At 62.7% G+C, this 55,922-nt stretch carries 56 protein-coding genes (1 of these 56 running past the window's edge); 26 read left to right on the top strand and 30 right to left on the bottom strand.

From position 1 onward, the window contains the following. The 7 genes from Q8L50_RS01815 to Q8L50_RS01785 all read right to left on the bottom strand — a co-directional run. On the bottom strand, positions 1–1,210 hold the 5' end (the start) of the coding sequence (locus Q8L50_RS01815) for an ABC transporter permease (RefSeq protein WP_305346935.1). It extends 1,373 nt beyond the left edge of the window; only the first 1,210 of its 2,583 coding nucleotides appear in the window; it begins with the start codon at positions 1,208–1,210; its stop codon lies beyond the left edge, outside the window. Between the two features lie 11 nt (positions 1,211–1,221). Then, positions 1,222–1,884 (bottom strand): esterase, encoded by a 663-nt coding sequence (ypfH, locus tag Q8L50_RS01810; RefSeq protein WP_305346934.1) that lies wholly within the window; start codon positions 1,882–1,884, stop codon positions 1,222–1,224. Between the two features lie 35 nt (positions 1,885–1,919). Then, complete coding sequence (locus tag Q8L50_RS01805; protein ID WP_305346933.1) at positions 1,920–2,999, bottom strand: serine hydrolase; 1,080 nt, start codon at positions 2,997–2,999, stop codon at positions 1,920–1,922. Next, on the bottom strand, positions 2,999–3,643 hold the full coding sequence (locus Q8L50_RS01800; protein ID WP_305346932.1) for an ABC transporter ATP-binding protein: 645 nt from the start codon (positions 3,641–3,643) through the stop codon (positions 2,999–3,001). The genes Q8L50_RS01805 and Q8L50_RS01800 overlap by 1 nt, the downstream gene beginning before the upstream one ends. Then, the gene (miaA, locus tag Q8L50_RS01795; protein WP_305346931.1) at positions 3,640–4,584 is read right to left on the bottom strand and encodes a tRNA (adenosine(37)-N6)-dimethylallyltransferase MiaA; all 945 of its coding nucleotides are present in this window, start codon (positions 4,582–4,584) and stop codon (positions 3,640–3,642) included. Before miaA ends, Q8L50_RS01800 begins: the two co-directional genes overlap by 4 nt. After that, positions 4,584–5,783 (bottom strand): multidrug effflux MFS transporter, encoded by a 1,200-nt coding sequence (locus Q8L50_RS01790; protein WP_370869715.1) that lies wholly within the window; start codon positions 5,781–5,783, stop codon positions 4,584–4,586. The genes miaA and Q8L50_RS01790 overlap by 1 nt, the downstream gene beginning before the upstream one ends. A 132-nt stretch (positions 5,784–5,915) precedes the next feature. Beyond that, entirely contained in the window at positions 5,916–6,758 is an 843-nt protein-coding gene (locus tag Q8L50_RS01785; RefSeq protein ID WP_305346929.1) for an alpha/beta hydrolase, read from the bottom strand. A gap of 128 nt (positions 6,759–6,886) precedes the next feature. Between Q8L50_RS01785 and Q8L50_RS01780 the strand changes: the two genes are divergently transcribed. After that, positions 6,887–7,369 carry a DUF3429 domain-containing protein gene (locus Q8L50_RS01780; RefSeq protein ID WP_305346928.1) on the top strand — a complete coding sequence of 161 codons (483 nt, stop codon included), beginning with the start codon at positions 6,887–6,889 and terminating at the stop codon, positions 7,367–7,369. A 25-nt stretch (positions 7,370–7,394) separates the two neighbouring features. On the opposite strand, the gene mutL is transcribed toward Q8L50_RS01780, so the two are convergent. Continuing rightward, a complete protein-coding gene (mutL, locus tag Q8L50_RS01775) occupies positions 7,395–9,245 on the bottom strand; it encodes a DNA mismatch repair endonuclease MutL (RefSeq protein WP_305346927.1) in 1,851 nt (616 codons plus the stop codon). Between the two features lie 208 nt (positions 9,246–9,453). Here mutL and Q8L50_RS01770 point away from each other — a divergent pair, with 208 nt between their 5' ends. Continuing rightward, on the top strand, positions 9,454–10,104 hold the full coding sequence (locus Q8L50_RS01770) for a DedA family protein (RefSeq protein WP_305346926.1): 651 nt from the start codon (positions 9,454–9,456) through the stop codon (positions 10,102–10,104). A 3-nt stretch (positions 10,105–10,107) separates the two neighbouring features. Here Q8L50_RS01770 and Q8L50_RS01765 read toward each other — a convergent pair whose 3' ends face one another. Next, positions 10,108–11,448, bottom strand: a complete 1,341-nt coding sequence (locus tag Q8L50_RS01765) for a S9 family peptidase (RefSeq protein ID WP_305346925.1) — start codon at positions 11,446–11,448, stop codon at positions 10,108–10,110. A 143-nt stretch (positions 11,449–11,591) separates the two neighbouring features. Between Q8L50_RS01765 and Q8L50_RS01760 the strand changes: the two genes are divergently transcribed. After that, positions 11,592–12,908 (top strand): aromatic ring-hydroxylating dioxygenase subunit alpha, encoded by a 1,317-nt coding sequence (locus Q8L50_RS01760; RefSeq protein WP_305346924.1) that lies wholly within the window; start codon positions 11,592–11,594, stop codon positions 12,906–12,908. Beyond that, positions 12,905–13,393 (top strand): aromatic-ring-hydroxylating dioxygenase subunit beta, encoded by a 489-nt coding sequence (locus Q8L50_RS01755; RefSeq protein WP_305346923.1) that lies wholly within the window; start codon positions 12,905–12,907, stop codon positions 13,391–13,393. The genes Q8L50_RS01760 and Q8L50_RS01755 overlap by 4 nt, the downstream gene beginning before the upstream one ends. Positions 13,394–13,474: 81 nt before the next feature. On the opposite strand, the gene Q8L50_RS01750 is transcribed toward Q8L50_RS01755, so the two are convergent. From Q8L50_RS01750 to tsaE, 3 genes are all read right to left on the bottom strand, one after another. After that, entirely contained in the window at positions 13,475–13,699 is a 225-nt protein-coding gene (locus Q8L50_RS01750; RefSeq protein WP_305346922.1) for a glycine zipper 2TM domain-containing protein, read from the bottom strand. A 164-nt stretch (positions 13,700–13,863) separates the two neighbouring features. After that, on the bottom strand, positions 13,864–15,228 hold the full coding sequence (locus Q8L50_RS01745) for an N-acetylmuramoyl-L-alanine amidase (protein WP_305346921.1): 1,365 nt from the start codon (positions 15,226–15,228) through the stop codon (positions 13,864–13,866). Next, a complete protein-coding gene (tsaE, locus tag Q8L50_RS01740) occupies positions 15,225–15,725 on the bottom strand; it encodes a tRNA (adenosine(37)-N6)-threonylcarbamoyltransferase complex ATPase subunit type 1 TsaE (RefSeq protein ID WP_305346920.1) in 501 nt (166 codons plus the stop codon). Before tsaE ends, Q8L50_RS01745 begins: the two co-directional genes overlap by 4 nt. A 15-nt stretch (positions 15,726–15,740) precedes the next feature. Here tsaE and queG point away from each other — a divergent pair, with 15 nt between their 5' ends. The 3 genes from queG (at position 15,741) to Q8L50_RS01725 (ending at position 17,924) form a co-directional block, all read left to right on the top strand. Further along, on the top strand, positions 15,741–16,838 hold the full coding sequence (queG, locus tag Q8L50_RS01735; RefSeq protein ID WP_370869720.1) for a tRNA epoxyqueuosine(34) reductase QueG: 1,098 nt from the start codon (positions 15,741–15,743) through the stop codon (positions 16,836–16,838). A gap of 55 nt (positions 16,839–16,893) precedes the next feature. Then, positions 16,894–17,250 carry a DUF2946 family protein gene (locus Q8L50_RS01730; RefSeq protein ID WP_305346919.1) on the top strand — a complete coding sequence of 119 codons (357 nt, stop codon included), beginning with the start codon at positions 16,894–16,896 and terminating at the stop codon, positions 17,248–17,250. Positions 17,251–17,468: 218 nt separating this feature from the next. Then, entirely contained in the window at positions 17,469–17,924 is a 456-nt protein-coding gene (locus Q8L50_RS01725; protein WP_305346918.1) for a copper chaperone PCu(A)C, read from the top strand. Here the strand turns inward: Q8L50_RS01725 and Q8L50_RS01720 are convergent, their stop codons facing one another. Next, entirely contained in the window at positions 17,925–19,064 is a 1,140-nt protein-coding gene (locus Q8L50_RS01720; RefSeq protein WP_305346917.1) for a sigma-54-dependent Fis family transcriptional regulator, read from the bottom strand. Between the two features lie 233 nt (positions 19,065–19,297). Between Q8L50_RS01720 and Q8L50_RS01715 the strand changes: the two genes are divergently transcribed. The 8 genes from Q8L50_RS01715 (at position 19,298) to Q8L50_RS01680 (ending at position 27,619) form a co-directional block, all read left to right on the top strand. Beyond that, entirely contained in the window at positions 19,298–19,765 is a 468-nt protein-coding gene (locus Q8L50_RS01715; protein ID WP_305346916.1) for a (2Fe-2S)-binding protein, read from the top strand. Positions 19,766–19,840: 75 nt separating this feature from the next. Beyond that, complete coding sequence (locus Q8L50_RS01710) at positions 19,841–22,216, top strand: xanthine dehydrogenase family protein molybdopterin-binding subunit (RefSeq protein ID WP_305346915.1); 2,376 nt, start codon at positions 19,841–19,843, stop codon at positions 22,214–22,216. A 24-nt stretch (positions 22,217–22,240) separates the two neighbouring features. Continuing rightward, positions 22,241–23,032: a xanthine dehydrogenase family protein subunit M gene (locus tag Q8L50_RS01705; protein WP_305346914.1), complete on the top strand. Its 792-nt coding sequence runs from the start codon at positions 22,241–22,243 to the stop codon at positions 23,030–23,032. A gap of 139 nt (positions 23,033–23,171) precedes the next feature. Next, positions 23,172–24,161: a MoxR family ATPase gene (locus Q8L50_RS01700; protein ID WP_305346913.1), complete on the top strand. Its 990-nt coding sequence runs from the start codon at positions 23,172–23,174 to the stop codon at positions 24,159–24,161. A gap of 87 nt (positions 24,162–24,248) precedes the next feature. Beyond that, a complete protein-coding gene (locus Q8L50_RS01695; protein ID WP_305346912.1) occupies positions 24,249–25,433 on the top strand; it encodes a VWA domain-containing protein in 1,185 nt (394 codons plus the stop codon). Between the two features lie 37 nt (positions 25,434–25,470). Then, the gene (locus Q8L50_RS01690; protein WP_305346911.1) at positions 25,471–26,061 is read left to right on the top strand and encodes a carbon monoxide dehydrogenase subunit G; all 591 of its coding nucleotides are present in this window, start codon (positions 25,471–25,473) and stop codon (positions 26,059–26,061) included. Positions 26,062–26,095: 34 nt separating this feature from the next. After that, complete coding sequence (locus Q8L50_RS01685; RefSeq protein ID WP_305346910.1) at positions 26,096–27,184, top strand: XdhC family protein; 1,089 nt, start codon at positions 26,096–26,098, stop codon at positions 27,182–27,184. Between the two features lie 36 nt (positions 27,185–27,220). Beyond that, a complete protein-coding gene (locus tag Q8L50_RS01680) occupies positions 27,221–27,619 on the top strand; it encodes a hypothetical protein (RefSeq protein ID WP_305346909.1) in 399 nt (132 codons plus the stop codon). A gap of 211 nt (positions 27,620–27,830) precedes the next feature. On the opposite strand, the gene crcB is transcribed toward Q8L50_RS01680, so the two are convergent. The 4 genes from crcB to Q8L50_RS01660 are packed head-to-tail and all read right to left on the bottom strand — an operon-like array spanning position 27,831 to position 31,035. After that, entirely contained in the window at positions 27,831–28,226 is a 396-nt protein-coding gene (crcB, locus tag Q8L50_RS01675) for a fluoride efflux transporter CrcB (RefSeq protein ID WP_370869713.1), read from the bottom strand. Positions 28,227–28,239: 13 nt separating this feature from the next. After that, entirely contained in the window at positions 28,240–29,541 is a 1,302-nt protein-coding gene (locus Q8L50_RS01670) for a TRAP transporter large permease (protein WP_305346908.1), read from the bottom strand. A gap of 7 nt (positions 29,542–29,548) precedes the next feature. Beyond that, positions 29,549–30,058, bottom strand: coding sequence for a TRAP transporter small permease (locus Q8L50_RS01665; protein ID WP_305346907.1), 510 nt, complete (start codon positions 30,056–30,058; stop codon positions 29,549–29,551). Positions 30,059–30,069: 11 nt separating this feature from the next. Beyond that, the gene (locus tag Q8L50_RS01660) at positions 30,070–31,035 is read right to left on the bottom strand and encodes a TRAP transporter substrate-binding protein (protein ID WP_305346906.1); all 966 of its coding nucleotides are present in this window, start codon (positions 31,033–31,035) and stop codon (positions 30,070–30,072) included. 125 nt (positions 31,036–31,160) lie between these two features. Between Q8L50_RS01660 and Q8L50_RS01655 the strand changes: the two genes are divergently transcribed. From Q8L50_RS01655 to Q8L50_RS01615, 9 genes are all read left to right on the top strand, one after another. After that, entirely contained in the window at positions 31,161–32,099 is a 939-nt protein-coding gene (locus Q8L50_RS01655) for a LysR family transcriptional regulator (protein WP_305346905.1), read from the top strand. A 137-nt stretch (positions 32,100–32,236) separates the two neighbouring features. Further along, a complete protein-coding gene (locus tag Q8L50_RS01650) occupies positions 32,237–33,013 on the top strand; it encodes a putative hydro-lyase (protein WP_305347009.1) in 777 nt (258 codons plus the stop codon). A gap of 15 nt (positions 33,014–33,028) precedes the next feature. Next, complete coding sequence (locus Q8L50_RS01645; protein ID WP_305346904.1) at positions 33,029–33,994, top strand: TRAP transporter substrate-binding protein; 966 nt, start codon at positions 33,029–33,031, stop codon at positions 33,992–33,994. Between the two features lie 99 nt (positions 33,995–34,093). After that, a complete protein-coding gene (locus tag Q8L50_RS01640) occupies positions 34,094–34,603 on the top strand; it encodes a TRAP transporter small permease (RefSeq protein ID WP_305346903.1) in 510 nt (169 codons plus the stop codon). A 17-nt stretch (positions 34,604–34,620) separates the two neighbouring features. Next, positions 34,621–35,913 (top strand): TRAP transporter large permease, encoded by a 1,293-nt coding sequence (locus tag Q8L50_RS01635; protein ID WP_305346902.1) that lies wholly within the window; start codon positions 34,621–34,623, stop codon positions 35,911–35,913. A 301-nt stretch (positions 35,914–36,214) separates the two neighbouring features. Then, a complete protein-coding gene (locus Q8L50_RS01630; protein WP_305346901.1) occupies positions 36,215–37,189 on the top strand; it encodes a TRAP transporter substrate-binding protein in 975 nt (324 codons plus the stop codon). Positions 37,190–37,247: 58 nt separating this feature from the next. Beyond that, positions 37,248–40,907, top strand: a complete 3,660-nt coding sequence (locus tag Q8L50_RS01625; protein WP_305346900.1) for a hydantoinase B/oxoprolinase family protein — start codon at positions 37,248–37,250, stop codon at positions 40,905–40,907. Between the two features lie 26 nt (positions 40,908–40,933). Continuing rightward, the gene (locus tag Q8L50_RS01620; RefSeq protein ID WP_305346899.1) at positions 40,934–41,308 is read left to right on the top strand and encodes a hypothetical protein; all 375 of its coding nucleotides are present in this window, start codon (positions 40,934–40,936) and stop codon (positions 41,306–41,308) included. After that, on the top strand, positions 41,289–41,822 hold the full coding sequence (locus tag Q8L50_RS01615) for a DinB family protein (protein ID WP_305346898.1): 534 nt from the start codon (positions 41,289–41,291) through the stop codon (positions 41,820–41,822). The genes Q8L50_RS01620 and Q8L50_RS01615 overlap by 20 nt, the downstream gene beginning before the upstream one ends. A gap of 43 nt (positions 41,823–41,865) precedes the next feature. Here the strand turns inward: Q8L50_RS01615 and Q8L50_RS01610 are convergent, their stop codons facing one another. From Q8L50_RS01610 to mtnP, 6 genes are read right to left on the bottom strand one after another with little or no spacing between them, the layout of a single operon-like run. After that, a complete protein-coding gene (locus Q8L50_RS01610; protein WP_305346897.1) occupies positions 41,866–42,942 on the bottom strand; it encodes an inorganic phosphate transporter in 1,077 nt (358 codons plus the stop codon). Between the two features lie 18 nt (positions 42,943–42,960). After that, complete coding sequence (locus Q8L50_RS01605) at positions 42,961–44,031, bottom strand: methyltransferase domain-containing protein (RefSeq protein WP_305346896.1); 1,071 nt, start codon at positions 44,029–44,031, stop codon at positions 42,961–42,963. Between the two features lie 32 nt (positions 44,032–44,063). Next, the gene (locus Q8L50_RS01600; protein ID WP_305346895.1) at positions 44,064–44,729 is read right to left on the bottom strand and encodes a TIGR04282 family arsenosugar biosynthesis glycosyltransferase; all 666 of its coding nucleotides are present in this window, start codon (positions 44,727–44,729) and stop codon (positions 44,064–44,066) included. 7 nt (positions 44,730–44,736) lie between these two features. Continuing rightward, complete coding sequence (locus tag Q8L50_RS01595; protein ID WP_305346894.1) at positions 44,737–45,420, bottom strand: TIGR04283 family arsenosugar biosynthesis glycosyltransferase; 684 nt, start codon at positions 45,418–45,420, stop codon at positions 44,737–44,739. Positions 45,421–45,443: 23 nt separating this feature from the next. Continuing rightward, a complete protein-coding gene (gene arsS, locus Q8L50_RS01590) occupies positions 45,444–46,406 on the bottom strand; it encodes an arsenosugar biosynthesis radical SAM (seleno)protein ArsS (protein ID WP_305346893.1) in 963 nt (320 codons plus the stop codon). A gap of 24 nt (positions 46,407–46,430) precedes the next feature. Continuing rightward, the gene (mtnP, locus tag Q8L50_RS01585; RefSeq protein ID WP_305346892.1) at positions 46,431–47,309 is read right to left on the bottom strand and encodes an S-methyl-5'-thioadenosine phosphorylase; all 879 of its coding nucleotides are present in this window, start codon (positions 47,307–47,309) and stop codon (positions 46,431–46,433) included. 208 nt (positions 47,310–47,517) lie between these two features. Between mtnP and Q8L50_RS01580 the strand changes: the two genes are divergently transcribed. Both Q8L50_RS01580 and Q8L50_RS01575 read left to right on the top strand, forming a co-directional pair. Beyond that, a complete protein-coding gene (locus Q8L50_RS01580) occupies positions 47,518–49,680 on the top strand; it encodes an FAD-dependent oxidoreductase (RefSeq protein WP_305346891.1) in 2,163 nt (720 codons plus the stop codon). Position 49,681: 1 nt separating this feature from the next. Then, the gene (locus tag Q8L50_RS01575; protein WP_305346890.1) at positions 49,682–50,446 is read left to right on the top strand and encodes a DUF3047 domain-containing protein; all 765 of its coding nucleotides are present in this window, start codon (positions 49,682–49,684) and stop codon (positions 50,444–50,446) included. Between the two features lie 158 nt (positions 50,447–50,604). On the opposite strand, the gene Q8L50_RS01570 is transcribed toward Q8L50_RS01575, so the two are convergent. From Q8L50_RS01570 to Q8L50_RS01540, 7 genes are all read right to left on the bottom strand, one after another. Beyond that, on the bottom strand, positions 50,605–51,117 hold the full coding sequence (locus Q8L50_RS01570; protein WP_305346889.1) for a helix-hairpin-helix domain-containing protein: 513 nt from the start codon (positions 51,115–51,117) through the stop codon (positions 50,605–50,607). A gap of 127 nt (positions 51,118–51,244) precedes the next feature. After that, positions 51,245–52,249 (bottom strand): ADP-glyceromanno-heptose 6-epimerase, encoded by a 1,005-nt coding sequence (gene rfaD / locus Q8L50_RS01565; protein WP_305346888.1) that lies wholly within the window; start codon positions 52,247–52,249, stop codon positions 51,245–51,247. Then, positions 52,246–53,193, bottom strand: coding sequence for a D-glycero-beta-D-manno-heptose-7-phosphate kinase (rfaE1, locus tag Q8L50_RS01560; RefSeq protein ID WP_370869712.1), 948 nt, complete (start codon positions 53,191–53,193; stop codon positions 52,246–52,248). Before rfaE1 ends, rfaD begins: the two co-directional genes overlap by 4 nt. A 124-nt stretch (positions 53,194–53,317) precedes the next feature. Next, complete coding sequence (lapB, locus tag Q8L50_RS01555) at positions 53,318–54,463, bottom strand: lipopolysaccharide assembly protein LapB (protein ID WP_305346887.1); 1,146 nt, start codon at positions 54,461–54,463, stop codon at positions 53,318–53,320. Further along, complete coding sequence (locus tag Q8L50_RS01550; RefSeq protein ID WP_305346886.1) at positions 54,453–54,728, bottom strand: lipopolysaccharide assembly LapA domain-containing protein; 276 nt, start codon at positions 54,726–54,728, stop codon at positions 54,453–54,455. Before Q8L50_RS01550 ends, lapB begins: the two co-directional genes overlap by 11 nt. A 53-nt stretch (positions 54,729–54,781) precedes the next feature. Then, complete coding sequence (locus Q8L50_RS01545) at positions 54,782–55,093, bottom strand: integration host factor subunit beta (protein WP_305346885.1); 312 nt, start codon at positions 55,091–55,093, stop codon at positions 54,782–54,784. Positions 55,094–55,162: 69 nt separating this feature from the next. Then, a partial coding sequence (locus Q8L50_RS01540; RefSeq protein ID WP_305346884.1) for a S1 RNA-binding domain-containing protein occupies positions 55,163–55,922 on the bottom strand: 760 nt, incomplete at its 5' end.

The raw sequence follows: 55,922 nt of genomic DNA, 5'->3' as shown, positions 1-55,922 counted from the left end.
CACCGGCCACCAGCAACAGCAAGCTGAGCCGGTATGGCGTGCCGGCGGCTGGTGGTGCGCCCAGACCTTTGAGGGTTTGCGCCGGTGGCAATTTTTGTGCGGCGCGCGCCGGCCACCAGCCGCCCACCAATGCAGCGGCCACGCCCAGCAGGCCGTACACCAACGCGCTGCTGCCGCTCCACTGCAGTGCCGGCGCCACGGCAGAAAAGTAGCCGCCGCCCAGGTCACCGCCCAGCAAGCGCAAAGCCAGCGCCGCCAGCGCCGTGCCCAGTGTTATGCCTGCCAGACTGCCCAGCATGCCGAGCAGTGCCGACTCCCACAGCACCAGGCGCAGACGCTCGCGGCCGGTCAGGCCCAACACACCGAGCAGCGCAAACTGCTGCGCGCGTTTGGCCACACTCAGCGACAACACCGAAAAAACCAGAAACGCACCGGTGAACAGCGCCACCAGCGCCAGCACGGTCAGGTTGACGCGGTAGGCCCGCGACAGGTTGCTGACCCGCTGGGCGTCGTCGCCGGGTTCGGTGGCGGTGATGCCGGGCGGCAAGGCCAGGGCCGCGACAAAAACCGCGCGGTCGGCGCCAGCACGCAGGCGTATGTCTATGCGCGACAGCTGGCCGATGCGGCTGAACAACTCTTGCGCTGCACCAATGTCCATCACCGCCAGCGGCGCGCCGGAGGCAGCCACGCTGCCTGCCACTTCGGTGTCCAGCCACTGCAGGCCGCTTTGCAGTTGCAGCCGCTGGCCGGGCAGGGCGCCGCGTGCGGCGGCATTGAGAAATACCTGGCCGGGCGACAGCAGCGCCAGGCGGTCAGCACCGGCGGCGGGCAGCGGCATCAGCGCCGGCGCCAGCGCGGCCACCACCAATGCATCCACACCCACCACACGCAGTGCCACACGTTTGCCGTCAGCAGCCAGGGCATAAGTGTTGATCTCCAGCACCGGGCTGGCCAGCGCCACCTGCGCATGGTTGGCCACACGGCCAAACAGCGCCTCGTCAAAGCCGCCGCGTACCGCCCGCAGCTCCAGATCCGGCTGGCCATTGACCGAGCGCACCGCCTGGGAAAACTCGCTGAGCGCCGAGGTGTTGATCAGCTGCACCGAAAACGCCAGCGCCACGCCCAGCATCACCGCCACCACCGCAGCGGCATTGCGCCACTTGTGGTGTATCAGCTCTTGCCAGGAAAAGGTGCGGAGCAGGCGCAGCATGAAGTACTCGGCTATGCAGAGCGCCAGAAGCGCAGCGGCACGCAGGTTTGCAACCGGTGTATGGCCTGCGCCATCAGCGCCGGGTGCAACTCGTGCCCGACGCTGGAGGCGATGTCGCAGGTGGCGTCGGCGCCCAGCGCCATCAGCTCGGCATAGGCCTGCTGGGTCAGCTGCACCGGCACCACGGCGTCTTGCTGGCCGTGCAACAGGTGCAGGGTGGTCAGGCCGGGCGCCTTGTCGGGCAGGGCGGCGTAACGCCCTGAAAATGCCAGCACACGGCCCACCAGGCCATCGTGGGTGTCGCTCAACGCCAGCGCCAGGGTGGCGCCTTCGGCAAAACCGGCGAGGGCTGTGTCGGACTGCAAAATGCCGAAGCGCTCCTGCTGTTGGCGGATGAAGGCGGCCAGCGTGGGCACGGCTTTGGCCACACGCTCGGCCCGGTTGCTGTCGGTCAGCTCAAAGGTCGGAAACCACTGGCGCACGGTTTTGCCCAGATGGATGGCTTCAAACCCTTCGGGCATCACCACCGCAGCTTCGCCAAACGACTCGCCGATGAGTGTGGCCAGTGCCAGCATGTCAAGGGCGGCAGCGCCATCGCCATGCAGCAGCACAAACAGTTGCCGAGGCGCCGTGGCGGGCAGCAGTTCCAGGGTGTCCAGGGGGTCGGGGTTCATGGGCTCTTTTTTTGCTCAGGGGGGTACCCGGCAGCTCAAGGCTGGCGCGGCCGCAGGGCGGGAAGCACATACTCCCGCACGATGCCGGCGGTGTCCCTGCGCTCGTCCGGACGCGAGGTGATCACCACCACCAGCTCGGACGAGGGCACCACATAAATATATTGCCCGCCCAAACCGTTGGCCGCGTAAGACGCCGGGCCGCCCGGATCGGGCAACACCCACCACTGGTAACCATAACGCGCCCACGCCGGCCAGGGGTAGCCCCCCGTGCTTTGCTGGCGTACCGAGGCTTCGGCGAAATCGGCCGGGATCACTTGCTGGCCAGCCCAGCGGCCGCCGTGCAGATAAAGCGCGCCGAACTTGGCCATGTCGCGTGCCGTGAGTTGCAAACCAAAGCCGCCGCGGCTGTGGCCTTGCGCATCGGAGGCCCACTGGTAGCGCGTCACGCCCAGCGCAGGCGCCAGGTGTTTTTCGGCAAACTTGGCGGCACTCATGCCGGTCGCGCGCGACAGGATCACCGAGAGCAGTTGTGAGCTGTGCGAGTCGTAGCGAAAGACCGTACCCGGCTCGCTGGTCACGGGCCTGCGCAGCGCGAAGTTGAGGGGGTCGCCCCTGTCGTTGAAGCGATCGCAGCTGGCGGTGCGCGCTGCAAAACAAGTGTCCCGGGCCTGCTCGTCCCAGTCGAAGCCTGCGGTCATGGTCAACAGGTGCCGCAGGGTGATGTTTCTGGCCTTGGGGTCGGCGTCCGGGGCCAGGGCTTCAGGCAACCAGGTTCTGATTTTCTGGTCGAGGTCATTGATGAGCTTTTCCCGCAAGGCAATGCCTACCAGTGAAGAAAGCACACTTTTGGTCACCGAGTTCACAACGTGCAAGTCGGTGCGGCCCAGACCCTGGCCGTAGTATTCAAAAACCAGCCGGTCGTTGCGCACCACCAGCACGCTGCGGATGTGCGGCGCGCTGCTTTCCAGCCGCTGGCGCAATTGGGCCAGCAGTTCTGCGTTCATGCCCTGCTCGGCTGGCGCTGATTCAATCCATTCCTGCTGGCCCTGTGCCCAGGTCAGGGAGCCGGTCAGCAGCAGCGTGACGGCCAACAGGGAGTGAAGGAAGTGCTTCATCAAAAAACTCCTTCCACAGTCAGTCTGAGGACGCGGTCTGCGCGTTCGGCGGCCGCCCCGGAATGCGTCACCAGTACCAGCGAGGCGCCGTGTTCGCGCGTTTGCGCCACCAGCGCGTCCATCACTTTGGCGGCGGTGGTCGGGTCCAGGTTGCCGGTGGGCTCGTCAGCCAGCAACAGGCGCGGGCGGTGCACCAGGGCGCGGGCAATCGCCACGCGCTGCAACTGCCCGCCCGACAGCTGCTGGGGCAAACGCGCGCCCAGGCCGTCGAGCCCGACTGCCGTCAGCATGGCCTGCACGCGCGCGTCGTCGTGCTGGCCCAGCAGCAGCAGGGGCAGGGCGACGTTTTGCGTCACGTCCAGATGCGGCAGTACATGGAAGGCCTGAAACACAAAACCGACATTGACGCGCCGCAGCAGGGCGCGCTGGTCATCGCCCAGCGTGCCAAGGTCTTGCCCGACGAGGCTGACGCCGCCGGTGTCCCAGTTGTCCAGACCCGCCATGCAGTTGAGCAGGGTGGATTTGCCCACGCCGGATTCACCGACGATGGCGACAAACTCGCCCGCCGCCACCTGCAGCGAGACGTTTTTGAACACGGCGACGTCGCCGTAATACTTGGCGAGATTGGTGACGGTCAGCGTCATGTGTTTTTATCCACGATATCGAGGACCTGTTGCACCGCGCCCGGCCCATCACAGGCCACTACCCGGCGCTCGGGCATGCTGCGCAGCCAGGTGATCTGGCGTTTGGCCAGCTGGCGTGTGGCGGCAATACCCTTGTCGCGCAGCTCTGCCATGGGCGAGCTGCCGTCCAATACCTCCCATGCCTGGCGGTAACCAACACAACGCATGGATGGCAGGTCAGCATGTAAGTCGCCGCGCGCGCGCAGGGCCCGTACCTCGTCCAGAAAGCCGCCTGCCAGCATGGCGTCAAAGCGCTGGGCAATCCGCTGGTGCAGCCAGGTGCGGTCATCGGGCTCCAGAGAAATAATGGCTCCAGCCCTTGCGGGGTCTGCGTAACCAGCTATCGTTTTGGTAGCATTTTTCTGGTGAAAAAACGCCAGTGGCTGGCCGGTAAGGCGAAACACTTCCAGTGCGCGGGATATACGCTGCGAGTCGTTCGGTGCCAGCCGGGCCGCCGTCACCGCGTCCACGGTGGCCAGTTCGGCATGCAAGGCAGGCCAGCCTTTTACGCCCGCCTCGTCCAGCAGCTGGGCGCGCACGGCGGCGTCGGCAGGCGGCATGTCGTCCAGCCCGTCCTGCAAGGCCTTGAGATACAGCATGGTGCCGCCCACCAGCAGCGGCAGCCTGCCGCGTGCGCGGATGTCGTCAATCAGGCGCGTGGCATCGGCCACAAACTCGGCCGCGCTGTAGGCCTGGAGCGGGTCACGGATATCAATCAGGTGGTGCGGTACGGCAGCCAGTTCTGCGGCTGTGGGTTTGGCCGTACCGATGTCCATGCCGCGGTACACCAGGGCCGAATCAACGCTGATGATGTCTACCGGGTGCTGCGCCGCAACCGCCATGGCTGCAGCGGTTTTGCCGCAAGCGGTGGGCCCGGTCAGGGCAATCCAGCGGGGTGCCATCAGGCCCGGCCTGGCGGGGCCGGCTCGCCATGTTTTTGTACCACCGTCCAGGAGATGGCGGCAATGCAGACACTCCAGAAACACACGCCGTAGGCCAGCGGATACACCGTGCCGTCCATGTGGCTGCCAAGCCAGCCACCCATCGCAAAAGCGGCAATCATCATCAGGAAACCACTGAGTGCAGAAGCTGCACCGGCGGCGTGCGGAAACGGCACCACCGCGCCGCTCTGGCTGCAGGGCTGGTGCACGCCATGCGCAAACATGAACAGGTAAAAAGGCAGCAACAGCGCCCAGACGTTGTGCAGACCGGCCCAGGCCAGCGCAGCCATCAGCAGCCCGCCGGCAAGCGTCAGCACGGCGGCAATTGCCACTGAACGGCGTACGCCGAAACGCGGCAGCAGGCGGCGGCACCAGAAGGTGCCAAGCACATACACCAGCGCCATGGAAAACATCACCAGGCCGTACTCTGTTTTGGACAGGCCCAGCACCCGGATAAACACAAAGGACGAGGCGGCCAGAAAGGTGAAGAGGCCGCCGTAAGAGGCAGTTGACAGCAGCGCAAACGCCACAAAGGTCGGGTGCCGCAGGATGGCCCACCAGGTGCGTACCAGCGTGCCGGGCTGAAGTGCGCGCGGGTTTTTGTGCGCCGCGCTTTCTTCAAACCGGAGCGCCACCAGGCCCAGGGCAACTGCCCCAAATACCGCCGTGGCCAGCAGCGCCACGCGCCAGTTGAACAGGTCCGACAGCAGGCCGCCCAGCGGCGCGCTCAGGCAGGCGATCACACCCAGTCCGGTCAGGCCGCGCGACATGGCGCGGGCCGCCGCCAGCGGGGTGTACAGGTCGCGCACGATGGCACGCGCACACATGACGGCCGCGCCCATGGCCGCGCCCTGGACGATGCGCCAGATGATCAGCAATGCCATTGACGGCGCGAACGCGCTGCCGATGGCCGCCAGCACATAAGCACCCAGACCCCACAGCAGAATGGGGCGGCGGCCAAAACGGTCAGACAGCGGGCCCCAGAACAATTGCGACACGCCAAACGCCAGCAGCAAGGCGCTGAGGGTGAGTTGCGATTGCCCCATGCTGGCGCCAAAACCTTCGGTGAGGGCTGGCAGTGCCGGTAGATAGAGGTCGGTGGTGATCGGCTGTATGCCCAGCAACAGCGACAGCAACAGCACCACCAGTGCGGGTGACATGGCGGTAGGCGCCGCACTTTGCGGGGGTATCAGCGGAGAGGCAACAGGGGGCGTGACAGACATTGATCTGAGCGTAGCAGATCGATCCCTTTCCCTGTGGGTCACCGGCGCGCGGTCTTCTGTCTGCGGGTGTTATTTCAAGCTGAACAGCTGCGCCAGCGCTTGCCGGTATTGCGACTGGCCGACCGAGTTGGTGTTGTGGTGCGAGCCACCTTCCACCAGCATGAACAGCTTGGGCTGCGCTGCCGCTTCATACAACTTGCGCCCCAGACTGGGCGCGATCAGCCGATCTTCGCCGCCATGCGCCACCAGCAGTGGCGAGCCGATTTTTCCGACCTTGCGCACCGCCTCAAAACGCTGGGTGATCAGCATCGACACCGGCACCCAACCCCATTTGGTGGTACTGACCACGTCGGCAATCGAGGTGAAAGTGCCTTCCACAATCGTGCCACTTTCGTCATCGACCTCGGTGGCCAGGTGAATCGCAATTGGCCCGCCCAGTGAATGGCCAAACACATAACGCGGCCGGTCCGGGTATTTTTTCGCCAGCCAGTCCCAGGCTGCGCGCGCATCCTGGTAGGCGGTTTCTTCAGAGGGCAGCGCCTGCGTGCTTTTGCCAAAACCCCGGTAGTCCACGCCCAGCACGGAAAAGCCCAGCTCCTGCATGCGGCGCATGCGCGGGGCCGAGCCGGTCACGTTGTAGCGCGCGCCATGCAGGTACAGCAGAACGGGTGCATTCGGCCGCGTCCCCGGCAGCCACAGGCCATGCAGCCGGGCCGTTTCGCCATCGGCCCTGGGCTGGAAGTCGATCCAGACATCTTCCATACCCTCTGCAGCGGCCAGTCCACCGCCCCAGGTGCGGTCGCTGGGCTGGAAGATCCAGGCGCGCTGGCGCTCGTCCAGCGTGCTACAGCCTGCCAGCACGGCAATACCCACGGCCAGCACCATGGCGGCAAAAAGAGTCCAGCGTTTCATGAGCAAGATGGAGTGAGAAAGGCCGTAAAAGTTCGCATGCATGCTGATTGTTGCAGCGTCTTGTAGCCCCCTTGATGTCTGGTTGGTGAAGGTATTAAAAGTATGGGGGCTTGTTCTAAACTGGGGTGATGTCCCCTCAGTTTTCTTCGTCCGACCGCGCTCTGGACCGATCAGGCCTGTCGACTGCTCCTTCCAGTCTCGCCCGCGCCCTCGGCGCGGCAGGGTTGATTCCTTTCATCGCCGGTGCGGCAGCTGTCTGGCTGGTCGGCTTGCAGGACCCACTACCAAGCGCCGCGCTGCTGGCTTACGCCGCGCTGATCGCGAGTTTTCTGGGGGGCATCCATTGGGGTCTGGCCATGCGCGAGGAGGCGGCGGATGCGGTGCAGCTGCTGTGGGGCGTGAGCCCCAGCCTGCTGGGCTGGCTGGCCGTTTTGCTGCCCCCGCGCTGGGGCCTGCTGCTGGCGCCGGCGACCCTGATCGCCTGTTATGCGGTGGATAGTACGCTCTACCGCCGCCTCGGTCTGAGCGCCTGGCTGGGCCTGCGCGCGGGCCTGACTGTGGTGGCCTCGGTGAGCTGCCTGGCAGGCGCACTGGCCTGGTGGCTGCGATGAATCAGGCCGGCAAACCGGCAAGCGCTTAACGCCCGCGCAAAAACAGGCTGTCCAGCTCTTTGACCGTGATCTGCCGCCAGGTTGGGCGACCATGGTTGCACTGGTCCGAGCGGTCCGTGGCTTCCATCTGGCGCAGCAGGCCATTCATTTCGTCCAGGGTCAGCTTGCGGTTGGCGCGCACTGCGCCGTGGCAGGCCATGGTGGACAGCAACTCGTTTTGGGCGCGCTGGATCACGGTGCTGGCCTCGTGCTGCGCCAGCTCGGCCAGCACGCTGCGCGCCAGTTCCACTGCATCACCCTGGGCCAGACTGGTCGGTACGGCACGCACCGCCAGCGTGCGCGGCGAAAACGGCGTGATCTCCAGGCCCAGCGCCTGCAAGGTGTCGATGTGCGCCTCGGCTGCTGCCACCTCTTGTGGCGATGCCGCAAAGGTGGCCGGAATCAGCAGCGGCTGGCTGCTGATGCTGGCCGTGTCCATCTGGTTTTTCAGGCGCTCATAAACAATGCGTTCGTGCGCCGCATGCATGTCCACCACCACCAGTCCCTGGGTGTTTTCAGCCAGGATGTAAATGCCCTGCAACTGCGCGATGGCGCGGCCCAGCGGCCAGTCGCCGGGGGGCAGGTCGCTCGCACCCGTTCGGGCTGAGCTGGTCGAAGCCTCTGGACTGTGAAACCCTGCAACAGCCTCTGGGCGAGTGGGGTTTGGTGAGGGCCACATCGCCTCAAAGTCTGAGACATGGGGGCTCGCCCTGTAGACCTGATTTGCTCCGAAATTAATAGCTGGTTGCGCCCATGGGGAAAGGGCTGGAGCCTGATTTGACTCTATAGTTGCAACGGCCAGCGCGGCGGCTGCCGCTCGCGGTGCAGCCAGCGCGTTTTCAACCGCATGCCGCACCGCCTGGTGGATCTCGCGGCTGTCGCGAAAGCGCACCTCTATCTTGGTCGGGTGCACATTGACGTCTACCCTCGTCGGGTCCAGGCGCACGTAGAGCGCATACACCGGCTGGCGGTGGCCGTGCAACACGTCTTCGTAGGCGCTGCGTGCGGCATGGGTCAGCACCTTGTCGCGCACATAACGGCCATTGACGTAAGCAAACTGCTGGTCGGCCCGGGATCGCGCCGCATCCGGGATGCCGGCCCGGCCGGTGACGCGCACCTGGCCTGAGCTGTAGTCCACCGCCACGCTTTGGGCCAGCAACTCGCTGCCCAACACATCGGCCAGACGCCGCTCGTGCGCGTCATCACCCGCGCAGGCACGCCACTGTTCCACCAGCTTGCCTTCGTGCCAGATGGCAAAACCGACATCGGGCCGCACCATGGCGTGACGCCGCACCGCTTCAATGCAATGCGCCAGTTCGGTGGCATCGGTTTTGAGAAACTTGCGGCGCGCCGGTGTGGCGAAAAACAGCTCGCGCACCTCCACGGTGGTGCCGCGGCTGCGCGCCGCCGGGCTCAGCTCCCCCGTGCGGCCATCCAGCAGCCATGCATGGCCCGCAGGGTCGCCGTCATCGGTCCGCGACAGCAGGCTCATGTCGGCGATCGAATTGATCGCAGCCAGCGCCTCGCCCCTGAAGCCCATGGTGCCGACGGACTCCAGGTCTTGTAGCGACGAAATCTTGCTGGTGGCATGGCGCCGGAGCGCGACGGCCAATTCGCCCTGCGGAATGCCCGAACCGTCGTCCTCGACAGCGATCAGCCGCACCCCGCCGGCCTGTAGCCGCACCGTGACCTGCTTGGCGCCCGCGTCCAGCGCGTTGTCCACCAGTTCGCGCACCACCGAGGCTGGGCGCTCCACGACCTCGCCAGCAGCAATCTGGCTGATCAACTCGTCGGGTAGTTCGCGGATGGGGCGGCGGGGAGGGGGGGATTGGGGCACTTGGGGATTTTAGGGGAAGTGTTTTTTTCGTTTCTGATGCTTCGAATGGTTGTGGTTTGGCTGCTTGCCTGGGGAGCGTCGCCCTTTTCGCAAGCTAGCCCGCTTGATGTTCCTCTAACAAGCCGGGGCGAGACCCGGCTTGTTCGAAGTGCTTGCCAATATAAGCTGGCAAAGGCTGAAGGAATTTCACCATGTCAAAATCCCCCCCATGGAAATTCTCGCCTTTCTAATGGACTTCATCCTCCACGTGGACAAACACCTGGAGGCTTTCACCCGCAGTTACGGCATGTGGGTCTATGCCCTGCTGTTCCTGATTATTTTTGTGGAGACCGGTGTAGTGGTCATGCCCTTTTTGCCGGGGGACTCGCTGCTCTTTGTGGTGGGCGCCCTGTGTGGCATTGGCCTGCTGAGCCTGCCGTTGGCCATGGGGCTGCTGGTGGTGGCTGCGATTCTGGGTGACCAGTGCAATTATTCGGTGGGACGTTACTTTGGCCCCAAGGTGTTTCAGTGGGAGCAGTCGCGCTTTTTCAACAAACGTGCGTTTAACCAGGCGCATGATTTTTACGAACGTTATGGTGGCATCACCATCATCCTGGCGCGTTTCATGCCTTTTTTACGCACCTTTGCGCCCTTTGTGGCGGGTGTGGCCGAGATGAACCGCGCGAAGTTCACCGCCTACAACGTGGTGGGTGCATTGATCTGGGTGGTGGGTCTCACCAGTGCCGGCTACTTCTTCGGAAATCTGCCGTGGGTGCAAGCCAACCTGAGCAAAATCATCTGGGCCATGATTTTGATCCCGGGCGTGGTCGTGCTTTACGGCGCCTGGAAGGCCAGCCGCCGCAAACCCACCCCAGCTTAGGGTTTACCGTGGCGTGACGCGGCTTGACAGTGGCGGGCTGCGGTAGTCGGGCTGGATGCGGCAGCCCTTGCCGTACGTGGCCTCATAGCCGCGGCAGAGGGCCAGCACTTTCTGCGGCGTGGGTTTGTCGCCCTTGTTGACCCAGTCCAGCAGCGCGGTAAACATCGCGGGGTATTGCGCTTCTGCCAAGTAGCTGTGTTCGGATTCGTCCGTGAAGGTCTGCATCAGCAGGTGTCCGGTGCCGGCGCGCTCACGCACATCCCGGTAGGCCGATTCCAGCTCGACAAAGGCGGTCGGGTCGTTTGCAGCGTGCAGGGTGAGGGTCGGCACATTCACCCGCCCGTCGGGTGCGCTGTCTTTGGCTAGTTCGGCCACGGCTTGCGGATCGGCCTTGTAACGCAACACACCGGCGTTGAGGGCGGCATCGTTGGGCGAGCCGCTGTACACCGCCGTTGAGTTGTCAAACGGGTTGCGATTTCCCAGGCGCAGCTGCGTCAGGTCGCGAAACAGCCAGGTGGCGAAGTTCAGGTGACCGATCAGGGATTGCTCGCGGATATTCACCACTCGGGTGATGGTGGAGAGATTGGCAGCTTGCTGCGCGCTGCGTTGGGCGGCAGGTTTGCGCACCCCCGTGCAGTCGTCGATCCGTGACTGCAGTTCGGCGCGGGTCAGGGTGGCATCCATTGGCAAGCCCTGCCAGAGGGGATATTGCACCTCATCGGGTTTGGGATGGTTTTTGCACACGTATTGATAAACCGCCCGCAGATCGAGCCGGAAGGTGTAGGCCAGCTGCCCCCCACCGAATACGCTGTTGGTCAGAAGCACGCCATCGTAGGGGCCGCGCTGGCCGGCCGCCGTGGCATAAATTTCTGCGGCTTTGGAAGCCACGCCGCCACCGTAACTTTGTCCGTGCAGCAGCGTGCGGCGGGCCGCGCCAAAATGCTGCACAAAAATCTGTCGCAGGCGCTCGGTATCTTCTGCGGCCATGGTCACGCCGTAGCCGCCACGGCGGTAACTGGAGCCAGCCCAGGCATAACCAGCCTTGACAGTCACCGCCCAGCGTTTGAGGTCTTCTTCACTGCGTTCGGCTTTGGCGGGACCGGTGTCGGCCGGCCCGCCGTGGGCATGCATCACCAGTACCTGTTTGTCCCAATTGGCGGGGATGGCGATACGGTAAAACGCACCGCGCCCATCTTCACCGCCATAACATCGTGCCCCGCCAGGAATCTCGGCCGGGCAGGCCTGCAGTTGTGGTGGTGGGGCCTGGACACGCGGTGCTGCGCAGCCGTAGCCGACCCACACAACGCAAGCAAGGATGGAATAAAGGGGCAGATTCAGATTCATGTCGCGATGTTAAGCGGCGTTGAGGCGCGGGACATGCTGGAAAACCAGTGGGTCCCTGGCGCCCCTTGGTCAAAAGTAGTAAGTGAGCGTATTATTTATCCCAAAGCGGTGCCAGATGGCTGCCGCGCCGGAGACACTTGCAGATGAACGCACCACAAACCCTTTCACGCTGGAGCCAGCCTGGCTCCAGCCGCGTGCCCTTTTGGGCCTACACCGACGCCCAGCTGTATCAGCGCGAGCTGGATAAAATTTTTTATGGCCCGCACTGGGGTTACGTCGGGCTGGAGGTCGAAATCCCCAACACCGGCGACTTCAAGCTCAGCCATGTGGGCGAGCGCCAGGTGATTCTGGTGCGCGACCGGGTGGCGCCCAAAGACCGGGCCACGGACCACGGCATACGCGTGGTTGAAAACCGCTGCGCGCACCGCGGTGTGCGCTTCTGCCAGAACCCGCAAGGCAATGCCCGCAGCTTTGTCTGCCCCTACCATCAGTGGACCTACAAGCTCAACGGCGACCTGGCCGGCCTGCCTTTCAAGGACGGCGTGAAAGACGGCGACTGTATCAACGGGGGCATGCCTGAAGGCTTTGACCTGAAAGAACACGGCCTGACCAAACTGCGTGTTGCTGTGCTGCACGGACTGGTGTTTGCAAGCTTCAGCGAGGCGGCCGAGCCGCTGGAAGACTATCTGGGTGCGAACGTCATGCCCTGGCTGGACCGCATCTTCAAGGGCCGGCAGCTCACGCTGCTGGGTTACAACCGCCAGCGTATTCCGGGCAACTGGAAGCTGATGATGGAAAACATCAAGGACCCCTACCACCCCGGCCTGCTGCACACCTGGTTTGTGACTTTTGGCTTGTGGCGTGCCGACCAGAAAAGCCGCATGGTGATGGATGCGCATGGCCGTCATGCGGTGATGATTTCGCGCCGCAACGAGGGTGGGCAGGCGGCGGTGACAGAAGGCGTGACTTCGTTCAAGGCCGGCATGACGCTGCACGACGACCGGCTGCTCGACGTGGTGCCCGAGGCCTGGTGGAAGGTGGATGACCCATCGAACCCCGGCAGCGACATCACGCCGACCGTGACCATGATCACGCTGTTTCCCGGCCTGATCATCCAGCAGCAGGTCAACTCGCTGAGCACGCGCCACATCGTGCCGCGCGGCGAAGGCGAGTTTGACTTTGTCTGGACCCATTTCGGTTTTGCCGACGACCCGCCGGAGATGACCCAGCGCCGCCTGCGCCAGGCCAACCTGTTCGGTCCGGCGGGTTTTGTCAGTGCTGACGACGGCGAGGTCATTGAGTTCAGCCAGGACGGGTTCCGACAGGCCGGCGTGACCGGCTCCACCTTGTGTGAGCTCGGCGGTACCGGTACCGAGATGACGGAGCACATGGTGACAGAGACCTTGATCCGCAGCATGTATGCCTACTGGAAGAAGGTGATGGCGGAGGCTGCGGTATGAGCGGCGTGGCACTGGAGCGCCTGCAACTGCAGCACGAGGTGGACCAGCTTAACGCCGCGTATGCCGCAGCCCTCGATGAAAAGCGGTTTGATGCCTGGCCGGAATTTTTCCTCGAGGACGGGCGCTACACGCTACAGGCGCGCGAAAATTTTGACCGTGGTTTACCGCTGGCGCTGATGGACCTGGAGAGCCAAGGCATGATGAAGGACCGGGTTTACGGCATCACCCAGACGATTTACCACGGCCCGTATTACACACGGCATGTCATCAGTCCGGCGCAGGTGCTGGACGTCGAAGGCGACGTGGTGAACGCGCAAGCCCATTACGCGGTGTTTCGCACCCGGCCGGCAGGTGTCAGCGAGGTCTACAACGTCGGGAGGTATGTTGACCAGATCGTCCGCACGCCCGAAGGATTGAGGTTTCGGTCCAGGCTATGCGTCTATGACAGCGAGATGATCCTGAACTCGCTGATTTATCCCGTTTGATAAATACAAAAACCCTCTGCCGCCCGGACGGGGCGAGAGAGGGTTTTGTTTGCAGCAGACCCGTTCCGGTCTGCTTGCTGCTTAGCGTTTCTGGTCCTGCTTCTTGCCGATTTCGCTGCCGATCACCGCGCCGGCTGCCGCGCCGCCCACGGTGCCCAATGTGCCGCCGCCCAGTGCACTGCCGGCTACGCCACCCAGAACAGCGCCGGTGCCGGTGCCGATTTGCTGGTTCGTCAGAGAAGTGCCACAGCCTGTCAGGGCGATCAGGGATGCTGCTGCGGCTGCCATCAGAAGTTTCGTTGTCATCGTGTTCACCTTTGTCGGATTGCAGGCAAATCGCAAAAAGAGTTCGAATGAAGTCTTGGCGTTACCTGTAGCTCGACTTTAGGTTTCAGACCGCGCCGGACCTGTAGGAAAGCGCCTGCGTGTTCTGTCGTCTGTCCGCGTCAGCGCGCAGCAGATTTTTGCGGTTATAGGGGCCGATTGCGTGCCAGTGGCGGATTTTTTGCGAAGTAACGGCCGATACCGCGCATCAACGCGTCGGCAAGCTGTATCTGGTAGTCGTCGCTGCGCAGTTTGGCCTCTTCGTCGGGGTTGCTGATAAAAGCGGTTTCGACCAGGACACTCGGAATGTCAGGCGCCTTGAGCACGGCAAAACCGGCTTGCTCAACGCGTGGTTTGTGCAGCTTGCCCACGCTGCCGATCTCGCCCAGCATGGCGCCGCCCAATTTGAGGCTGTCGTTGATCTGCGCCGTGGTGCTCATGTCGAGCAGGGCTTTTTGCACCTGCGCGTCCTTCGCCTTGACGTTGACGCCACCGACCAGGTCGGCTGAATTTTCCTTGTCCGCCATCCAGCGTGCTGAACTGCTGGAAGCGCCCTTGTCACTGAGCGCAAAAACACTGGCCCCTTGTGGTCGCGGCGTGAAAAACGCATCGGCGTGGATGCTGATGAACAGGTCGGCCTGCACGCGCCTGGCTTTTTGCACGCGGATATGCAAGGGCACAAAAAAGTCCGCGTCGCGCGTGAGGTAGGCGCGCATGTTCGGCACGGCGTTGATACGGTCGCGCAGGCGCAGCGCGATCTGCAGCACCACGTCTTTCTCGCGCGTGCCGCCCGGGCCGATGGCACCGGGGTCTTCGCCGCCGTGGCCGGGGTCCAGCGCAACGATGATGAGCCGGTCGGTCTTGTTGCGGCTGCCGGCACCGGCACCCACCGTTTCGGGCGGCGGGCTGGGGGCCGCTGCAACGGCGGGTGATTTGTCTGCGGCGGGCGGCGGGGTGGCAAGTGCTGGCCGCTCCGATTGTTTGGCGATCAGGTCGCCCAGGGGGTCTACGGTCTGAGCCGCTGCGGTCGGGGGCCTGTCCTTGAGCCGCTCCGCAATCAGGGTTTCCAGTGGGTCAACGACGTGCGTGGGGTAGAGATCAAACACCAGGCGGTGCTGGTAGGCCGCAACCGGCTGCAGGGCGAACACCTGCGGCATCATGGGCTGCTTGAGCTCGACCACCAGACGCACCACGCCCGGCGCGTTCTGCCCGACACGGATGCCGGCGATGTTTGGGTCGGAAGGCTTGACCTTGGCGACCAGCTCGCGCAGCGCCGGGATCAGGTCAATGCCTTCGATGTCCACCGCCAGGCGCGGCGGCTCGGCGATGAAGTAGTACTTGGTCTTCAGGCCCGCGTCGGACTCTATGGTGACGCGGCTGTAATCCTTGGCCGGCCAGACCCGCACCGCCAGGATGGTCAGGCCGCGGGCAATCTGCTGCACGCCCAGGAGCAGCACCAGGCTGCCCATCTGCAGTGCGCCGCGTCGGCTCAGTCCGCCCTGGTTGCTCATGGGAGTAGCGCCGCGCCGGCGTCGGTGTGTGCGGTGAGGGTGACGGCGCGTGCGTCGTCGTCCTGCAGCTCCAGCGCCATGTCCAGATCGGCGGGCGGCAGGTGATCGCCGGCTTTTTCCGGCCATTCGACCAGCTTGAGGCCGGGGCTGGCGAAGATGTCGCGAAAGCCGGCTTCTTCCCATTCGTCGGGGTCATTGAAGCGGTAGAAATCGAAATGCCAGATGTTGAGCGGTCCGCCGGGCGCGTCGTCAACGGTATAGGGCTCGACCACCGCATAGGTCGGGCTCTTGATACGACCCGTCACACCCATGGCCGTGAGCAGGTGCCGCGCAAAGGTGGTTTTTCCGCTACCCAGATCGCCGTGCAGCTCGATCAGCACGTCGCTGCTGGCTTTGTCCTGCAGCTTCGCGGCCAGGGCTGCGGCAAACGCCTGCGTGTCAGCCTCGGTCGCCCAGGCAATACTTTTTACAATGAGCGGGTGATCGTTACTAGCCATCAATTCGTTTCTCAAATTCAAACGTGGGCGCGCGAGCTTGGATTTTCGCAAATTGGTATTGCAGGCGTTGATCTGTCATCGGCGGAACCCGGATTATCGGCCTGGCTGGCCGCTGGCTTTCATGGTGACATGAATTACATGGCGGCTCACGGCCTCAAACGTGCACGCCCGGCAGAGCTGGTGCCTGGAACCGTCAGCGTCATCACAGCGCGCATGGACTATTTGCCAACGGCCACGCCGCAGGCGCCGGGGCAGTGGCAGGCCATGGAACTGGCGCGGCTGGATCGGCCCGGTGAAGCGATTGTCTCGGTCTATGCGCGGGGCCGCGACTACCACAAGGTCATGCGTGCAAGGCTGCAGAAGCTTGCCGAGCGCATCGCAGGCCATGTGCAGCCTCTGGGCCATCGTGCCTTCACCGATTCTGCGCCGGTGCTGGAGGCCGAACTGGCTTCGCGCAGCGGACAGGGCTGGCGCGGCAAACACACGCTGCTGCTCAACCGCGAAGCCGGCTCCATGTTTTTCCTTGGTGAAATTTATGTCGATGTGGCGCTGCCGCCCAGCGATGCGGTGACCGAACACTGCGGCAGCTGCAGCGCCTGCATCACCATATGTCCAACGCAGGCGATTGTGGCGCCGCACAAACTGGACGCACGACGCTGCATCTCTTACCTCACGATCGAACATGCTGGTGCGATTCCGCTCGAACTGCGGCCCCTGATTGGCAACCGCATCTACGGCTGTGACGATTGCCAGCTGGTGTGCCCCTGGAATAAATTTGCGCAGCGCAGCGCACTGCCTGATTTTGACGAGCGCGAGGGCCTGACCGGCCAGCAACTGACCACCTTGTTTGGCTGGACCGAAGAAGAATTTTTGCGCTATACCGAAGGCAGCGCGATCAGGCGTATTGGGCATGAGCGCTGGTTGCGCAACATCGCCGTCAGCATGGGCAATGCCATCCACGCAGGCGCGGACCAGGCGGGCACTTTGCGGGCGGCCTTGATGGCGCGGCGTGATCATGCCAGTGAGGTGGTGCGGGAGCATGTGGAGTGGGCGCTTTCCATACCAATTATGAATCAAATCGGCCTCCAGCCCTTGACTGGCTTGCGTGAGTAGCTCCTGATTTTGTAGCATTTTGTGCGGCTTCAGACCTTCTCCCTATAATCCTTCCGTGCCAATCACCCCCTGCTCCCGCCCGCTTTGGGCCCGCTTCGCAGCGTGGCTGGGTTTTTTGGCCGTCTTCGCGGCGCTGATGGCACCCGTGTCCATGCTGGCCGAAGATGTGCGCACCGGCCAGCTCGGTGGACTCTGCAGCGCAGCCGGCGCTGGCCAGCCGGGCAGCGACGATGCTTCGTCTGCCAATGGGCACTGTGACCTGTGCGGCTCGGCCGGCCTGGGCTTGCCGATGCTGTACCGGGCCGATGGAACTCCTGCCGCCGCCAGTCTGGTGGCGGTGTTTTTCCAGGATGCCGTGCGCTCGGCATCGTCGCCGGGCCTGCCTTTCAGCCGCGGCCCGCCGGCACTTTGAAATAAACAAGTACCTGTCATTGCGGGCTTGACCCGCAAGCCATGCTGCGTGAACCCGGACTGTGGTTCATGCGATATGGATCCCGGATCGAGTCCGGGAAAACAAACCGGGGCAACACGCCCCTGACTTTCATTCCCGTCTGCCCAAGCCCAGGTGCGTCGTCACTGAACCGCTGGCCCCATCGCTGAATTGCTTTTATCGTCAGGAAAGAAACTCCCATGAAATCAAAAATATTGCTCATGTTGTTGGCGCTTTCGGGCGCCGCCCTGCAAGCACAAACCGTCGAAGTCAAGGATGCCTGGGTGCGTACCGCCGTGCCAGGTCAGCCAGGCACCGGCGCCTTCATGAAAATCACCTCCAGAACCGACACCCGGCTGGTCGGCGTTTTTACACCGGCTGCCGGTGTGGCCGAGGTGCATGAAATGAAGATGGCCAATGACGTGATGACCATGCGCGCGGTGCCGGCGCTTGATCTGCGCGCCGGCCAAACCCTGGAGCTCAAACCGGGGGGCTACCACGTCATGCTGATGGAGTTGAAGCAGGCTTTGCCGGTGGGAAGCAACGTGCCCTTGACGCTTGTTTTCAGGGACAGCAAAGGCCTGGAGAGCAAGTTGGCGCTGCAGCTGCCGGTCAGCGCTGCGGCGCCGTCGGCACACGCGACGCACAAGCACTGACTATTTGGTGGGGCGTTCGCCGAGCCGCCGGTAAACGGTAGCGCGGCTGATGCCCAGCGCCCGCGCCGCTTTGACTATATTGCCGCGCGCGTCGCTGACCGCTTTGCGGATCAGCGCGGTTTCGATGTCCTTGAGCTGCAGGGTGGGCACGGGTGTACCCCGGCCACCAAGCCGGCCCGCGGCCGGCGCGCGACCACGTAGCAAGGGCAGGGCGTGCAGGCGCAGGCCGGACCACAAAGGCACGTCGATGGCTTGCGGATAAGACAACGGGTTGCTTTTCGCGGCATCAAACAGCATCTCGTAAGGCATGGCAAACAGCTCGCTGCAGTGAACCGCTGCAGCGCCCGCGTTTTGCAGCGCGGGCACCATTTGCCGCGCCGCAGGATTGGCGCCGGTGACCCAGCCATCCGGGTCCAGGCAAACCATGCCGTCCATGTCGTCGCCCAGGCTCTGGCTTGACCAGTTCAGGCGGATCATCAGGTCGTGCGGGCGGTTCTGGATCAGCGCGTTTTCAATGCTGCGCGCCGACTGCACCACCAGGTGTTTGAGCTCCGGACGCTCCACCGTGTCCACGCCAGTCAGGTCCAGCATGCCGGCGCACCGCCCATCCGGTCCAAACAGCGGCGCCCCGGCGCAGCTGTAAGCTGAATTGGCGTTGAAAAAATGCTCGCCGCGGTGCAGCCAGACCGGCTGCAACTCGGTCAGCGCTGCACCAATCGCGGTGGTGCCCACGCTGTCTTCCGACAGGTCCACGCCGATGCGGGTGATCAGGTCCACGCGCCGGTCGCGCCGGTCTATGGCGCCATTGACATCCACCACCACACCCTGCGCGTTGGTCAGGATGGCGAAGTAACGCGTGCTGGCAATGGCGGCACCGAGTTTTTCCAGCACCGGACGCGCCGCCGCCGCCAGCACCTGGTTGGCTTCTTCGGTGCGGCGCAGTATTTGCGGAGGCAATATGTCAAAACCGACAGTCTGCTCGGGCTTTTTGCCGCTGGCCAGGCAGCGCTGCCAGGAGCGCTCAATCCACGGCTCGGCCAGGATGCCAGGCTGGCTCTTACCGCCGTGCAACACGGCCTGCCGCGCAAGGGCGATTTGCTGCAGGCGTTGCTCTGAAGAAACCGGAAGGGCGGTCAGCATGTGGTGCAGTGTTTTTGGAGGGCGTGGAAGTCGGGAGTATGCCCGGTGTGCTTGCAGCCTACCAGACCGTGACAAGTCCGACAGGCGCCGGTCTGGATTGCATCATTTTGAGAATATCGCCGCGCTTTGGCAAGCTCCTAGGGTTTAACCTAGTCGGGTGTTCGGTGGGCACTTCAACAATGGCCCAGTCCCATCCGCAGCCAGACAAACAACAGCCATCAGGAGACAAGCGCATGCAAGTTCAATTCAAAGTCAACGGCAAAGCCAAAAGCGTAGAGGCGCCGCCCAACACCTTCCTGGTACAGGTGCTGCGCGAGCAGTTCAAGATGACCGGTACCCACGTGGGCTGCGACACCGCACAGTGCGGCGCCTGCACCGTCCTCATGAATGGCCGCGCGGTCAAGTCCTGCAACATCCTGGCGGCGCAGGCCGAGGGCGCTGACATCACCACCATCGAAGGGCTGGCCGCCGCCGACGGCACCATGCACCCGATGCAGGCGGCCTTCAAGGAGTGCCACGGCCTGCAATGCGGCTTTTGCACCACCGGCATGGTGATGAGTGCGGTCGATCTGTGCAAGCACCACCCCAAGGCCAGCGAAGGCGAGATCCGTGAGCTGCTCGAAGGCAACATCTGCCGCTGCACCGGTTATCAGAACATCGTCAAGGCGGTGCAGCAGGGCGCTGCGACCATGGCGGCCTGATTCCGAGCGCTATTTTATTTTTCAGCGCCGCCATCCTGCGGGCCGCTGCCTCTTATTTCTTTCTGGAGTACACACATGGGTGCATCCGACTTCGTCAATCTGCCAAACATTGGCACCTCCGTCCGCCGCAAGGAGGACTACCGCTTTCTCACGGGCGGCGGGCAATACACCGACGACATCACGCTGGCGAACCAGAGCTACGCGGTGTTTGTACGGTCGCCGCATGCACACGCCAACATCAAGAGCATCGACACCGCCGCTGCCAAAGCCGCGCCCGGCGTGCTCGATGTGTTTGTCGGTGAAGACGTCGCCGCCGACAAGATCAACGGCCTGCCTTGCGGTTGGCTGATCACCAGTACCGACGGCAACCCGATGAAGGAGCCGCCGCACCCCATACTGGCGCAGGGCAAGGTGCGTTATGTGGGCGACCATGTCGCCATGGTGGTGGCTGAAACACTGGAGCAAGCCAAAGACGCTGCCGAGCTGGTGGAAGTGGACTACGACGTGCTGGGCGCCGTGGTGCGTGTCACCGACGCGGCCAAGGCCACGGCCCTGCACGAGGCTGCCCCCGATAACCATTGCTACAAGTGGGCGATTGGCGACAAAGGCCAGGTGGATGCGGTGTTTGCCAGCGCTGCACACATCACCAAGCTGGACCTGACCAACAACCGGCTGATCCCGAATGCGATGGAGCCGCGTGCGGTGATCGGCTCCTACAGCCGGGCCACGGACGAATACGTGCTGTATGTGTCCAACCAGAACCCGCACGTCGAGCGCCTGCTGCTGACGGCTTTTGTCATGGGCCTGCCCGAGCACAAAGTGCGTGTGATCGCGCCCGACGTCGGCGGCGGTTTCGGCTCCAAGATTTATCTGTATGCCGAAGACGTGTGCCTGACCTGGGCCTCGAAAAAGCTCAACCGCAACATCAAGTGGACAGCCGACCGCAGCGAGGCCTTTGTCAGCGACGCCCATGGCCGCGACCATTCCAGCCACGCCGAGATGGCGATGGACAAGGCCGGCAAGTTCCTCGCGATGCGGGTGCACACCGACGCCAACATGGGCGCTTACCTGTCCACCTTCGCGCCTGCCGTGCCGACCATCCTCTACGCCACCTTGCTGGCCGGTCAGTACACCTGTCCGCAGATTTATGTCGAGGTCGACGCCTGGTTCACCAACACCGCGCCGGTGGATGCTTACCGCGGCGCCGGCCGCCCTGAAGCGACTTATCTGCTGGAGCGTCTGGTCACGCGCTGCGGCTGGGAGCTGGGCCTGGCGCAGGACGAGATCCGCCGCCGCAATTTTGTCAAAGACTTCCCGTACCAGACACCGGTGGCACTGCAGTACGACGTGGGCGATTTCCACGCCCTGCTCAAGCGCGGCAACGAGCTGGCCGAGGTGGCGGGTTTTGAAAAACGCAAAACCGCCTCGGCGGCCAAAGGCCTGTTGCGCGGCATCGGTTACTCGTGTTACATCGAGGCTTGCGGTCTGGCGCCCAGCAACATCGCCGGTGCGCTCGGCGCGCGTGCCGGCCTGTTCGAATGCGGCGAGGTTCGCGTACATCCAACCGGCAGCGTGACGGTGTTTACCGGATCACACAGCCACGGCCAGGGCCACGAAACCACCTTTGCACAGGTGGTGGCCGCCCGCCTGGGCATCTCGGTCGATGCGGTGGACATCGTGCACGGCGACACCGGGCGCGTGCCTTTCGGCATGGGTACTTACGGCTCGCGCTCCATGTCGGTGGGTGGCACCGCCATCATGAAAGCGCTCGACAAGATAGAAACCAAGGCCAAGAAAATTGCCGCCCACCTGATGGAGGCCAGCGACGCCGACGTCGAGTTTGCCAATGGCGAATTCACCATCAAGGGCACCGACAAGAAGGTGACCTTTGGCCAGGTGGCGCTGACGGCCTATGTGCCGCACAACTACCCGCTGGACAAGCTGGAGCCCGGCCTGAACGAGACAGCGTTTTACGACCCGACGAACTTCACCTTTCCGGCCGGCACCTACATCTGCGAGGTCGAGGTGGACCCCGCCACTGGCGTGGTGCGGGTCGACAGCTTCACCGCGGTGGATGACTTTGGCAACATCATCAACCCGATGATTGTCGAAGGCCAGGTGCATGGCGGGCTGGTGCAGGGCATAGGCCAGGCGCTGCTGGAAAACTGCGTCTACGACCCCGAATCCGGCCAGTTGCTGACCGGCTCTTTCATGGACTACGCCATGCCGCGCGCCGACGACATGCCCAACTTCAAGCTGGACACCTTGTGCACACCGTGCAGCCACAACCCGCTGGGCGCCAAGGGCTGCGGCGAGGCCGGTGCCATCGGGTCGCCGCCGGCCGTCATCAACGCTGTGCTGGATGCGCTCAGGCCGCTGGGTGTGACCGACTTCGACATGCCTGCTTCGTCCAGCCGCGTCTGGGAAGCCATCCAGTCCGCCAAGAAATAACAGACAGCCAAGGAGAAAACCACCATGTATCCCTTCACCCTGGAACGACCCACCTCCCTGGCAGCCGCGGCCAAGCTCAGCATGGACGGCGCCAAACCGCTGGCCGGCGGCCAGACCCTGCTGGCATCGATGAAGCTGCGCCTGTCCAGCCCGGACCAGCTCGCTGACCTGAGCGGCATCAAGGAGCTGACCGGTATCAAACGCGAAGGCAACAACATTGTCATTGGCGCCATGACGCGTCACCTTGACGTGGCCAACAACGCAGACGTCAAGGCAGTGCTGCCGGCGCTGGCCGACCTGGCCGCCAACATTGGCGACCGGCAGGTGCGCGCCATGGGTACTTTGGGCGGTTCGGTCGCCAACAACGACCCTTCTGCCTGTTACCCCAGCGCAGTGCTGGCGCTGGGCGCCACCGTGCACACCACCACGCGCAAAATTGCCGCCGATGACTTCTTTCTTGGCATGTTTGCCACGGCGCTGGAAGAGGGCGAACTGATCACGGCGATCAGCTTTCCGGTTCCCAAACGCGCGGCCTACATGAAGTTCAAGCAGCCGGCCTCGCGTTTTGCGCTGGTCGGGGTTTTTGTGGCGCAGTTTGATGCAGGTGTGCGGGTGGCTGTCACCGGCGCGTCCAGCGGTGTGTTCAGGCACAAGGGGCTTGAAGCTGCGCTGAGCAAAAGTTTCACGCCCGAGTCTGCAGCGGCTGTGAGGATTGATGCAACGGACCTGAACAGCGACATCCACGCCACCGCCGCCTACCGCGCGAACCTGATCAGCGTACAGGCGCAGCGGGGCGTGGCGAAGGCGCTGGGTTGATGGTGCCCACCGTTCGGGTTGGGCTTGCCCAAGCCTCTGCCCTGACGGTGTGCAAGCCTTTTTGGCCTCCAGCCCTTTGTTGACGGGCGCAAGAAGCTATAAAAATAATAGCGACTGCGGCAAGTACTAAACTGGTCCGATGACAATTTTTCCCACGATTGATGCCCTGATGCAGGCGCTGCAGGGCGCCGGCTATTTTGCCGACCGCCGGCTGGCTGCCGCAGTTTTTCTGGCGCTCAAGTTGCAGCGACCACTGCTGCTCGAAGGTGAGCCCGGTGTCGGCAAGACCGAGCTGGCCAAGGCCTTGTCGCTGGCGCTGCAGCGGCAGTTGATACGCCTGCAGTGTTACGACGGGCTGGAGCAGCGTGAGGCCCTGTACGAATGGAACTACGCGGCCCAGTTGCTGCACATGCGTGCCGTGGAGTTAAGAGCCCCCACGCTCGGCACTGACGTGTCCTCGCTGCCCCCCGAGGGGGCGTCCACCGCCTTGGGGCGGCCCGGCGGCGGCGGGCACGGCAATCCGGCCGATGTCGAGCGCGAGGTGTACCAGGACCGCTATTTGATACGCCGCCCATTGCTCCAGGCCCTGCAAGCACCGGCGCCCGGCGCGGTGTTGCTGATCGACGAGGTGGACCGGGCCGATGAACCTTTTGAGGCCTTTTTGCTCGAGTACCTGGGCGAGTACCAGGTCAGCATCCCCGAAATCGGCACGGTGCGCGCCAACGTGACGCCTGTGACGATTTTGACCAGCAACCGCACGCGCGAGCTCAACGACGCGGTCAAACGCCGCTGTCTTTACCACTGGCTCGACTATCCGGATCGTGACCGCGAGCTGGCAATCATCCGGGCCCAGGTGCCCGAGGCGGGTGAGCAGCTTTCCGCCCAGGTTGCAGCGTTTGTGGACCGCCTGCGCCGCTCGCCGTTTGGCAATGCCTTCCAGCGCGCACCCGGCATCGCCGAAAGCGTGGAATGGGCCAAAGCCCTTGTGGCACTGGACACGCTGGTGGTGGACCCGGAAGTGGTGGCCGACACAGCAGGCATTTTGTTCAAGCAGCGTGAGGATGTGGCCGCGCTCACACACGCGCTGGCGGTGGACTTGCTCAAGCCGGAAGAGGCCACTGCTGGATGACAACTCCCACGCCCTTCGGGCTGAGCTTGTCGAAGGGATTTGCAGGCTTAGACAGGCTCAGCCCGAACGGATTTAGCGGGAAAACTCATGCTTTTAGGTGATTCAAGAGGCGGCAAGCTCGCCGACAATATCGCCGGCTTTGGCCGCGCCCTGCGCCGCGCCGGTGTCAAGGTGGACAGCCAGCGCATCGGTCTGGCCAAGGAGGCCGCGCTGGCCGTCGGCATCAGCGAGCGGGAAGACCTGGGCGCCGCGTTTGAAGCGGTGATGATCAGCCGCGAGCAGGACCGCCTGGTGTTCCGCGAGCTGTTCGACATCTATTTTCAGGACCCGAAAGTCGCCAACAAGCTGCTTGCGCAACTGCTGCCCAGCGCCGAAGGCAAGGCCGAGCCCAGCAAGCGCCGGCCGCGCGTGCGCGAGGCGCTGGCGCCGCAAAAAGCATTTGGCCAGCAGGCCAAACCCACCACCGAAGACCAGAAGGTCGAGTTTGATGCGGTGATGACGGCCAGCGACATTGAGCGCCTGCAACACGCCGACTTCAATGCGCTGTCGGCTACTGAATACCGGCTGGTCGAGCGGCTGGCGCGCGACATCAAATTGCCCCTGCCCATGTTTGCCTCGCGCCGCACCCGGCCCGCCAGCAGTGGTGCGCGCATGCACTGGCCCGGCGTGATGCACCAGGCCGCACGCACCGGCGGCGAGTTGATACACCTGCCCCGTTTGCAGCGGCGTGAGCAGGCCCTGCCTCTGCTGGTGCTGGTCGATGTGTCAGGTTCCATGGAGCGGTATGCGCGCCTGCTGCTTGCCTTTTTGCACGCCGCGACCCGGCGCCATCCGCAGCGTGACGTGTTTGCCTTTGGAATGCACCTCACCGATTTGACGCCCGCTTTCCGCCAGGCCGACACCGACGAGATGCTGGCCCACGCCAGCGCGGCGATTGAAGATTTTGCCGGTGGCACCCAACTGGGCGCTTCGCTGGTCAGCCTGCGTGAGAAACATGCGCGCCGGCTGGTCGGGCGCCGCACCATCGTGCTGGTCATCAGCGACGGCCTGGACACCGGCGAGCCCGCCGATCTGGCGCGCGAACTGGGCTGGTTGCGCAGGCGCAGCCGCCGACTGCTCTGGCTGAATCCGCTGCTGCGGTTTGACGGTTACGCTCCGCTGGCCCGTGGCGCGGCGGTGTTACATGCGAACGCGCACGGCATGTTGGCGGTTCACAATTTAAGCAAGCTGGAGGAACTGGCAGCCAGTCTGGCGGCTCTGATGAAAAAATGATCTCGTATCCAACCGACAACTAGAAAAGGGAAAAACAATGGACATGCAAGGAAGCCGCCAACTGGCCGTGACACAACAACAGGCCTGGGACGCACTGAACGATCCCGCCGTGCTCAAGGCCTGCATTCCCGGCTGCGACAAGGTTGAGGCCACCGGCGAGAACCAGTACGCGATTGCGATGGCCCTGAAAATCGGCCCGGTGTCGGCCAAATTCACCGGCAAGATCACACTCAGCGACATCAACCCGCCGGCCAGCTACAAGCTGTCGTTTGACGGGCAGGGCGGGGTAGCCGGTTTCGGCAAAGGCAGCGCCGAAGTTGTTCTGGCGCCGAATGACGACGGTTGCGAGTTGTCTTACACCGTGCACGCCTCGGTCGGTGGCAAGGTGGCGCAACTGGGCCAACGCCTGATCGACGGCGCGGCCAAGTCCATGGCGGAAGATTTTTTCAAACGTTTTGATGAAGAAATGCAGCGCCAGCACCCCGAGAGTTATGCCGCCAAAATGGTGATGGGTGAGATTGAAACCGACACGCCGCCGCTTGCCGCGCCAGCCAAAGCGGCGATCCCGCTGTGGGTCTGGGTGGTGGGCGCCGCGGTGCTGGCGGTGGCCGTCTGGCTGGGCAGTTGAGCGCCCTGCAGCCGATTTGGTAAAAGGAAAAACCATGGAAAACCTCGATGTCATGGTGCTGCGTACCCTGCGCGACTGGCGTGCAGCGGGCAAACGCGCCTTGCTGGCCACCGTGGTGCGCACCTGGGGTTCGTCGCCCCGGCCAGTGGGCTCCATCATGGCGCTGTGTGAAGACGGCGCGGTGGTCGGCTCTGTCTCGGGCGGCTGTATTGAAGACGACCTGATTTACCGCTATACCCAGGCCTATGCGGCGACTGGTGCGGGCGCAGAAAGCAAAACGATTCCGTCCGGCCCACCCACTTTTGTCAAATACGGCATCACCGCCGACGAAGCGCACCGCTTTGGCCTGCCTTGCGGAGGTACGCTGGAGCTGCTGCTGGAATACGACCCCGAGGCCACCGTGCTGGCTGAACTGGTCCGGGCGCTGGAAGCCGGGCAATTGATGCAACGCAGCGTACGCCTGAGCGATGGTGCGGTGACGCTGGCGACTGCCACGGCGCCGGCAGAACTCAGTGTCTCCAGCACTGAGCTGGTCAACACCTTTGGCCCCGAGTACCGCATGTTGCTGATAGGCGCCGGCCAGCTCACTGAATACCTGGCCACCATGGCGCTGTTCAGCGGCTTTGCCGTGACGGTGTGTGACCCGCGCGAAGAATACCGCAGCGCCTGGTCTGTGGCAGGCGCCAAAGTGCTCAGCGACATGCCCGACGATGTGGTCATCGCCTTCAAGCCCGACAGGCGCAGCTGCGTGATTGCATTGACGCACGATCCCAAGCTTGACGACCTGGCGCTGATGGAAGCCCTGGGCACCGACGCGTTTTACATAGGCGCCATCGGCTCGCGCCGCAACAACGAAACGCGCCATCAACGCATGGCCGAACACTTCGGCCTGAACGAAGCCGCCCTGGCACGCCTGCGCGGGCCTATAGGCATCTACATCGGCAGCAAAACCCCGCCAGAAATTGCCGTCAGTGTGATGGCCGAAGTACTGGCCGTGAAAAACGGCGTGGTGCTGCCACGCGACATGGAAGTGGCGCAGGCCAAGAACGAACGTGCGGTGCTGGGCAACGATGCCGGTGAGCTGGTGTGTGACGTGGCCCGGGTGCCCTTCAATGCCGGCTAGCTGGATCACACCGCATGCATTCATCGGCGTAAACGCATGAACACACATTTTGTCAAAGCGGGGCTGATCGCAGCTGGACTCATGAACATCGGCGGTGTTCTTGTGTTTTCGCGGGCGTTCACCAATTCTGCGATCAACACTGCTGACCCGGTGGTGATGTCTAACTTCGGGCTTCTCATGATTGTGGTGTGGGGCCTGGCCTATCTGGGCGCGGCGACCATCCGTTCGGACATCAAATGGCTCATGGCTGCGTTTGCGTTCGAGAAACTGGTGTATGTCGTGGTTTGGGCCAGGTGGCTGTCAGAAAACAGCCTCAAGCAGCTTTATGCCAATGACTTTTTTGCGGGCGCTTTCTACGGCATTTATGGGTTGAACGATTTTGTGTTCATGGTGTTTTTTGCCTGCGCGTTTCTGTTTTGGCGCCCCAAAGAGTAGTCTGACCAATGGACAGTCATGCCGCGTCAGTCCACCACGCGTCAGACTGCTGCGCCAGCCCGAATGCAAAGCAAGTACTGACATGAACCACTAGACGGGTTCTCAGATAGCGGCAGAAACTGTTCAATGCTTCGGCTGATAGGAACTGGCGCGGCAACCTCGCAGCGGCTACCTTTCTGGTTTTTAAGCCAAATTAGCCCCTGGCCCATGCTTACTGTGCGCGCGCAGCTATCAAAAACAGAGCGCTCTTGATGCCCGCCACAGTCAGCAACAGCGAGCCGAACAGGTGTAATGTCGCCGTACCCACCGCCAGGGCGTAACGTTGCTGCTGCAGCATGGCAATCACTTCGGACGAAAAGGTGGAGAAGGTGGTCAGCGCACCCAGAAAGCCGGTGACCAGAAGCAGGCGCCAGACCGGGTCCATCTGCGGCATGGATTGAAACGTTGCCACACACACACCGACCAGGTAGCCGCCCAGCAGGTTGGCGGCCAGGGTTCCCCAGGGAATCAGGCCACCGGGGCTGAGCCACAGACCCAAGCCCCAGCGCGCCAACGCGCCCACACTGGCGCCCAGGCAGATGGCAAAAGCCGATGACAGCAGTGGCATGGCCTTGCCTCGTTCAGCGGCTCATCTGCATGGGCAGCCAGGTGACGATGCCGGGAAAGACGTACACCAGCGTCACGGCGAGACACATCAGAAGAAACATGGGCAATGTGACTTTTGCAATCCAGGTCAGCTCGCGCCCTGTCATGCCTTGCAATACAAACAGGTTGAAGCCGACGGGCGGGGTGATCTGCGCCATCTCAACCACCAGCACGATAAAAATACCAAACCAGATCGGGTCAATACCGGCTTTCTGGATCGTTGGCATCAGCACACCCATGGTCAGCACCACCATGGAGATGCCGTCGAGAAAGCAGCCGAGCAGTATGAAGAACAAGGCCAGCGCCAGGACCAGCTGCCCCTGGCTCAGGCCCAGCGAACCTATCCATTCGGCCAGATGGCGGGGCAGGCCGATGTAGCCCATGGAGAGCGTCAAAAAGGCCGCACCGGCCAGAATCAGCGCGATCATGCAGTACAGGCGCGTGGCGCCCATCAGTGCGTCACGGAAGGTGGCCCAGCTCAGCGAACCCTGCAGGGCCGAGATCACCAGCGCGCCGACGACGCCAATGGCCGCCGCCTCGGTGGCGGTGGCGATGCCGGTGTAGATCGAGCCCAGCACGGACAGGATCAGCAACACCACCGGTATCAGCGCACGCGAAGCGGAGAGCTTTTGCAGCAGGGTTGCCTTCCCGTCCCGGGGGGGGATCTGGCCGGGGTTGCGCAGGGCCCAAATGACGATGTAACCCGAAAAAAGAAGCGCCAGCAACAAGCCAGGAAACACCCCTGCAATGAACAGTTTGGCGATCGACACTTCCGCCGCCACGCCGTACACAATCATGATGATGGACGGTGGAATCAGCAGCCCCAAGGTGCTGGCGCCGGCCAGCGTGCCGACCACCATGTGCTCCGGGTAGCCGCGCCGCGTGAGTTCGGGCAAGGTCATCTTGCCGATGGTCGCGCAGGTGGCTGCGCTGGAGCCGGACACTGCGGCAAAAATCGTGCAACCGACCACGTTGGTGTGCAGCAGCCTGCCCGGCAGGGCCTGCATCCAGGGTGCCAGGCCTTTGAACATGTCCTGCGACAGACGGGTACGAAAAAGAATCTCGCCCATCCAGATGAACAGGGGCAGGGCGGTCAGTGTCCAGCTGGAGGCCGAGCCCCAGATGGTCACTGCCATCGCGTCGCCAGCCATGCGCGTGGTAAACAGCTGCATGCCTATCCAGGCCACGCCCGACAGCGTCAGTCCGATCCAGACACCGGTGCCCAAAATCAGAAACAGCGACAGCACCAGCAGTGCCATGATTCCAAGATCGCTCATGGCTTCCTCATTCGTTGCGCAGCGCTTCGCCGCTGACGGCCGTCACGCGGCGGCCCTGAATCTCCAGCACCAGCTCATCGACAAAAGCGATGAGCAGGATCACCGCGCCAAACGCCATGGCCAGTTGCGGCAGCCACAGGGGCGTGGCATCACTGCCGGTAGAGATGTCGTTGAATACACGCGATTGCCAGGCCAGCTTGCAGCTGTAAAAGGCAAACAGCAGGGCCAGCAAGGTGGCCAGCGCCAGCGCCCAGACCTCCATGGCTTTTTTGGCCTTGCCGTGCAGCGCGTTGATCACCAGCGTCACACGAATATGCTCGCCGCGCTTGAGCGTATGCGCCAGCGCCAGAAATCCGCTGGCGGCCATCAGGTAACCGGCATAAGCGTCGGTGCCGGGCACATGAAAATGCAGTTGCCGGCTGACGATGGACAGCAGCACCATCACCAGCAGACCCACCATGAAAAGCGCCGCCAGGGCGGCGGCGCTGTTGTAAATGCCGTCTAGCAGCTTGCGCATGTCGGCGTGACTTACTTGCGGTAGGCGTCAATGATGGCCTGGCCCTCAGGACCGGCCTTGTCGGTCCATTCCTTGAGCATGGTGTCGCCCACTTTTTTCATGTCGGCCTTGAGCGCGGCGGAAGGAGGCAATACCTGCATGCCATTGGCCTTGAGGGTTTCCAGCGTCTTGGTGTTGACGCCCCGGCTTGCAGTCCAGCCACGGGTCTCGGCATCTGCCGCGGCCTTGAGCACGGCCTGGCGGGTCGGTGCATCCAGCGCGTCAAACGCGGCCTTGTTCACGATGACCGCATTTTTGGGCAGCCAGGCCTGGGTGTCGTAGTAATACTTGAGGTGCTCGTACAGCTTGCTGTCCACACCGGTGGCGCCCGAGGTCATGGTCGATTCGACCACCCCGGTGGCCAGGGCTTGCGAGAACTCGGCAGCCTGCACGGTGACGGGCTGCGCCCCGACAAGTTCGGCGATGCGCGAGGTGGACGGGCTGTAGGCGCGCCATTTGATGCCTTTGAGGTCGGCAGCGGAGTTGATCGGCTTTTTGGAATAAATGCCCTGTGGCGGCCATGCCACCGCGTACAGCAGCTGCAGGCCCTGCTCGCCAAGTTTCTTTTCCAGTGCCGGCTTCTGCGCCTGGTACAGCTTCATCGAGCTGTCATAGCCGTCGGCCAGAAAGGGCAGGCCGTCGGTGCCGAAAATCTGCCACTCGTTCTGGAAGTTGGCGAGCAGGATTTCGCCAGCCTGGGCCTGGCCGCCCTGAACAGCGCGCTTGATCTCTGGTGCCTTGAAGAGGGACGCGTTGGCGTGCACCGTGATCTTGAGCTTGCCGCCGCTGGCCTTGTCCACGTCGTTGGCGAACTGCACCAGGTTTTCGCTGTGGAAGTTGGTGGCGGGGTAGGCTGCGGGCAGATCCCACTTGGTCTGTGCGAAAGCGGCAGTGCCGACGCTCAGGACGGCGGCGATGAGTGCGAGTTTGAATTTCATGAAAAACTCCTGGGCAAATAGGGTGGTTGAGGATGCTAAGTATGGATAGGATAGACGCAAATCCCGCGCCAGTTCACCGGGCATACCCCAAAAAAACCTGACAACACGTCCAGGACCCCCTCCTTATGAACCTCCGCTTTGTTGAAGCTTTCTATTGGGTGGCCTCGCTGAAAAGTATTTCGCGGGCGGCTGAAAAGCTCTATCTGACCCAGTCCGCCATGTCCAGCCGTATCGCTACGCTGGAGGGCGAACTGGGTGTTCTGCTGCTGGACCGCCACGACAAGCAGTTCAAGCTGACGGCGGCAGGCACACGTTTTCTGCTGTATGCGGAAAAGCTGCTCTCTCTGCAGCGTGAGGTCAAGGCAGAGATGGGCTCAGGGCAGGCCATGGCCGTCTCCATGCGGATCGGTGCGATCGAGTCGGTGCTGCATTCGTGGCTGATTCCGTGGCTGGAAAAACTGCGTGCCGATCACCCGGGGCTGGAGCTGGAGCTGACGGTGGAGACCACGCCCATCCTGGTGGACCAGATTCAGCGCGGTACGCTGGACCTGGTGTTTGCGGTGTTGCCGGCGGCTGCCGATGGTGTGCGCAACCAGGCCCTGCCGACCATGGACATGGTGTTTGTCGGGCACCCGGAGCTGCATAAAAAAAGAAATTACCGGCTCGATGAGCTGGCCGAGATGGAACTTCTGACCTTTCAAAAAGGCTCGCAGCCGCATGTCACGCTGCTTGATTTGTTCCGTACACGCAAGATGGAGCCCAAAAAGGTGCACGCCATTTCATCCATTTCAGCGATGGTGCAACTGGTGCAGGGCGGCTTTGGTGTGGCCTTGTTGCCGCGCGCGGCGGTTGAACGCCTGACCGGCTTTGCGCGCCTGAAACCGCTGACCTGCGATGTCCAATTGCAGTCGCTGCCCATCCATGCCAGTTACCGCACCGATCCGACTTCGAGAACGGTGGAAACCGTGCTGCAGTCCGCGGTTGCATTCGCCGGTGGGGCGAAAAAACGCACCAAAACAGCCACTAAAGGTAAACCCGTATTATCGAAAAAATCGATGATCTGAGCAAAATATTTTGAATTTGCGGTCCGCTGGCGACCCTCCCACAATCCGCTCATCGTCATCAAGGTGACACATGACTGAGGGATTTCACGGTGAGTTCATTGTCTGAATCAGCGATATCGGTTTTCGGCGCCGACGGCATCCAACATGCCGCGCATGTTCGCGGTCTGATCCGTCAGGGTCGATGGGCTTCGCATACCAGTGGCCTGGCCAGTGACCATGTGCAGGGCAATGTGGTGATCCTGCCTTCGGCCGATGCCAGCGACTTTCTGCGTTATTGCCAGCGCAACCCCAAACCCTGCCCTGTCCTGGCCGTGTCGGAACCGGGTCAGGCGTCTTTGCCGACACTGGGTGCGGACATCGATATCTGTACCGACTTGCCGCGTTACCGCGTTTGGCGTGATGGTGAACTGGTGGACCAGCCCACAGACATCAGCAGCCTGTGGCGCAAGGATCTGGTGACCTTTGTCATTGGCTGCTCATTCAGTTTTGAGCAGGCGCTGATGGAGGCCGGCCTGAAGCTGCGCCATGTGGAGCAAGGCAAAAACGTGGCCATGTTTCGTACCAATATTGCCACCGAAGCGGCCGGTCCGTTCAGGGGCCCGCTCGTCGTGTCCATGCGACCGATGAAAGCCGCTGCAGCCATTCGTGCTGTGCAGGTCACGTCGCGCTTTCCAAACGTGCATGGCGCGCCGGTTCATATCGGCGATCCATCGCTGATCGGCATCACCGACCTGTCCAGACCCGACTACGGCGATGCGGTGGAAGTGATGCCCGACGAGTTGCCGGTCTTCTGGGCCTGCGGCGTGACGCCACAGGCAGCCATCCAGCAGGCACGCCCCGGCTTGTGCATCACCCACGCCCCCGGCGCGATGCTGATCACCGACCTTCTCAACAACCAGCTTGCAAGTTTCTAACCAAGGAGTCCTTTGATGAAAAAATTTATCTTCTGTCTGTCTGCCCTCGCGGTAGCAGCCACCGTGTCGGCCCAGACCAAATGGGACCTTCCCACGGGCTACTCTGCCAATAGTTTTCAGACCCAGAACGTGCAGCAGTTCGCCAATGAGGTGGACCAGCTCACAGCGGGCAAACTCAAGATCACCCTGCACCCGGGTGGCTCGCTCTACAAGGCCAATGAGATCAAGCGCGCGGTACAAACCGGGCAGGTGCAGGCGGCCGAATTCATCCTCTCTGGCGCTGCCAATGAAAACCCGCTGTTCGGGATTGACTCCATCCCCTTCCTGGCCACCAGTTACGCTGATGCGAAGAGCCTGTATATGGCTGCCAAACCCGCACAGGACAAGCTGCTGGCGTCCCAGGGTGTCAAGGTCTTGTTCACCGTGCCCTGGCCTGGCCAGTCGCTGTATTCGCTCAAGCCCATCAGCACACCAGCCGACTTCGCCGGTACCAAGATGCGCGCTTACAACCCGGCGACCACACGTATCGCGCAGCTGCTCAAGGCGCAGCCGGTGACCATCCAGCTGGCCGAACTGGGTCAGGCGCTGGCGACCGGTGGGGTGCAGAACTTCCTGACGTCCAGCGCCAGTGGTGTGGAAAGCAAACTGCATGAGCAGGTCAAGTACTTCTACCCCGTCAGCGCCTGGCTGCCGCGCAATGCGACAGTGGTGAGCCAGAAAGCGTTTGATGCACTGGACAAATCCACGCAGGAGGCGCTGCTCAAGGCCGCAGCTGCGGCCGAACAACGCGGCTGGGCGACCAGCGAGAAACTGGACGGCGAGTACATGAAAGAGCTGGCGGCCAAAGGCATGACCATCAGCGCGCCTTCGGACAGCGTCAAGAAGGAACTCGCCGCTATCGGCGAGACCATGACCGCCGAGTGGCTCAAGACCGCTGGCCCTGAAGGCCAGGCTGTGGTCGACGCTTACCGCAAGAAATAAGCGGCATCCGCGGTGGGCAGGTCTGTGCAATGCAGACCTGCTGGTAGAAGGCCCGCCGCTTTTCTTCTCTCGTTTTTTTGATCGATGCAGGAGCACGTGATGGGCAAACTCGTCCGGAATTTTTACAAACTGCTGATGGGCTTGTCCTGCATGGCCATGCTGGCGGCCTTTGGCACCGTGATGCTGGGTGTGCTGGCGCGCGAGGCGAAGTGGGATATCCCCGGTCTCGACGCTTATGCCGGTTATGCGATTGCGGCGGCCCTGTTTCTCGCGCTGCCAGGCACGCTTCAACATGGCGACCACATTCGCGTGACGCTGTTGCTTGATCGGGTTTCTCCCAGGGTACGCAGTGTTCTTGAGTGGTGGTCTCTGGCTGCGGGGCTGGCCTTGACGGCCTACGTGGCCTGGTACGCGGCGCGGCTCGTCTGGGTGTCGTACATCACGCACGATGTCTCGCCGGCCGCAGACGCATCGCCCCTGTGGATTCCACAGCTTGCGATGGCGCTGGGCTGCATCGGCTTTGCGCTTTCCTTTGTACATGCACTGGTCGAGCGCTGGTACGGCGGCAGTTTTATTGCCGTCTCCAGCGAAGCCGCCCACATTGAATAAACCCCGGAAAGACAAACATGGACATCGTTATTGCCTTCGGGTTGATCGTGCTGCTTTTTGTGGCGCTGGGGTCGGGCTTGTGGATAGGGCTGTCGCTGCTGGCAGTGGCCCTGCTGGGGATGGAGCTGCTGACCCAGCGACCGGCGGGGGACAGCATGGCGCTGACCATCTGGGGCTCCACCTCCAGCTGGACCCTGACCGCGTTGCCGCTGTTTTTGTGGATGGGTGAGATTCTGTTTCGCAGCAAGCTGTCCGACAGCATGTTCAAGGGGCTGGCGCCGTGGCTGGACCGCCTGCCGGGCCGGCTGCTGCACATCAATGTGGTCGGATGCACCATCTTTGCGGCGATTTCCGGCTCGTCGGCCGCCACCTGCGCGACCATCGGCAAGATCACCCTGCCCGAACTCAAGAAGCGCGGCTACCCCGACGACATCTCGGTCGGTACGCTGGCCGGCGCAGGCACGCTGGGCCTCTTGATTCCGCCTTCCATCATCATGATTGTGTACGGCGTCGCTGCCAATGTGTCCATCGCCAAGCTGTTTCTGGCCGGTGTGATTCCAGGCCTGATGCTGGCCGCGCTCTTCATGGGTTACATCATGGTCTGGGCCTTGTTCAACAAGGACAAGGTGCCGGCGGCCGATGCGGCCATGAGTTTCGGCCAGAAAATATACGCTTCGCGGCACCTGATTCCCGTGGTGTCGCTGATTGTGGTGGTGCTGGGCGGCATTTACAGCGGCATCGCCACCGCCACTGAAGCTGCTGCACTCGGGGTGGCGGGCTCGCTGGTACTGGCGGCCATTGAAGGTTCCCTGAACTGGAGCAAGTTCAAGGAGGGGCTGGTTGCCGCCTGCCGCATCTACTGCATGATCGGCCTGATCCTGGCGGGCGCGGCCTTTCTGACCCTGTCCATGGGCTTCATCGGTCTGCCGCGACACCTGGCCGAGTTCATAGGCGCGTTGAACCTCTCGCCTTTCATGCTGATGCTGGGGCTGATCGGCTTTTTTATCGTTCTGGGGTGTTTCCTCGACGGCATCTCGGTCGTTGTGCTGACCATTGCTGTCCTGCTGCCTACGGTAGAAGCCGCCGGGTTCGATCTGATCTGGTTCGGCATCTTCATTGTGCTGGTGGTCGAGATGGCACAAATCACGCCACCGGTCGGCTTCAATCTTTTTGTCATCCAGGGCCTGACAAAACGCGAGGTGACCTGGATCGCACGCACCGCGCTGCCCTTGTTCCTGCTCATGATTGTCGCGGTGCTGATTACCTACTTCTTCCCCGACGTGGTGCTGTGGCTGCCGCGTCACATGTAGTTCAACTGCCAGGGCCTGTTCACACTACTTATGCAAGATGCGTTGCGAGTCAAAAAGGTCATGCGCGAGGCGCAAAACGCAGCCGGGCTGGCGCCCGGCAAGGGTTTGCAACGCTGCGCATGGCCTTTTTGGCCGCAACCCGGAGGGAACGGGGTGAAAACAACGCCACTCGGCGTTGCACTCCTAACCCAGACACCCAGTCTGGGTGTCGTCGTGCGCCTTGATTGGCGCTGTTTTCACCCCGTTCGCACTTGTATAAATAGTGTGAACAGGCCCAAGCCACTTCTTTTCAGGAGTTCCCATGAAAAAACTTTTGATCTCCGTCCTGTGCGCGGTTTCGCTGGGTCATACCTCTGCCGTGATGGCGCAGACCACCTGGAAACTCGCTACCGGCTACCGGGCTGAATCGTTCCATACGCAGAATATATTGCAGTTTTCGCGTGACATCGAACAGGCAACGGCTGGCCAGTTGAAGATACAGGTACACCCCAACAACACCCTGGCCAAACTCAATGACATCAGGCAGGCCGTGGTGGACGGCAAGGCCGAGGCCGGCGAAACCATCATGACCAGCATGGTGAAAGACATCCCGATTGCCGGTGCGGATGCGGTGCCTTTTGTGGTGAGCTCCTACAAGGATGCCGCGCGTTTGTGGAAACTTCAACGACCGGGCATAGAGAAACACTTTGCACAGCGCGGGCTGATCCTGCTCTACACAGTTCCCTGGCCGCCACAGGGCCTGCACTCCAGCAAACCCATACGCAGCCTGGCCGACTTCAAGGGCACACAGATGCGGACCTACAACTCGACCACCTTGCGTATTGCCGAACTGCTGGGCGCAAAGCCGGTGGATGTGGCCATGGTGGATGTGGGTAAGGCCCTGGCCGAAGGCCGCATGGACAACATGATCACGTCCGCACTGACCGGGGTGGAAAACAAGGTCTGGGGCGCTATCAAGTACTACTATGAGATCAACGGCTGGTTTCCGAAAAATGTGGTGTTTGTCAGCAGCAAGTCCTTTGACGCACTTAAACCCGAAGCGCGCAGCGCCGTACGCAAGGCGGCTGCGGAGGCCGAGGCCAGAGGCTGGGCGGCCAGCGAGTCGCTCGCCAGCAGCGCCACCGAAGAGCTGCGGCAAAATGGCATCAGGATTGACCGTATCCCGCCGGACGTGGAGCTGGAGATCAAACGCATGGGCGAAAAATTCTCACGCGAGTGGGTGCGCACGGTGGGCAACGAGGCCAATCAGATTTTTGTGCCCTACTACCTTCAGTAAACATTTTGGGCGTGCGGGGCGCTGCCTCGCCGTCATTTTTTTTGAACCAGACTTCGACATGACCGACAACAAATCGACCGCACCGACCACCCCCCAGGCCTCCGGGAGGGCGGACAAACGCTGGCAATTCTGGATAGACCGTGGCGGCACGTTCACCGACATTGTGGCTAAAAAGCCGGACGGCTCCTTGCTCACCCACAAGATGCTCAGTGAGAACCCCGAGCAGTACCGCGACGCGGCAGTGGCCGGTATCCGCCATCTGCTGGGCCTCAAAGCCGGAGAGCCGATTCGCGCCGACCAGGTCGATTGCGTGAAGATGGGCACCACGGTGGCCACCAACGCCCTGCTGGAGCGCAAGGGTGAAAAAACGCTGCTGGTGACCACACGCGGTTTTCGTGATGCGCTGCGGATCGCCTACCAGAACCGTCCCCGGCTGTTTGACCGCCACATCGTGCTGCCAGAGCTTCTGTACAGCGCGGTGGTCGAGGCCCAGGAACGTGTAGGCGCCCAGGGTGAGGTGCTCCAGGCGCTCGACGAAATGCTATTGAAAAAGGAGCTGCTTGCGCAATACCAGCAAGGGCTGCGCAGCGTTGCGATTGTTTTCATGCACGGCTACCGTTTCACTGACCATGAAAAGGCTGCCAGCCGCATTGCGCGAGAAGTTGGCTTTACGCAGATCAGCACCTCGCATGAAACCAGCCCGATGATGAAGTTTGTCAGCCGGGGCGACACCACCGTGGTGGATGCCTACCTGTCGCCGATTCTCCGGCGTTATGTGGAGCAGGTGGCGGGCGAGATGCCGGGTGTCAAACTGTTTTTCATGCAGTCTTCCGGCGGCTTGACCGACGCCCATGTGTTTCAGGGCAAGGACGCCATCCTGAGCGGCCCGGCCGGCGGCATTGTGGGTATGGCACGCACCGCAGCGATAGCGGGCCACACCAAGGTGATCGGTTTTGACATGGGTGGCACGTCCACCGATGTGTCGCATTACGCTGGCGAGTTTGAACGTGAGTTTGAAACCCAGGTGGCCGGTGTGCGTATGCGCGCCCCGATGATGAGTATCCACACTGTGGCGGCGGGGGGCGGCTCCATCCTCAAGTTTGACGGTGAGCGTTTTCGGGTCGGCCCGCAAAGTGCCGGCGCCAACCCTGGACCGGCCAGCTACCGCCGCGGCGGGCGCCTGGCGGTGACCGATGCCAATGTGATGGTTGGCAAGGTACAGCCGCGTTATTTCCCCAAGGTGTTTGGCCCGAATGCCGACGAACCCCTGAGTTATGAGGCGGTGGAAACCCAGTTCAACGAGCTGGCAGGCCAGACCGGGCGCGCCGCTGAAGTGGTGGCCGAAGGTTTCATCAACATCGCGGTACAACAGATGGCCAATGCCATCAAGAAAATTTCTGTGGCCCGGGGTTATGACGTGACGCGTTATACGCTGCAGTGTTTCGGCGGCGCAGGCGGCCAACACGCCTGCCTGGTGGCCGATGCACTGGGTATGACGCGGGTGTTTGTACACCCGCTGGCCGGTGTGCTTTCTGCTTACGGCATGGGGCTGGCCGACCAGAACGTGATCCGCGAGCAGGCGGTGGAACTCAAGCTGTCGGATGCGGCTTTGGCAGAAGTTGAAAGCAAGCTGGATGGGTTGGCCGCCACCGCGCAGGCCGAGCTGCAGCGCCAGCAGGTCAGCCAGGGCGCCATCACCATGCACCGCCGCGTGCATGTGCGTTACGAGGGCAGCGACTCTGCGCTGATCGTGCCTTTTGGCAGCCTCGACCAGATTGAAACTGCTTTCGAGGCGGCTTACCGTCAGCGTTTTGCATTCCTGATGCAGGGCAAAGGGCTGGTGGTGGAAGCGGTGTCGGTCGAGGCGGTGGTGGCCGGTGATGCACCGGTGGAGCCGCGCCACGCGACCCACGAGCCGCGCGAGGTGCCGCGCCGTGAAACTGTGCGTATGTATTCTGGCGGGCAGTGGCACGATGCCGCGCTGGTGGTGCGCGAGGACTTGCAGCCTGGCGACATCATCAGCGGCCCGGCCATCATTGCCGAGAAAAACGCTACCACCGTGGTCGAGCCTGGCTGGGAAGCGGCGCTGACGGCGCTGGACCACCTGGTGCTGGACCGCCGTGCCGAACGCGCCATCAAGTTCGCCGCAGGCACCACGGTGGACCCGGTACTGCTGGAAGTGTTCAACAACCTGTTCATGAACATTGCCGAGCAGATGGGCCTGCAGCTGCAGAACACCGCCTACTCGGTCAACATCAAGGAGCGGCTGGACTTCAGCTGCGCGCTGTTTGACACCGCTGGCAACCTGATTGCCAATGCGCCCCACATGCCGGTGCACCTGGGTTCCATGGGTGAGAGCATCAAGACGGTGATCCGTGAAAACACCGGCAAGATGCAACCCGGCGATGTGTATGCGCTGAACGACCCTTACCACGGCGGTACCCACCTGCCAGACATCACGGTGATCACACCGGTCTATCTGGGCGCGGCAGAGACGCCGACTTTTTATGTCGGCTCGCGTGGACACCACGCCGACGTGGGCGGCACCACGCCGGGATCGATGCCGCCGTTTTCAACACGTATTGAAGAAGAGGGCGTGCAGATCAACAACGTCAAACTGGTGGGGCGCGGTGTGTTGCGCGAGGCCGAGATGGTGGCCTTGCTAAAGAGCGGGGAGTACCCGTCGAGGAACCCGCAGCAGAACATGGCCGACCTGAAAGCGCAGATTGCCGCCAACGAAAAAGGCGTACAGGAGCTGCGCAAGATGGTGGACAGCTTCAGCCTGGAGGTGGTGCTGGCCTACATGCGCCATGTGCAGGACAACGCCGAAGAGTCGGTGCGCCGTGTCATCACGCGGCTGAAAGACGGCCAGTTCACGCTGCCGCTGGACAACGGCGCGCAGATCAGCGTGGCGATTCGTGTCGACACAAAAAACCGCAGTGCCGAAATTGACTTCACTGGCACATCGGCGCAGCAGACCAACAACTTCAATGCACCGACGGCCGTCTGTATGGCGGCTGTTCTTTATGTCTTCCGTACCCTGGTTGATGACGACATTCCGCTCAACGCGGGTTGTCTGAAACCGTTGAAGGTGATCATTCCACCGGGCTCGATGTTGAACCCGAACCCGCCGGCCTCTGTCGTGGCCGGCAATGTGGAAACCTCCACCTGTATCACCAATGCGCTGTTTGGCGCGCTGGGTGTCATGGCCGCCAGCCAGTGCACCATGAACAACTTCACCTTTGGCAATGCCAGCCACCAGTATTACGAAACCATCTCGGGCGGCTCTGGCGCCGGCGGGGTGACGGACGCTGATGGCAAGGTGATCTCGGGTTTTGACGGAACCTCGGTGGTGCAGACCCACATGACCAACTCACGCCTGACTGATCCGGAAGTGCTGGAGTTCCGCTTCCCGGTGCGGCTGGAGAGTTATGAAATTCGCCAGGGCTCGGGTGGCGCTGGCAAGTGGACGGGCGGCAACGGCGGCGTGCGGCGTGTGCGTTTTCTCGAACCCATGACAGCCAGCATTTTGTCCAATGGGCGCAAACACGGCGCGTTTGGCATGGCGGGCGGCGAGCCGGGTCAGGTCGGTCGCAACGTGGTGGTGCGTGCGGGTGGGCAAATCGAGGCCTTGGACCATATCGGCCAGGCCGAGATGTTGCCGGGCGACGTGTTTGAAATCCACACGCCCGGTGGCGGCGGATTTGGCGTGGCCTGAACGACTCGTCAAAAGACGCCAGGGCCATGGAAAGAAACAACCGTCTTCAGCGCTGGTTCGGCACGGCCGACCCTTCACCGCACGAGTCGGTTCCGGCCCACAGTCCTGCCGCGCCGAAGTCTGAGTTGCGCGCGATCCGTGCCGCCATGACACTCGCCGTGGCGCCCTGCACCGACAGCCACCGCCTGCGGGCCTCGGCCCGCATCGCGATAGCCCACTCGGTAGTCGATTTGTGGCTGTTACGTGCCGACATCTTTCAATACCTTGCGCAGGATCTCGGGCAGAAGGCGGCGGCCCAAGCGATCATGCGCCTGGCACCACTGTTTGAAGGCATGGTGCCTGCCGTTGCGGCGCACCGGAAAATTCCTGACAATCAGGCGCATGAGCGACACCTGCATTGAAAACTACCGTTTTCTAGCGCGTTACAACCGCTGGATGAACCAGCGTCTTTATGACGCTTGCGGGACGCTCAGTGACGAAGAGCGCAAGCGTCAGCGCGGCGCTTTTTTTGGCTCCATCCACCACACGCTGACACACCTGGTGCTGGCAGACAAGATGTGGCTGCATCGGTTTGCCTCGCAGGAGACGGGGTTCGCCGCGCTGCCCGCAGCGGCACTGGCCTTGCCGGAAGGCTCTGACTACAGCAGCGACCTGCACCCCGACTGGCAGGACCTGCGGCAAACGCGCGACGCGCTGGATGAAGTGATTGAACAGTGGCTGGCCGAGATGACAGCAGACTTTCTGACCAGCACCATGCGATACGCCAATACCAAGGGGGTGCAGCGTGCGCATCCGGCCTGGCAGGCGCTGACGCATTTTTTCAACCACCAGACGCATCACCGCGGACAGGCGACCACGCTGTTGATGCAGGCCGGTGTCGATGTTGGCGTGACCGACCTGGTTGCGCTGTTGTGAGGCGGCCCCGGTCTTTTTTCTGATCACACCGACACGCGCAGGCTCAGAACAACTGGTGCGCCAGCCACGCCAGGCCTGCCGCCATCGGCAAGGTGGCGACCCAGGACAAAAGGATGGTGCGCAATGCGCTTTTATTGAGCGTGTCGGCGCCCGACCCCACGCCAGCAATCGCGCCTACCGACACATGTGTGGTGGAAACGGGCAGGCCGAACTGGCTGGCACCCAGCACCAGCGTGGCGGTGATGAGGTTGGCAGACAGCCCCTGCGTGGGGTCCATTCGGCTCACGCGCCGGCTCATGGTTTCGGCCACTCGCCTCGAAAGCAGTACGCCGCCGAGCGCCATCAAGGCGGCAATCATGGCGATGGAGGTTTGCGCATTGAGCAGGTGGGCTGCCACCAGCAGCGCCGCCAGCTTTGGGGTGTCGTTGACGGCGCGTGCAAAACAGATCAGGCTGGCGGAAAAAATATGCAGCCGGTTCAGCATGCGGGCAATGGCCAGCCGGGCCAGGGGCGCCGCCAGTTGGTCGCATTGGGGGTTGGAGCCCATCACCAGTTGAGGAGCGGTCATCTGTTGCAGCACAGAGCCGGAGGTTACGGCAAGCACTGGCGGTGCAATGACGCAGGCGCAATCCGTGTCGGCGCGCCGCAGCAACAGGAGCCGCCAGGCAAGCCAGCCCAGCACGGCAGCCAACACAGGACTCAGCAGCAGAGGCAGCACGAAGGTGTTGGCGAGCCGGGCGAACTGCAGCTCACCCGGGCTGGCCGCGAGCCCTGCGCCCACCAGACCGCCCAGCAGGGCATGGGTGGTGGAAATCGGGAGCCCCGCGCGTGTGGCGATGATGACCGTGAGTGCCGCTGCCAGGCCCACGCTGGCGATGAAGCGCGGGGCGTCCACCACCAGCGCGGGCAGCAGCCCCTTGCCCGAAAACTGCTGCACCAGGCCGTTGGCCAGGTACAGCGACATCAGGCTGCCGGCCACGGTGGCCAGCGTTGCAAGGATCAAAGCCTGGCGATAACTCAGGGAGTCTGAACCCCAGACGGTGGCGAAGCCCTTGAAGTTGTCGTTCGCGCCGTTTCCGAAGGCCAGAAAAAGTGCGACGGCGACAAGCAGGTACTCCATGGCGTGGCGGACAACAAATCAGCAACATCCGGCAGGGCCGCAAAAACCAGCGTTATTGCCCTGCGCACCGTCAAACGGCAGGCTGGTGCCGCAGCCTTCAAAAATCCCGTAGTGCGTGTCAAAGTTGCCAATGAAACTGAAGTGCGGCGCAAACCGTGTTCCTTGCAGCATGTGCCAGGTGTTCCCGCAGACCGGGAAGACCTTGCCGGTCTGGATGTCGTGGTGTTTGTCCAGCGCGAAGCGGCCGGCGTGTTCTGCAATGCTGCCGCGATAGACCACAGCCTGGCCGTAGTCCTCGCAAGCCGATTCCAGCGTGGCCAGCTTGAACAGTCGCCAGGTGGCCGAATAAAAGCGCAGGTTGCCGGTGCGCGCCGCCAGTTGTGGATCGGTGATGTCCAGGGGCCGGTCTTCCACCAGGCGCGGGTCGGCAAAGCCGTGGCCTTGCGCCAGGCGTTCGAAGTCTTTCCAGTACAGCGCGCCGCCCAGGCATTCACCGTACAGCACCGGGTCGTTCTTCACCGCTGCCGGCACGCGGCGATCGGCGTACACGTCGGAGAAGTAAAACTCGCCACCGGGTTTGAGCAGACGCTGCACACCGGCGAGCACGGCGTCTTTGTCGGGCGAGAGGTTGACCACGCAGTTGGAGACGATCACGTCAAAACTGCCGGGCTCCAGCCCGAGCTCGTCGAGGCGCTCGATGTAGCCATGCAGAAATTCCACGTTGCTGTAGCCAAACAAAGCGGCGTGGTGGGCCTGATGCGCACGCGCCACGGCCAGTTGTTCATCGGTCATGTCCACGCCGACCACGGAGCCGGCAGGCCCGACCAGCTGTGCCAGTGCATACACGTCGCGGCCAGAGCCGCAGCCGAGGTCCAGCACGCGGCAGCCTTCAAGCAGCGGCGGGCAGACCAGGCCGCAGCCGTAGTACCGCGACAGCACCTCGGGGTGGATGCGTGCGAGCAGCGGCTTGAGCCACTCGGGCATGCTGCTGACGTCACAGCAGGCGCTGGTCTTGAGGTCGGCCGTGCCCTGCAGCTGGCGGCCGTAGTAGTCGGTGACGATGTCGTAGGTGTTGTGGTTTTCGTTCATGGGGTTCTTCTGAAAGTAAAGGTGCTATGAAATCAGGAGCTGCTTGCGGAGGTGTTGATTGGGCTGGAGACCGATTTGGCCAGATGCTTCTGGGCCATGAAGCCCACCGGCAGGTGGACCAGGTCCCCTGCTTCGTCGATGTCGTGCAGCACCGGCCCCTGCCACGCGCGCAGGCCCAGCGCGTCCAGGCGTTGCAGCGTTTCGGTGGTGACGGTGGATGTGCTCCACGGCATGTTTGCAAAAACACCGGGGCAGGGCCCTTGCAGCCCGATCAGCACGTAACCACCGTCGGCCACGGGTATGAGTACCGCATCGTGTTGAGCCAACTGCCGGGCCGCCTGGCGCAGGTGCTCGCAGTCCAGAGCGGGGCAGTCGGTGCCGATCAGCAGCACCGGGCCGTGGTGGAAGGTGAGGGCGCGCTGCATCGCGCGGTCCATGCGTTCACCGAGGTCCCCCGCGCCCTGCGCCGTGCAGGCCACACCGGCGGGCAGCGCCACGCCGTGCCAGGCGGTGTCACCGGGCGCCGGGCTCATACACAGCTCCACCGCGTCCAAACCGGCCGCCACGGCCTGCTGCAGCGTGTGGTCCAGCATCGCCCGCGCCAGTGTCGCCGCGCCCTCAGCGCCCAGCGCGGGGATCAAGCGGGTCTTGACGGCGCCGGGCTGCGGCGCCTTGGCAAAAATCACCAGGCGGGTCATGGCATGTTCACCGGTACAGCTCGGCCAGCCGTTCGGGCGCGACGCCGCGCCAGTAGGCCCAGCGCAAGCGCCACATCAGCAAAATCGTGCGCCAGACACCGCGGCTTTCCCAGCGCCGGCCGGATGTCTGCACCCGGGCTTGCAGGCAGACCGGACGCGAAAGCTGCAGCAGGCGACGGGACATCTCGATGTCCTCCATCAGCGGCTGGGCCGGAAAGCCCCCCGCGGTCTCAAATGCGCTGCGGGTCATGAACATCGCCTGGTCGCCGGTGGCGATGCCTGTCCAGCGCGAGCGCCGGTTCATCAGGGCGGCGATGAGCCTGAGCATGACCGGGCGGCCTGCGATTCGTACGTCAAAACGGCCCCAGACTTTCGAACCGTCGGCCAGGGCGTTGCAGATCAGCGCGTCGGCGCTGGCGGGCAGCACGGTGTCGGCATGCAAAAACAGCAACACATCACCGGTGGCTTGTGCGGCGCCCGCGTTCATCTGCAGCGCCCGACCGCGCGGCGCAGCAATCACCTGTGCACCACCGGCCTGCGCCAGCACTGCGGTGTCGTCGCTGCTGCCGCCGTCGGCAACGATCAATTCAGCGCCGCTGGCCAGCAGCGGTGCCAGCGCTCGCAGCGCCGCACCGATGCCCGCAGCTTCGTTGAGCACGGGCATGACGATGGAAAGTCCGGGTCCCGCCATGATGGGGCGTTGCAGGTGGGGTCTCAGTGCTCCAGGGCACCGCCGCAACTGCTGCCCTGGCCGGCGGTGCAGCCAAAGCAGTGGCCCGCCACGCGGATCGGCTGCTCGTCGATCCCGGCGCTGAGCAGGTCGCGCAGATGGCGCTGCAGGCCGGAAGTGCCCAGCGGCAGGCCGAGCTGCTGGTTGAAGTCGCAGTCGGACAGCCAGCCTTGCCAGTCCACGCTGACCGTGTTGCGGCACATCACGCCAGCCAGGTTCTGTTCCTGGAAGCTGCCCTTGAGCAACTCCATATAGCTGTCAAACGTGCCTTTGGACACCAGGGTCGAGCCGAAGCGCTGGATAGGCATGTTGGTCAGCGCGAACAGCTCATTGAAAACAATGCCGAAATGCGCCAGCAGTTCGCGTTTGTAATCGGCTTGCAGGGCCTGCTGGTCGGGCGGCAGGGATGCACCCTGCGGGTTGTAGACCAGGTTCAGCGACAGGCCCGAGCCACTCTGGCCGTAACCGAGCTGGTTGAGTTTTTGCAAGGCCGCGATACTGAGGTCGAAAACACCTTCGCCGCGCTGCTTGTCGACATTGGCGGCCGAGTAACAAGGCATGGACGCCACGATGTCCACGCCTTGTTCGGCCAGAAATTCGGCCAGTCCTTCCTGCCCGGGCTCGAACAGGATGGTGAGGTTGCAGCGGTCGATCACGCGCACGCCTTGCGCGCGTGCGCTGCGCACCAGATCGCGAAACCCCTCATGCAATTCGGGTGCGCCCCCCGTCAGGTCCAGCGTGCCCAGACCGCGTGCCGCCAGCACCTGGGGAATCAGCGCCAGCGTGTCAGCATCCATCATTTCGGTGCGGTTCGGGCCGGCGTTGACATGGCAATGCAGGCAACTCTGGTTGCATTTGTAGCCAAGGTTGACCTGCAGGGTGTCGAGCTGCGCGCGGCGGATGGCCGGGAAAGGTGTTTTTTTCAGCAGGGGGAGGGTGTCGTGCATAAGGTGGGCCTATCCAATGAAGTGTCAGGTCAGGAGCGCGGCCAGACGCGCGCGCACCTCGGGGGCCATCGCGTCGGGCTGGGTGACCAGCGCGTTCTGCAGTGCGCTGTGGGCCTCGCTGGCCGGTTGTTCGGCTCCCAGCAGACGTATCGCCTCCGCCACCACCTGCTGGGCGCGACCGGCGTTTTTGAGCAAGTTGGCCAGTGCCATGTTGGCATTGACATGCGCCTCTCGGGGATGCCAGCAATCAAAGTCAGTCACCATGGCCAGCGTGGTGTAAGCGATCTGCGCCTCGCGCGCCAGTTTGGCCTCAGGCATGTTGGTCATGCCAATCACACCGGCGCCCATGCTGCGGTACCAATGGGATTCGGCCAGGCTGGAAAACTGCGGGCCCTCGATGCACACGTAGGTGCCGCCTTCGTACAGGGTTACACCGTGGTCGGAAGTATCGGCGGCCAACACGCCGCGCACAGCACGCGCCAGCACGCCGGCAGCAGCAGCGCAGACCGGTTGCGCCATGGACACATGGGCCACCGCGCCGTTGCCGAAGAAAGTGCTTTCGCGGCGTTTTGTCAGGTCAATGAACTGGTCGGGCAGCACCATGTCCAGCGGCTTGAATTCTTCACGCAGCGAACCCACGGCCGACACCGAGACGATGTAACGCACGCCGAGCTGCTTCATGGCATGGATGTTGGCGCGATACGGCACCTCGAAAGGCAGCAGGCGGTGGCCGCGCGCGTGCCGGGCCAGAAAAACGGCGGGAATGCCGTGGACCTTGCCGGTGACCAGCACGTCGGATGGCGCGCCGAAGGGCGTGTCCATCACCTGCTCCTGCGCACCTTCAAGCGCGTCCATCTGGTAGAGGCCGCTGCCTCCGATGATGCCTACCAGTGCCTGGGTCATGCTTTTGCGGTCCTTTTGATGAGGGGGTGGAGATTCAGGCTCAGCCGCATATTCTGAGCGAATTTGCAGGAAGCAGTGTTAGCCTCGTATTACAACCACTTCATGAATTCGTCGTTGGCGTGGGCCTTTTCTTACAGCGCGTGGGCCGGTTTTTGTAAGAATCAGCGTTTTCGTCCGACTGAATTGACATAACCATCAAAGGACGGTCGTGAACTCACGCAAACTCATCATCGCCGTACTCTTGCTGGCGGGCATAGGCGTTTTTTTTGCGCTGGATCTGGGCCGTTATTTGAGCTTGGGCTTCATCAAGGACAGCCAGTCGTCTTTCCAGGCCGTTTTTGAGCAGAAACCGGTCTGGGTGACACTGGCATTTTTTGCGGCCTATGTGGCCGTGACGGCCTTGTCCCTGCCGGGAGCCGCCATCATGACCCTGGCGGCCGGTGCCGGCTTTGGCCTGGTGTTGGGGACCATTGTGGTGTCTTTTGCATCCACACTGGGAGCCACGCTGGCCATGCTGGCGGCGCGTTACCTGCTGCGGGACAGCATCCAGGCACGTTTTGGCAAGCGGCTGGACGAGATCAACAAGGGTGTGGAGAAAGAGGGCGCGTTTTACCTGTTCTCGCTGCGTTTGATCCCGGTCGTGCCGTTTTTTGCGCTCAACCTGCTGATGGGCCTGACCCGCATCAAGACCTGGACCTACTTCTGGGTCAGCCAGCTTGGCATGTTGGCCGGCACCGTGGTGTATGTGAATGCCGGTACGCAGATCGCCAAAATTGATTCGTTGCGGTCGATTGCCTCGCCGGCGCTGATCGGCTCTTTTGTGCTGCTTGGGGTCTTGCCGCTGGCGGTCAACAAGGTGCTGCAGTTTTTCAGGCGCCGCAAGGTGTACGCGCGTTGGGCCAAGGTGCGCCCCACGCGATTTGACCGCAACCTGATCGTCATCGGTGCTGGCGCCGGCGGGCTGGTTTCGGCCTATATCGCCGCCGTGGTCAAGGCCAAAGTGACGCTGGTGGAAGCCCACAAGATGGGCGGCGACTGCCTGAACTACGGTTGCGTGCCGTCCAAGGCGCTGATCCGCAGTGCCAAACTGGCGCACCAGATGAAACATGGCGCCAGCTACGGCCTGAGCGACAGCACGCCGGGGTTCAGCTTCAAGGCGGTGATGCAGAGGATTCAGGCGGTCATTCGCGCCATAGAACCACATGACAGCGTCGAGCGTTACACCGGGCTGGGGGTAGAGGTGCTGCAGGGTTATGCGCGTATCGTCAACCCCTGGACGGTGGAAATCACCCTCAATGAAGGCGGCACCCAGACCCTGACCACCCGTAGCATCGTGATCGCAGCCGGTGCCCGGCCGCTGGTGCCGCCTCTGCCGGGGCTGGAAGAAGCTGGCTATGTGACCAGCGATACCCTGTGGGACGTATTTGCCCAGCTCGACGAAGTGCCCCGGCGGCTGGTGGTCCTCGGTGGTGGGCCGATAGGTTGCGAGCTGGCTCAGGCTTTTGCGCGCTTGGGCTCACAGGTCACGCAGGTGGAGATGGCGCATCGGCTGATGCTGCGGGAAGACGAAGAGGTCTCGGCGCTGGCACAAAAAACACTGAGCGCCGATGGCGTGCAGGTGCTGACGGACCACAAGGCGCTGCGCTGCGAGGTCTCGGCTGGCGTGAAGACGCTGGTCGTGACGCATGCGGGCAGCGAGCTACGCATTGACTTCGACCAGCTCATCTGCGCGGTCGGCCGGGTGGCGCGGCTGGAGGGTTACGGGCTTGAAGCGCTGGGGATTCCGGTCCAGCGCACGGTCGATACCAACGAGTACCTGCAGACGATCTACCCGAACATCTATGCGGCGGGTGATGTGGCCGGACCTTACCAGTTGACCCATGTGGCGTCGCATCAGGCCTGGTACGCCGCGGTCAACGCGCTGTTTGGCGAGTTCAGGCTGTTCAAGGCAGATTATTCGGTCATTCCCTGGACCACCTTCATCGATCCGGAGGTGGCCCGTGTTGGCCTGAACGAGCAGGAAGCCAAAGAAAAAAATATCGCGTTTGAGGTGACCCGTTATGGCATGGACGACCTGGACCGGGCGATTGCCGACGGCGAGGCGCGGGGTTTTGTCAAAGTGTTGACGGTGCCGGGCAAGGACAAAATTCTCGGCGTGACCATTGTGGGTACCCATGCGGGTGACCTGCTGGCCGAGTATGTACTGGCCATGCGGCACGGGCTGGGACTGAACAAAATCCTCTCCACCATCCACACCTACCCGACGCTGGCCGAGGCCAACAAGTTTGCGGCCGGCGAATGGAAGCGCGCGCACCAGCCCAAGCGCCTGCTGGAGTGGGTACGCCGTTACCACGACTGGAAGCGGGGGTGACATGAAGCCCGTACTGCCGCACCTGAGCCGACTGTTTGGGGCGGGACTGACGGTTCTGCTGGGCACTATGGCGACCGTCATGGGAGCCCATGCACAGCCGCTGGCGTTGACAGCGTTTTCATCGGTCACCGGACAGCAGCCGCCAGCGCCCTGGCGCGTAGTGGGTGTGCCCGGCGGAAAAATCCCGCTGACCAGCTTTGCGCTGGTCGAACTGGACGGGCGCAAGGTGTTGCGGATTGAAGCGGCCAAGTCGTATGCCAACCTGGTGCATGAGTTGCCTGCGGTGGTGCCTGAGGCGGGGCTGCGGCTGGGCTGGCGCTGGCGGCTGGACGAACCTCTGCGCGGAGCCGACTTGCGCCGTCGCGAGGGCGACGACAGCCCGCTCAAGCTGTGTGCGCTGTTTGACATGCCGCTGGACAAACTCGGGCTGATCGAACGCAACCTGCTGCGCCTGGCGCGTGCCGTCAGCGGCGAGAAACTGCCGTCCGCCACCCTGTGTTATGTCTGGGACGGCACGTTGGCGCCGGGAACCCTGCTGGACAACGCCTACAGCGCACGTGTGCGCTTCATCGTCCTGGACAGCGGTGAGCAGCGCCTGGGTCAGTGGGTTGCCCATTCGCGCGATCTGGGGGCTGATTTTCGTCGCGCCTTTGGCAAGGAAAGCGATGCAGTGCCGCCGCTGCAGGCCGTGCTGGTTGGCGCTGATGCCGACAGCACGGGTGGCCGTAGCCTGGGCCATGTCGGGGATGTCACCTTGTCCCCTTGAAAGTCCCCGGTTTTGGCACCATGCGAACCATTGCGCTTGGACTACCTCCCGAAAGCTACTGATTTGATAGCTGCTTGCGCATGTGGCGTAAGGGCTGGAGGGCGATAAGGCATGAAAAAACCCGCCGGCGGCGGGTTGACTGGACAAGCGCTGAGCGCTTATTTTTTCGCTGCGCTGGAGGCAGGTTTCGGCGCATCTGCCTTGGCCCCGGCTTTGGCATCGACCTTGACTTCGGCCTTGGTTTCTGCCTTGGGGGTCACAGCGGCCTTGATGTCCTTGGCGGTTTCTTTGGCTGCATCCTTGGTTGCCACGGCTGCACCCTTGACGGCGTCTTTGGTGGCAACCGCCGCATCCTTGGCTTTTTCAGTGACCGGTTTGTCGGCCTTGGCTTCTGCTTTGCCGCCGACTTTGTAGCTTGCGCCATTGACCGTCATGCCCTCGGCCGAAAATTTGGCTGCGCTGTCGGTACCCACGCCTTTGACGCGGGTGACAAAGTCATTCCAGTCCTTGAAAGGCGCCTTCTTGCGTTCTGAAATGATCAGCGCCGACTTGACCGGACCAATGCCCTTGATGCTGTCGAGCTCGGCAGAAGTGGCGGTGTTGGCGTCAACAGCAGCAAAAGCCACGGCGACATACATGGCGGCGACAAAGGCCAGCAGTTTCTTGAACATCAGAAATCTCCTCGAAGTGAATGGTTGTGGCGGGTGATCCCTCCTGGCATTCAGGATGTCCCGATCTAATAACGGCTGCCCCGTAGTCGGCGTTGACCCCGTACCAGGGGGTCACACAGAATAAGCCCTAGGCGGACTTTGCCAGCACATTCATGTAAGCAGCTACACCGGTTTGCACGTCAGCAAACGAATGCTTACATCCGACCGCTCGCAGCGCTGTCAGATCGGCCTGTGTGTAGCTCTGGTACTTGCCAACGAGTGCGGTGGGGAAGTCCATGTAGTCGATCAGGCTGCCGCGCGCGGCTTCTTCGAGCGTCAGGGCTGCCTCGCCCTGTTGCTGGCGCAAGGTGTTGACGACGGTCAGCGCCACGTCATTAAAAGCCTGTGCCTTGCCGGTGCCGAGGTTGAAGAGGCCCGAGGCCTGCGGGTTATCCAGGAACCACAGGTTGACCGCCACCACATCGTCGATGAACACGAAGTCACGCATCTGCCCGCCCGGGCCGTAGCCACCGTATTCGCCGAACAGCTTGACCTTGCCGTCGGCGCGGTACTGGTTGAACTGGTGAAAAGCCACGCTGGCCATGCGGCCCTTGTGCTGCTCACGCGGGCCATAGACGTTGAAGTAGCGAAAGCCGGCCACCTGGGTCTGGGCGCCCGAAAAATCAGGCCCCAGCTCGCGCCTGAGCTTCTGGTCGAACAGCAGCTTGGAGTAGCCGTAGACGTTGAGCGGTTTTTCAAACTCGGGTGACTCGCGGAAGGTGCTGGAGCCGCCATAGGTGGCCGCCGACGAGGCATACAGCAGCCGCGTGCCCTGCTCCTGGCAGGCCGAGAACAGGTCACAGGACAGCGTGTAGTTGTTGTCCATCATGTACTTGCCGTCGGGCTCCATGGTGTCGCTGCAGGCGCCCTCATGAAAGACCACATCCACATCGCCAAAAGCGGCTTCTGCAAACAGCTCGTAAAAGTCGTCTGCGTCGATGTAGTCGGCGATCTGCAGATCGGCCAGGTTGCGGAATTTGTCGCCGTCGGTCAAATCGTCCACCGCAATGATGTCGTTGATACCGCGCGTATTCAGGCCCTGGATGATGTTGGCACCTATAAACCCGGCGGCGCCGGTGACTACAATCTTCATGGGAATAGTTCCTCGTAACTGACTGTCGCCGTACCAAATTTGCCGACGACGATGCCCCCGGCACGGTTGGCCACCGGCACCGCTTCACGCAGGCTCAAACCGGCTGCAGCCATGGCCGCCAGGGTGCCGATCACGGTGTCGCCCGCACCCGTCACATCAAATACCTCACGCGCCAGCGCCGGCACATGCAACTGACCCGCAGCGTCGAACAAGGTCATGCCTTCTTCGCTGCGCGTCAGCAACACGGCATCCAGCTTGAGCGATGCCCGCAAATTCTGCGCTTTGGCCTGCAAATCGGCTTCATCGCGCCAGGTGCCTATCACCTGTTCAAGTTCGGCGCGGTTGGGGGTGATGGCGTTGGCATTTTTATAACGCGAATAGTCTGCGCCCTTGGGGTCCACCAGTACCACCTTGCCTGCGGAACGCGCCTGGTCAATCATCAGGCCGATGTGCGCGAGGCCGCCTTTGCCGTAGTCCGAGAACAGGACGCTGTCGTGCTGCGGCAGCAGTTTTTCAAACGCGGCAGATTGCGAGGCCAGTACTTCGCTTTCAGGCGTATTTTCAAAATCCAGCCGCAGCAGCTGCTGCTGCCGGCCAATCACGCGCAACTTGACGGTGGTTTTGAGCTGTGGATCGCGCCCGAAGCAGGGCGTGATACCGGAGGCCGCTACCAGGGCTTCCAGCTGATGGCTGGCTTCGTCATCCCCCACGACGCTGAGCAGCGAGGCGCACGCGCCCAGGGTGACGATGTTGTAAGCCACATTGGCCGCGCCGCCCATGCGTTCTTCCTGCCGGGTCACGCGCACGATGGGCACCGGCGCCTCGGGCGAGATGCGGTCCACCGCCCCATACCAGTAGCGGTCCAGCATGGCATCGCCAACCACCAGCACGCGGGCTTGGGCAAGCTGTTCTCGGGACACGGTTGAGTGTGCGGTCATGTTCATCAAATCTTATTCAAGTGGACGCCGCGGATCTGGCTTTGCCAGGCCGCAGGTGTCCGCCCCCTGCAAGGGGGGAAGGTGCTACACGCAGTGAGCATCCGACGGGGGTGTTCCAAATCTCTGGTGTTCATAACTCTTCTATGCGCCGTGCCGGGTAACTGTCCCAGGCCTGGCAGCCGGGGCAATGCCAGAAATGCTGGGTCGCCTCAAAACCGCAGGCGGCACAGCGGTAACGCAGCAGTGGTTTGGTGGCTTTGTCCAGCGCGCGCTGAAGCAGTCCGCGCTGCTGCTCGTTGCCCAGCTGTTCACCGGCGATCCATTTGGAGGCAGCGACCAGCGAGGCCTCGCGTTCGAGATGTTGGCCATACCACTGGCGGGTTTCGCTGGCGCCGCTGTCAAGCCGGATGATGGCATCGAGCAGGTCGAGTGAGGGCAATTGGGCGTAGCTGGTTTTGAGCAGTTCCAGGGCTGCGGCTTGTTGACCGCCTTGTTGCGCAATGTTGACCAGCAGGCCGGCGGCCAGCGGCAGGGCCTGCGGTGCATTTTGCGCAAGCTTGCGCAGGCTGGCGAAGGCTGCGGCGTGCTGGCCCTGCTGAGTCTGGAGTTTGGCCAGATCGATCAAGGGTCGCGGCGAGGCAGGCGCCAGCGCAACCGCCAGTTCCAGGCTCTCCAGCGCCTGTTCAGGGGCACCTGATGCGGCTGCGGCCTGGGCCTGCTCGCACAGGTAGTGCGCTTGCCGATTGCTGAAGCTGCCCTGGCTGCTACTGTCCAGTTTGCCGGCGATCTCGGTGGCGTGGTCCCAGTCGCGTGAACGCTCGTAGATCGACAGGCGGGCCAGGCGGGCTTCTTCTTCGTAACTGGTTCCTTCGAGTTTTCTCAAGGCCAGTTCGGCACGGTCCAGCAGGCCGGCCTTGAGAAAATCAAGCGCCAGTGCATGCTGGGCCCGGTCACGCTCGGGCTGTGTCAGGTCGCCGCGCGACATCAGGTGTTCGTGCACACGCACTGCGCGCTCGTACTCACCGCGCCGTCTGAACAGATTGCCCAGGGCGAAATGCAGCTCCGAGGTGTCAGGGTCGTTCTGCACGGCTTCGATGAAGGCGTCAATCGCCTGGTCCTGCTGCTCGTTGAGCAGAAAATTCAGGCCGCGAAAATAGGCCTTGGGTGCTTGCCGGTTCTCTATGCGCAATTGCCTCAAGTCCAGCCTGGAAGCCAGCCAGCCCAGGGTGAAGGCAATCGGAAACCCCAGCAGGACCCAGGTGAAGTCAAAGTCCATGGTGCATCGTCGAAGGGTTCTCGCTCATGGCGGCGGTGGGAGGGTTCAAGCGCGCGGCACGGCGGGTTTTCCACCAGCGCGGCATCATCATCAGCACCCCCAGGGCCAGGCCGCTGGCAAATGCCACCAGCACCACCAGCACCAGCGGCGCCTGCCACACGGTGCCGAAGAAAAAGTACACGGACACGGTTTGCTGGTTGTTCAGCGCAAACGCAAAAAGCGTAAAAAAAATGGCTGCTTTGAGCAGCCACATCAGGTATTTCACGTACGGTCCCCTTGTGGTGCGGCAATTGTAGCCAGCCCACCCGCAGAAACCGCCTATTTGGCTTTGGGCGCCAGCATTTCTTCGGTTCGGGTGTCGACGGCCTCGCGCAGTGCTTTGCCCGGCTTGAAATGCGGTACACGTTTTTCAGGAATCGCCACACTTTCGCCGGACCGCGGGTTGCGCCCCATGCGCGGCGGCCTGCGGTTGATCGAGAAGCTGCCAAAGCCCCGGATCTCGATCCGGTGCCCACGCACCAGCGCATCGCTCATGGCGTCAAGAATTGTCTTGACGGCATATTCGGCGTCGCGGTGTGTCAGCTGGCTGAAACGGGCAGCCAGCTCTTCAACAAGATCACTTCGGGTCATAAGAATAGGGGGACAAAGAAATGGCGTGCTGTTCCGGGGAGCAGGCACGCCATGTTCAGGAAGTCCGGTTTACTTCTCAGCGTTGTCCATTTTGGCGCGCAGCAGCGCACCCAGGTTGGTCAGCCCCGCGTTGTCACGTGAAGACTGCTGGCTCAGCGAGGCCATGGCCTCCTGCTGGTCGGCGTTGTCCTTGGCTTTGACCGACAGCTGGATGTTGCGGGTCTTGCGATCCACGTTTACCACAACGGCCGACACTTCGTCGCCTTCTTTCAGCACGTTGCGCGCGTCTTCCACGCGGTCACGGCTGATTTCGCTGGCGCGCAGATAACCAATGATGTCTTCGCCCAGATCGATCTCGGCGCCTTTTGCATCCACGGTCTTGACCTTGCCCGTCACAATCGCGCCCTTGTCGTTGATCGACACAAAGGTGGTGAACGGGTCAGAGTCAAGCTGCTTGATGCCCAGGGAGATGCGCTCGCGGTCGACGTCGACGGCCAGCACAATCGCTTCGACTTCCTGGCCCTTTTTGTAGTTGCGCACGGCGGCTTCGCCGGGCTCGTTCCACGACAGGTCAGACAGGTGCACCAGGCCGTCGATACCAGCAGCCAGGCCCACAAAGACGCCGAAGTCGGTGATCGACTTGATCGGGCCCTTGACGCGATCGCCGCGCTTGGTGTCCTGTGCAAACTCCAGCCATGGGTTGGCTTTGCACTGCGTCATGCCCAGGCTGATGCGGCGCTTGTCTTCGTCGTTTTCCAGAACCATGACTTCGACTTCGTCGCCGAGGTTGACGAGCTTGCTCGGGGCCACGTTCTTGTTGGTCCAGTCC

The sequence above is a fragment of the Polaromonas sp. genome (assembly GCF_030680935.1).
GTDB lineage: Bacteria > Pseudomonadota > Gammaproteobacteria > Burkholderiales > Burkholderiaceae_C > Polaromonas.
The sequence above is the reverse complement of the archived record's forward strand: the minus strand, read 5'-3'. Positions and strand labels throughout refer to the sequence as shown.

Coding starts and splice junctions, on each gene's coding strand:
- ypfH (WP_305346934.1), bottom strand. CDS start 1,884: ATGAACCCCGACCCCCTGGACACCCTGGAACTGCTGCCCGCCACGGCG.
- Q8L50_RS01805 (WP_305346933.1), bottom strand. CDS start 2,999: ATGAAGCACTTCCTTCACTCCCTGTTGGCCGTCACGCTGCTGCTGACC.
- Q8L50_RS01800 (WP_305346932.1), bottom strand. CDS start 3,643: ATGACGCTGACCGTCACCAATCTCGCCAAGTATTACGGCGACGTCGCC.
- miaA (WP_305346931.1), bottom strand. CDS start 4,584: ATGGCACCCCGCTGGATTGCCCTGACCGGGCCCACCGCTTGCGGCAAA.
- Q8L50_RS01790 (WP_370869715.1), bottom strand. CDS start 5,783: ATGTCACCCGCACTGGTGGTGCTGTTGCTGTCGCTGTTGCTGGGCATA.
- Q8L50_RS01785 (WP_305346929.1), bottom strand. CDS start 6,758: ATGAAACGCTGGACTCTTTTTGCCGCCATGGTGCTGGCCGTGGGTATT.
- Q8L50_RS01780 (WP_305346928.1), top strand. CDS start 6,887: ATGTCCCCTCAGTTTTCTTCGTCCGACCGCGCTCTGGACCGATCAGGC.
- Q8L50_RS01770 (WP_305346926.1), top strand. CDS start 9,454: ATGGAAATTCTCGCCTTTCTAATGGACTTCATCCTCCACGTGGACAAA.
- Q8L50_RS01765 (WP_305346925.1), bottom strand. CDS start 11,448: ATGAATCTGAATCTGCCCCTTTATTCCATCCTTGCTTGCGTTGTGTGG.
- Q8L50_RS01760 (WP_305346924.1), top strand. CDS start 11,592: ATGAACGCACCACAAACCCTTTCACGCTGGAGCCAGCCTGGCTCCAGC.
- Q8L50_RS01755 (WP_305346923.1), top strand. CDS start 12,905: ATGAGCGGCGTGGCACTGGAGCGCCTGCAACTGCAGCACGAGGTGGAC.
- Q8L50_RS01750 (WP_305346922.1), bottom strand. CDS start 13,699: ATGACAACGAAACTTCTGATGGCAGCCGCAGCAGCATCCCTGATCGCC.
- Q8L50_RS01745 (WP_305346921.1), bottom strand. CDS start 15,228: ATGAGCAACCAGGGCGGACTGAGCCGACGCGGCGCACTGCAGATGGGC.
- tsaE (WP_305346920.1), bottom strand. CDS start 15,725: ATGGCTAGTAACGATCACCCGCTCATTGTAAAAAGTATTGCCTGGGCG.
- Q8L50_RS01725 (WP_305346918.1), top strand. CDS start 17,469: ATGAAATCAAAAATATTGCTCATGTTGTTGGCGCTTTCGGGCGCCGCC.
- Q8L50_RS01720 (WP_305346917.1), bottom strand. CDS start 19,064: ATGCTGACCGCCCTTCCGGTTTCTTCAGAGCAACGCCTGCAGCAAATC.
- Q8L50_RS01715 (WP_305346916.1), top strand. CDS start 19,298: ATGCAAGTTCAATTCAAAGTCAACGGCAAAGCCAAAAGCGTAGAGGCG.
- Q8L50_RS01710 (WP_305346915.1), top strand. CDS start 19,841: ATGGGTGCATCCGACTTCGTCAATCTGCCAAACATTGGCACCTCCGTC.
- Q8L50_RS01705 (WP_305346914.1), top strand. CDS start 22,241: ATGTATCCCTTCACCCTGGAACGACCCACCTCCCTGGCAGCCGCGGCC.
- Q8L50_RS01700 (WP_305346913.1), top strand. CDS start 23,172: ATGACAATTTTTCCCACGATTGATGCCCTGATGCAGGCGCTGCAGGGC.
- Q8L50_RS01695 (WP_305346912.1), top strand. CDS start 24,249: ATGCTTTTAGGTGATTCAAGAGGCGGCAAGCTCGCCGACAATATCGCC.
- Q8L50_RS01690 (WP_305346911.1), top strand. CDS start 25,471: ATGGACATGCAAGGAAGCCGCCAACTGGCCGTGACACAACAACAGGCC.
- Q8L50_RS01685 (WP_305346910.1), top strand. CDS start 26,096: ATGGAAAACCTCGATGTCATGGTGCTGCGTACCCTGCGCGACTGGCGT.
- Q8L50_RS01680 (WP_305346909.1), top strand. CDS start 27,221: ATGAACACACATTTTGTCAAAGCGGGGCTGATCGCAGCTGGACTCATG.
- crcB (WP_370869713.1), bottom strand. CDS start 28,226: ATGCCACTGCTGTCATCGGCTTTTGCCATCTGCCTGGGCGCCAGTGTG.
- Q8L50_RS01670 (WP_305346908.1), bottom strand. CDS start 29,541: ATGAGCGATCTTGGAATCATGGCACTGCTGGTGCTGTCGCTGTTTCTG.
- Q8L50_RS01665 (WP_305346907.1), bottom strand. CDS start 30,058: ATGCGCAAGCTGCTAGACGGCATTTACAACAGCGCCGCCGCCCTGGCG.
- Q8L50_RS01660 (WP_305346906.1), bottom strand. CDS start 31,035: ATGAAATTCAAACTCGCACTCATCGCCGCCGTCCTGAGCGTCGGCACT.
- Q8L50_RS01655 (WP_305346905.1), top strand. CDS start 31,161: ATGAACCTCCGCTTTGTTGAAGCTTTCTATTGGGTGGCCTCGCTGAAA.
- Q8L50_RS01645 (WP_305346904.1), top strand. CDS start 33,029: ATGAAAAAATTTATCTTCTGTCTGTCTGCCCTCGCGGTAGCAGCCACC.
- Q8L50_RS01640 (WP_305346903.1), top strand. CDS start 34,094: ATGGGCAAACTCGTCCGGAATTTTTACAAACTGCTGATGGGCTTGTCC.
- Q8L50_RS01635 (WP_305346902.1), top strand. CDS start 34,621: ATGGACATCGTTATTGCCTTCGGGTTGATCGTGCTGCTTTTTGTGGCG.
- Q8L50_RS01630 (WP_305346901.1), top strand. CDS start 36,215: ATGAAAAAACTTTTGATCTCCGTCCTGTGCGCGGTTTCGCTGGGTCAT.
- Q8L50_RS01625 (WP_305346900.1), top strand. CDS start 37,248: ATGACCGACAACAAATCGACCGCACCGACCACCCCCCAGGCCTCCGGG.
- Q8L50_RS01620 (WP_305346899.1), top strand. CDS start 40,934: ATGGAAAGAAACAACCGTCTTCAGCGCTGGTTCGGCACGGCCGACCCT.
- Q8L50_RS01615 (WP_305346898.1), top strand. CDS start 41,289: ATGAGCGACACCTGCATTGAAAACTACCGTTTTCTAGCGCGTTACAAC.
- Q8L50_RS01610 (WP_305346897.1), bottom strand. CDS start 42,942: ATGGAGTACCTGCTTGTCGCCGTCGCACTTTTTCTGGCCTTCGGAAAC.
- Q8L50_RS01605 (WP_305346896.1), bottom strand. CDS start 44,031: ATGAACGAAAACCACAACACCTACGACATCGTCACCGACTACTACGGC.
- Q8L50_RS01600 (WP_305346895.1), bottom strand. CDS start 44,729: ATGACCCGCCTGGTGATTTTTGCCAAGGCGCCGCAGCCCGGCGCCGTC.
- Q8L50_RS01595 (WP_305346894.1), bottom strand. CDS start 45,420: ATGGCGGGACCCGGACTTTCCATCGTCATGCCCGTGCTCAACGAAGCT.
- arsS (WP_305346893.1), bottom strand. CDS start 46,406: ATGCACGACACCCTCCCCCTGCTGAAAAAAACACCTTTCCCGGCCATC.
- mtnP (WP_305346892.1), bottom strand. CDS start 47,309: ATGACCCAGGCACTGGTAGGCATCATCGGAGGCAGCGGCCTCTACCAG.
- Q8L50_RS01575 (WP_305346890.1), top strand. CDS start 49,682: ATGAAGCCCGTACTGCCGCACCTGAGCCGACTGTTTGGGGCGGGACTG.
- Q8L50_RS01570 (WP_305346889.1), bottom strand. CDS start 51,117: ATGTTCAAGAAACTGCTGGCCTTTGTCGCCGCCATGTATGTCGCCGTG.
- rfaD (WP_305346888.1), bottom strand. CDS start 52,249: ATGAAGATTGTAGTCACCGGCGCCGCCGGGTTTATAGGTGCCAACATC.
- rfaE1 (WP_370869712.1), bottom strand. CDS start 53,193: ATGAACATGACCGCACACTCAACCGTGTCCCGAGAACAGCTTGCCCAA.
- lapB (WP_305346887.1), bottom strand. CDS start 54,463: ATGGACTTTGACTTCACCTGGGTCCTGCTGGGGTTTCCGATTGCCTTC.
- Q8L50_RS01545 (WP_305346885.1), bottom strand. CDS start 55,093: ATGACCCGAAGTGATCTTGTTGAAGAGCTGGCTGCCCGTTTCAGCCAG.